Here is a 57671-nt window from a genome sequence, read left to right on the forward strand (position 1 = left end):
TATTTGTTGTTATTCTTTTTCAAAAGAATTAAAAAGCGAATTGACTTCGCAAATGTTTAATTTTAAGTTCTACAACTTAAAATTACCTTACACTTGTAATCAAAATCTTGTTCAGTTTTCAAAGATCTACTCTTGATTGTTGCCGTTTGATTCTTCCTTAACGCAACATATATAACTATACTACGTTGTGTTTTCAATGTCAACAGATAAACTCAATTATTTTAAATTTATTTGTTCAAGCATCGTATCCGGAGAACCCAGACAACAAAGACTATTATACAACGCTCATAATGAAGATGCAAGAGAAATGATTAAAATAATTAATTCAGTTCATAATCAGTGACTAATCGATTATTATCAAATCACTTTGTCTCCCTCACTGAGCATTTACTACTATACATGCGCTCAAATCATTTGTCAACACTTTTGGTCAAAAAAGGTCAAACTTTTTTGATTTTCATTTTTTATCAAGAAAATTGGCCTACTTTTTCTTTGAATATAAGTCAATTCCATCTTGCGGGTGTTGTCTTAGATAACGCGTCGTAAAAGCATCCACTGCACTCTTATCCTCTAAATCAACGTCAGCATCTCCCATCGCACTAACCAATTTCTTATAAAAGGCATCAAAATTAGAATCGTACATTGAACGTAATGCTTTACTATTATTTTCTACCCATTTATTCAAACTAGGACCATTACTAATAATTCCCTGATCGTTTAAATAAGAAAATAAATGGATTAAGGCAAAGGGAATTAGTTGAAACAGCGAGTCCGTTTTTTCATCACTATCTAGCATCAAGGTAAAACGATTAAACATTACGTTAGTAACCAAATCGACGTTCCAGTTCTTAGGCTGAACTCCCAACCCAACAATCGCAATTTCAGCAAAACTATCAATGATGGTATCAATCTCGTCAATCTCATCCTGCGTCTTCTCTAAGACATCAGGTTCATCATCAATAGCGTCTAACCAACGATCGATCATTTCCCCTACTTGTTGTACTTCTTCATCCTTATCCATGACTTCATCTCCTAAAGTATTTTTATTATTCACTTTATTATAGTAGAAACTCGAAATTAACATTAACTTTTGCACTTTAAAAAAAGTTAAGTAAAAACATGTATAATTATCAACGAATCATGTCAAAGGAGCATCGAATCTATGAATGACAATATCGTAATTGTAAGCGCAAAGAGGACTCCGATTGGTAAAATCAACGGCACCCTCGATAGCCTAACTTCGGTTGATCTTGGAACCATTGCCGCCAAGGCAACCATCAAAGACGCGGGCATTGATCCAAAACAAATCGACCAAGTCATCTTTGGAAACGTAATTCAAGCGGGCGGTGGACAAAACGTCGCCAGACAAATCGAGTTAAACGCTGGCATTTCTGACACAGCCACCGCCTCCACCATTAACCAAGTTTGTGGTTCCGGTATGAAAGCGGTCCGACTGGGGCAATCCGCCATCCAAATGGACGATGCTGACATCGTCCTTGTCGGGGGAACCGAAAGCATGTCGAACGCTCCATACCTAAATGTGAACGAAAGAAGGGGCCACAAATTTGGCCCAATCACTTTAGAGGACAGCATTCAAAAAGACGGACTAAACGACGCCTGGAGTGGAAAACCGATGGGAATGACCGCCGAAAACGTTGCCGACCAGTTCAACATTTCAAGAAGGGATCAGGATGCTTTTGCCCTTCAGTCCCATCGAAAAGCCAGCAAAGCTCAACAAAATGGTTACTTTAATGAAGAAATGATCCCAATTGAAGTTCAGAATCGCCACGGAAGCACCGTGGTTGATAAGGATGAGGGCGTTCGTTTTGACACCTCAATGGAACAATTAAAAAAGTTAAAGCCATCCTTTAAAGAAAACGGAACGGTGACGGCCGGAAACGCCGCTAGCTTAAATGACGGAGCCTCTGCAATCCTATTAATGAAGCAAAGTAAGGCCAACGAGCTTGGTCTAACCCCGCTGGCGGTTCTAGATGACTACGCCGAATCCGGATGTGACCCTAAAATCATGGGGTATGCCCCCTACTACGCCGTTAATAAACTACTGGATAAGACTGGTCAACAAATCAGTGACTTTGATTTGTTTGAACTAAACGAAGCCTTTGCCTCTCAAAGTTTAGCGGTAGCGCGTGACCTCAATCTTCCCGATAACAAGCTTAACATTACCGGTGGTGCCGTCTCAATGGGTCACCCCCTTGGCGATTCCGGTTCTAGAATCCTCATCACCTTAATCAACAACCTCAAACGGACTGGTCAGACTAAGGGACTGGCCACCCTCTGTATCGGTGGTGGAATGGGAATGGCGATGACAGTTCATACATTATAATGAAGAAACAAAAAAAGATCTCGGTAGTTAGATTCATTTCTAACTACCGAGATCTTTATTTATCCTTGCTTCAATTGTTTTCTGGTCTTTTTCACCGAAAGAATCAATCCAATCGCAAATCCAATCAATGCGAACAAAACCCATCCCATTCCGTACTGCGCCAGCGGCAAAAGGTCATTAATTTTAAATAACCAAGCTAATTCTGGCACGTGCGTCAATTCGGGAATGGTGGTAATCCCGCTTAAAAAGGCTGGAATGGCGATGAACCAGATCGTCATTTGGTAAACAATCTTAGAGTTTTTAAGTAATGGTTTAATTAACGAAATCAAAATCAGACAGATGGAAAACGGATAAACAATCATCAAGACTGGCATGATAAACTTAATCATTTCAGTCAGACCAAGCGTTGCCAAAAACGCTGACATCACCACCGCAAAAACCAGAACGGGAAGGTACTTAAGCTTCGGGAAGACGTCAGACATTGTATCCGCAAAGGCACTACTCATCGCAATTGCCGTCTTAAGACAGGCAACAATCACAATCAGTGATAACAAAATGTTCCCATAACCACCAAAATAATGCGTGGCAATCTGAACTAAGGCAATGCCACCGTTCGCTGAAGGACGAAAATCTCCCAGACTACTAGCGCCCATGTAACTTAGTAGAACGTAGACAACTGCCATCATCAATCCGCCAATCAGACCAGCTTTTCCGATGCTAACGGCCAACTGCTTCGGACTCTTGACCCCTAATCCACGCACAGTCTCCACAATCACAATTCCAAATGCAATCGATCCGGCCCCGTCAAGCGTGTTGTATCCCTCAACGAATCCAGATAGGAGTGGGGAGTGCCCGTATTCACCCATTGGATGATAAAAGCGTGGTGAACCCATTGGTTTAACAATCGACATGACGATGATAACCGCTAATAAAATTAAAAACAATGGTGTCAAAAATTTCCCAATGTATTCTAATAAGCGACCTTGATTATATGAAAGTAAAAAGACGGCAATAAAGAAAATTAAAATAAAACCGATTAAACCTAATTGTTGACGACCAGAACTAAGAAAGGGTGCAATTCCAATCTGAAATGAAGTGGCTGCCAAACGGGGAATCGCTAACAACGGTCCCATTATAAAGGAAATTAAAATGGTAAAGACGTACGCAAACGACTTGCCAACGTTTGAAGAAATTTCAAATGCTCCCGAAATGTCAGTAACACCTAACGCAATGATTCCCAATATTGGGAGCCCCACTCCGGTTAAAACAAACCCAAGTGTTGCCCACCATACGTTGCCACCAGCCATCTGTCCCATGTTAACGGGAAAAATTAAATTACCAGCTCCAAAGAAGATCCCAAACAACATGATTCCAACGTAAATAATCTGTCTTACACTTAATTTCTTTTCCAAGTTTTCTCCAACTTTCCTAAATTACTGTTCAATGCATTTTACCAGAAAAAAAGGGAGCGCCATAATTAATTTGGTGGTTGAAAAACCACATGAGCTTCACTATAATTATTTATCGTCTGATAATAAAAGTAAGGAAGTGTTATTATGTCTACTATTTACGTAAGAAAAGCTACTGAAGCTGACTTAAACGATATCTACACTATCATCAAAAACGCCAAGAAGTTTTTGGGCGAACAAGGCATCGACCAATGGCAAAGTGATTACCCGAGTGAAGAGGATTTAGCCAGAGACGTTAAATTTGGCATCTCATACGTCCTAGATGTTGACGGAAAAGTTGCTGGAACCGCAACATTGCATTTAGGAATCGACCCCGATTACTTACACCTTGAAGGTGGCGAGTGGGAAAACGGTGACCAAGGTCACTACTCCGCCATTCACCGTATCGCCGTCTCAAACGACTATCGTGGTCAGGGACTAGCATCCAAATTCATCAGTGGCCTATTCACCATCTCAGCCTTTCGTGGTTTTAAAGACGTCAGAATCGACACTCATCCCGACAACAAGGGGATGCAACACGTCATTCTCTCAAATGGTTTCACCAAACGTGGTATCATTTACGCAAACGGTAAAAAGAGTCATGGAACAAAACGTTTCGCTTACCAAATCGAATTAAAATAATAACTAGGAAGTGGCCAAATTGGGCGACACAGCGGTATTAATCAAATTAATCATAATGGCAACGTTCGGATTGATCGTAATTTTGGGTTGCATGGGATGGACCTATCATAAGACCCATAAATTGACGTCAAAACGTTTTTTGGCATTATCAGTGTTGGCAATTTGTTTCATTATCATCCTAATTATTCTGGCATAAAAAGAGGCTCAACCTATGATATTCATGGGTTGGGCCTTTTGTTTTGGAATTTTGTTTATTTTTTCTACTATAACTAATAACTAAGCATTTCTAATATGTACCAGATTTCACATTCGCCCTATTAATTCTGTTATCTAAAGAATATAATTATTTATGTGTCAAAATTTAATAAAAAGTTAAGGGATGTAAACTGGTTTGAAAAACAAGAAAAATATAATTATAGTCGTTCTAGTAGTCCTCCTAGCATTTGCCTTAGGAATAATATTTGCATTTAAAATAAATGGAAATAATAACAATAGTAATAATAAGAAAAATACTACAAGTATATCTAAGAAACGTAAGCCAACTAAGCACAAAAAAGAAACTGACAACAAAAATAAGCAAGCAACTGATCAAGCTTCAACTAAAAATAACAGTTCAGATGCTGAGGAAACCGGAACAACTTTGCCTCAATCATTACAGGGAGATTATAAGGAATCAGACGATTATACACTAATAATATCTAGTAACACCGTGGGCTTAGGAACTGCCGATAGTAGTATCTTAGTTAAATCTTATAAAAAGACTGGGAATACTTACATTATTAAAGGTGATAGCAATTCTGGAGATGGAGAATCAACGGCAACCTCAACTATTAGTAAACCAGAAAACATACAGATTACCAAAAATCAAAATGGAAGTGTAAGTGTATCAGGATGTTCGAATAATTTTTTAAATGGTACATATAGTGCCTCTAATACTAACGATAATAGCTCTAACAATAACTCCTCAGATGCTGACACAAATTCAAACGACGATAATTCAGATTCAAATACTGATTCTAATGATAATAATTCAGATTCTGATAATGACAATAACTCAGATACTGATACCAACTCTGACGATGACACAACTACGGAACCAAATACCAATAATGATCAAGATAACGATTAATCAATAAGAATATTCGGTTTTCATTATCATCCTAGTTATTCTGGTATAAAAAGAGGCTCAACCTATGATATTCACGGATTGGGCCTTTTGTTTTGGGATTCTTTAACCATCAATTTGTGTAAACATTGAGACTTTACTATACTTAAAACCGTTAATTTAGTTAAGAAGAGTTTTAATGAAATACAATAAGATAATCAAATTTATACACATAAATATTGCTTTGGAATAATTTATCATTTTATATTTTATTAATTAGGTAACCATAGTTATAAGGAGAAAAATAAAATGCCAGAAAAAGCCAATTACATTAAAGATCGAAAAGAATTTTTACATAAGTATCATACCGCTTCTCGCTTATTGATCCCTTCTATCATAATATCAGTAATTTTTTTAGCCATAGGATTTACTCTTATCAAGCTAGATGTAAATAGGGTTATTATTTTAATAATGGGATTACTGACTGGAATTGTACTAGCATTATTTATAGCCTCATTAGGAGCATGGTTAAATTTAAAAATAAAAAAACCTAAGAGTGTAAATTTAATGAGAAAGAAATACTACCTTAATTTATGGATCTTAATAATTTTATTTGTCTTTGGTATATTACTTTTTATTATTTTTAATTGTACTGATGCCAATTTTACATAATTTAAGTTATATATATCTTGTTTCTAACATGACCACATTTTCAGTTTTTGGAAGTATATTTATTTATTCGATGGAAAAAGACATCTTAAAGTATCGAAAAAAGAAGTATTTAAAAGAATTTACTGAGGGGATTAAAAAAGATGGAACATAAGGGCATTGATAACGTACTTTTACTGGAGGGATTCTCTTGCAATCATATTTTCAATTAGGTTATTATCTGCTGGCTAAATTATTCTTTTTTTGTATGCTTATAGTAATTATCTATGAAATTGTTGCCTATGAGCGTTCCAGACATTATTTAAGAAAAAAGGGAGAAATATTTAACAATATCTCTTCCCTAATATACATTTTGATTCTTTTTCTATATTTTGTCTCTAACAATGTGATTGGACATACTTTAACTGATAATTACATGTGGAACAAAACATTAACAGATCGCTGGAATTATTTAATCGGGAACCCTAGTGGACTAATTATGCTAATGTCATACGTAATTATTCTTACCTGTATTATTTTGTGCATGACAATCAAACGCTGGAACATTTACAATAATGGGAACCAACAACCAAAATTAATTAAGCAACTGAAACAATCATTTTTTAAACATATTAACTATATCTATATATTAATTATATTTACTTGCATAATTTCATTTATTAATGTTGCATTAGGAATAATCTATCATTTTGTATTTTACTAATAAGGTAATATCCTAATTGTGAGGAGGAAGATAAATGTCAGAAAAACCGGACTACATCAAAGACTACCAAGAATACTTACATAAATACCACATTATGTCACGCTTATTGCTACCATCCATTATATTGGTAATCATTACCTTCACTTTGGGATCCATTCTCCTTAATATGCATGCAAACAAATTCATCCTTTGGATCATGGGGACAATCGATGGAATTACATTCTCGCTATTTATTACCGCACTAGGAACTACAATAAGATTAATGATAGAAAAATATAAGATTAAGCATATGCGACCTTCAAGGTTAAAACATTATTATTGTTTATGGGTCATTATTTTATTTCTGTGTTTTGGAATTTTTGTTTTCATTGGATCAATTGAAATACTATTACTTTCAAACAATTTATGGGAGGCATATGAATCTCCAATGCTGCCAACGTTTTTAATTTGCTCTGGATTTTTATTATATTATCTTTCTAAAAGCACCTTAAAATATCGGAAAAAGAAATATTCAAAAGAACTTACTGAGGGAATTAAAAAGATGAAATAAGTAATTGAGATATAAATCAATAAATGGACCTGTAATTACAAATTACAGGTCCATTTATTTAATCATTTTAATACAACATAAATTACGCAAATAATGACATATATCATCCTACTAGTGCCGCTAAAAATGCAATTATTACAGCAATACCAACACTTTCACCCTCAATTGCATATCTTACATATGCCGGTGTCAACGCAAGCGTATCAGTCTTTTCTCCTAATTTATCGGTAACCTCATCATAAGCTTTTTCATAACTCTTAAAGTCAGGATAATCATGTGGATGAGAATCAATATCTATTGAAATAGAAAGCTCTGTATCAAAACTTTTATTATTAATTTTTAACTTAAAAATATTAAATTCTACTGATATACTCCAACCGTCTTTAGTTTCTACAATCTCAATTGAAACTTGACCATCTTCAATTTTTTGAACAAATTCCCACTTATTAAATAAACTAACGATGTATACGCCAGCATTAACATTGTTATTACAACTTTGCATGACCCAATCAAACATAAATTTTAGTGGTAATTTCCCATTACTAATGGTAAACATCCCAGATCCATGGACTGGCTTAATATCAGCTTCACCTACTAAAGTAATTTTTAATGATTTATTATCATTGTATAGCACATAAGGAACATCAATTTCTACCTGTGTATTATCAACAATATTCTTTAAAGCTTCTTTAGCAGACATTTCTCCAATTCCCGTTGGCTTAATCTTATTAGTACCATCATCTCTACCAGACGACGCATCTTGGTCAATCGCAATGTCACCTAAACTGTATTCAACAAATTGGTCAATTGCCCAATTTTTAGGCATCTGATAACCCAAATTTCCACTATATCCAGTTGACATATCAGATACAAACGCCGTTTTTGCAAGTCCTTTACCAAGGGCTTGAGCACAAACATTTCTGGTTCCGTAAATTCCTGCTTGATAACTTGAGCCGCCTAATGCTTTTTTGACTCCCTCCATATATGGAATAACCGTACTATCAATGTCACCAGCTTGAATATCAGTATCAACAGCAAAGTAAATAATAGTATCCTTTGGGAATCCAAGCCGTTGTGCTGTTGCATTTGCAATTCCTGCATCAGCACAACCCTGGCCGTATTTAAAGTATTCCTGACTGCCATCATTATCTTGATAGATTGGAAACACCTTTAGGCCACCATCAGTAATTCTTTTCAGTTCATCATCAGTCAGATTTTTGTTACGACGTTTTGAGCCAGTGCCAACTGATCCAGTTAAATAGCGACCAACAATTTCAAAGCCATAATTTTTGATGTTTTTAACGTCTTTATCACTTAATTGAAATGAAGTATCACAAGCATTTGAATCTCGATTAGTATTCCCATTACTGGTAAGCAACCCCTTGATAACGGTTAAATCAGCTTTCCCTGTAAATGGTGGTAAATTCATAAACTTCCTAAAATTAACCACATCTTCAGCAACCGAATTATTAAATACTCCATCAACAGATCCACTCAGAAAATCATTAACCATTAATCCATATTGAAGTAGCTTAACGCCTGCACCTTTGTCCCCTTCAGTTAAAGTTGGCGTTTTATTAATGGTTCCAGGTCCATAAACTCCGTTTGCTTGTCCAGGTGTCATTCCTTCAACAGCTTGCAGGGCATAAATCAAAGCTGTGTTTGTATTTCGTTGATACAAACCATCAGTTGGAACCAAGCCAAGATCATCACCAAAATAATCTAAATAGTTATGGTTTAAATATTGTTGCATTTGACGATATTTCTTTTTACCACCATCAAGTAATTCAAAGGCAGCCATATCAAATAGACCAGCCATTAATGGAACAGTAACCCCACCTTTATCTAATCCAGCATCATTACGTAATTTATTTACTGCATTCTGTGTATCTTTGGTATATTTCTCATCAAACGCATTCGGGCTAATTCCCTTACACCAAAAAGCACCCTGAATTAACTTCGCAATCTTGCCCTTGTAACCGACCTTCAACTGATCGACCATTCCACTTAGTGCTTTCTTGGTTTTATCACCAAAACCACTACCAAGTGGACTAATCCCTAGTTCATGCTGAAGTCCCATTCTTAAAGCATAAATAGTTGGCCAACCCGTCTTTCCATTTTCCTTGACCTTATCAAATCCTGAAACATTACCGTATTCTTGGTTCAACCACTTTTGAACGCTTAAAACTTGTTCATCCATAATTATTTCCTCCTAAAATTTTCTTTATAAAATTTAAGAGCTAGCGCTAACTCGCACGTAAACACATCAAAATCAATTTGCAATCATGTAGAATAATCATTGAATCTTATAGACAAAAGTTCTACAATGATGATAAAGAAAATCAGCTGAAATAATCTAAACCAACCTCACTTCGAGGTTGTTGCTTGATTTCTTATCTGTTTACAGGAACAATCATATATCCATAATTTCTACATGTCAATAATTTCATAGATTAATTTTCTATGTAAGTAATTAAAAGGAGTCAAAAATGTCGATCTATCAACGTGTTAAAGAGCTTGCTAAGAATAAAAATATTTCCATTCGCGAACTAGAACATCAACTTGGGTTCTCCAACGGAACCATGCAAAAGTGGGACCAAACCGCTAATTCGCAAAAACTAAAAAGGGTTGCCAACTACTTCAACGTCTCCGTTGACTATCTCTTAGGAAACTCAACCGGCAATTCGGCTGACTTAGATGACCTCTCAACGATCATGATGTTTGGGGGCAAACCCATCCCAGAAGAAGACCGTGAAACAGTCGTGGAAATCTTAAGGAAACTTCGAAATGCACGAAATCATCAATAGTCTTTTTAACTATGCGTTAGATAATGACATTGCCGTTGTATACACGGACAAACTCCATCAAAATACCCAATCCTTTGCGGACGTTCGTTCCCATTCAATTGTGATTAATGCCAACTGGCAACCACGAAAACAACTTCCGTTTATCATTGCGCACGAGATTAGTCACGTTCTGCAGTGCGATCAGGATGACGCCATTCTTAGCTTTACCACTCTAATGAATCCCAAGTACGAACAGAAGGCCAACGTGAACGCCGTTAGGCTCCTAATTCCCTTCTACGCTGACAACAAGGAAATTGACCAGCTTAACCTAGAGGAATTCATGGATTTATTTGCCATCCCAAATTCATTACGTGACGTGTGTTTTACTGAAATTAAAGACTATGTTGATTGAAACATCAAAAAAGCTCAACTTCATTTCGAAGTTGAGCTTTTCATTTACGATCATCTATTCAAATAATTTTTTAGCGGCCTTGGCCAGAATCTTCGGATTCTTATCAAATCGTGGGTTGTCCACGAGTTTTGACATTGGAACACCAGCAAAGTGGTAAGCGGCCATTTCACCAGAACGAACGGCACTTTGTTCGGTGAAGACCATTTGGTAAGGTTGTTCAACAAACTCACCGGTGAATGCTAGATTCGTTGAATGGTCAGGGATGACCTTGGGACGGTCAATTTTAGCACGGTTGTTAAACAATGCCGAAGCGTATGGCATGTATACCGGAACGGAGTTGACAATTGAGTCCATGATTTCCTTTTCTTTATCACGGATGTTTACGGGACCTGGATCGACCTTTGAAAGCTGTCCGATCAACTCTTGAACCATTTCTTTTCCAGTCATCTTGATGTACTGCTTGTCGACGAATTCACCGCGACGATATGGATACAAGAAGTAACCCCAAAGAACGGTTTCGTTTGGCTTCTGGTCGGTGAAATGAGGTTGATGATGAACCACAATCGACATTCTCACGTCTTTTTGACCTAACGGAGTAATTGGACTCGTTGATAGGAAGGAGTTCAAAGCATTCCCAGGTAATTGCGTAGTAATACGGGTGATTTCGTTTAAGAAAGTATGATCCTTAGTGGTTACGGTAAAACTACTCCAGCCACTGGCGTTCCGATCGGCGAAGAATTTGTCTGGATTCCCCAAGTTGTAGAAGTGATTGGTGGCTTTCTTCCACAAACTTGAAGCAGCTCCATAATCGGTGTTTTCACCGGACGGGGTGTTGAAGTCTCCAAGCGTAGCCGAATCGGTAATGGAACCATTGGTGAAGAAGACCGCAGTATCATCATCGACATCAATGTGTTCATCTTTACCAGTGTCAACGTTCTCCATTTCTAGGCCCTTAACGGTAATTTCTTCGTTCATTGGGGTTTCTTTGAAGTCCCAATCATTAACCCGACGATTCAAGACGAACGTTACGCCTTGCTTCTTCAAGTAATTAATTAATGGTAGCATCAAACTTTCGTACTGATTGTATCGAGTTCGGTTAACCCCCACGAGCGTGTTAATTTGGGTAAATTCGTAAATCATTTGGTGCATGTAACGCCTGAGTTCTTGAGCTGAACTTTGGGTACGAAAGGCAAAGGTCGTCTCCCACATGTACCAGAAGTTGGTTTGAAACATGTGGGGATCGTCCTTGAAGTAGTCAGCGATGGAGACGTTATCAAGTTCAGTCTCCTTGTCGTCTGGCATCATGATTAACTTCGTCAATAAGAACCGATCCTTGTTGTTAAAGCCCATTTTAGCGGAATTAATAATGCCCTTTTCGCCTTCCATCAAACGCGCTTTATCGTAGGTCCGGTGTTTAGAATCAAAGTCGCGCGTGTCCTCTGCGGCAGTCATCCCTTCTTCAGTGACTGACGGAACCCGACTTAAGAGATCCATCAAATCAACGTAGGTTCGGTAATTCAACATTCTTCCCCCACGAGCGACAAAGCCAGTCTGGTCAGACGTTTCGTGATTACGATTCCAGTATTCATTACCGGTCACGTCAGTTTTGGCACCATCATTTGCGCCATGGTCGTCCAAGGAATAGAAAGTGATGTTCTTTCCATCCCAGTGACCTTCTTGAATCAAGTAAACGGCGGCGGCCATGTTGGAAATGCCGGCGCCAATCATAATTGCTTTTTTCTTAGTCATATTAAACCTCCTAGATTTAAATACGTAGTAAGCACTGGTCTCTATGTTAGCAGTTTCACATATGCTTATATTTATATTATAACGTACCCAAAAGTTGGAGTGTAACTTATCAATTTGATTTAATAATTTATTTAATTAATGTTCTAATGTCAACCATTAAGCAACTCACATATCAGCCTGCGAATAGATAATTAAGGTCGTAATCTGGTACAATATAGTAGAAGAAAGGTGGTAATTACTATGCCAGAAACAGTATTTTTCAATCCCGGCGACTCACTTGGAAACTTTCACGATTACAATGATGCGGTTCGTTCCGCTCAGCTCTACCGTGATAAGCAAGTGGAGGCCAAAAACGTCGTAGTAGTTCATGGAAAAGACAAAAAATCATTCGATATTTTCCTTTCGGATAACGCACAATCAGACAATCCAGATAACGATCAAACTTCACCATATTACGTCAATAAACGAATCTAATTAATTGATTTGATTTAATTGGAAATTACGTAATTATTAGTGTACAATTGATTATATTAAATAACCAAACGTATGTTCGCAATTATGTAAAAGGAAAGGAATTTTATGGCAAATTCTAAAAACAGTGTCGACGGGCGTCAAATCGAGCTCGATAAGGCACTCAGCAAAATCAAAAAAGAATTTGGAACTGGCGCTATCATGCGGATGGGCGAATCCCCTAACCAAAACGTTGATTCCATTTCAACCGGCATTTTATCCTTAGATATCGCCCTTGGCATTGGGGGTTTCCCTCGTGGCCGAGTCGTTGAGATCTTCGGTGCCGAATCATCTGGTAAAACCACGATTGCCCTTCAGACCGTTGCTGCCCTCCAACAAGCTGGCGGAACGGCCGCATACATCGATGCCGAAAACGCGATGGATCCGGAATACGCTCACAGCCTGGGAGTTAACATTGACAACCTTTTGTTATCGCAACCAGGAACCGGTGAAGAAGGACTGCAAATTGCCGATGCACTGGTACAATCTGGTGCTATCGACTTAATCGTTGTCGACTCAGTAGCTGCCCTAGTTCCGAAGTCTGAAATTGAGGGTGACATTGGTGATTCTCACGTTGGTTTACAAGCTCGTCTAATGTCACAAGCACTTAGAAAACTAGCTTCCAGTATCAACAAGACCAATACCGTCGTTATCTTCATTAACCAACTAAGAGAAAAAGTTGGTGTGATGTTCGGTAACCCAGAAACAACTCCTGGTGGTCGGGCCCTTAAGTTCTACTCAAGTGTGCGACTCCGTGTTAGTTCTGGTAAGCAATCAAAGGAAGGTCAAGACGTCGTTGGTCGAGAAACCAAGATTAAAGTCGTAAAGAACAAGGTGGCTCCCCCATTCAAGACCGTTGACACTTTGATGAGTTTTGGAAAGGGTATCGAACCGATTGCTGACATGGTCAACCTAGCCGTTGACAAAGACATCGTCGACAAATCTGGATCATGGTACTCATACGGTGAGGAACGACTGGGACAAGGCCTAAATAAGACCGTGGCCAATCTGCGTGACAAACCTGAGATGGTCGAAGAAATCAAGAACAAGGTCAGAGAAGCCTATGGCATTGCCAATGATGAAGAATCAAAGGACGATGACAGTGACAAGGATGCAAAATCCAAGTCAACTGACAATAAGGCCACTACTAAGAAAACAACCAAAGCAAGTACCAAAAAAGATAGCGAAACTAAGTTAGACGTTTAATTAAATGGAAAAGCATCAAATCATTATGTAATGATTTGATGCTTTTTTAATACAAATAATAATCTTGATAAAGCTTTAAACAATATTTTAATTAAATCTACATAAGTCAAATATCGAATACTCAAATGAATTTTCAGTGTAATTACACAACTATAAAAAACAATTTTTATAACTTTTAAAAAATTGTTGACTTTCTATATCGTTTAATTTATATTAATTATGGTAATTAAGCCTCTCACAAGAAAGGAAGATTTAATATGAAGTACTTGCTTAATTTACAAGCACAACCAAACGTGGAGTTAAAGAAGAAGCGTCGTCATCACCATCACGGAGTACGAAGTAATATCAGTGTTCAATGTGATGTTCGAAGCAATGTAAGTGTCTTCTGTCAGTAATTTAACAATAGGTGTATTTATTATGAAAACTTTGCTAGACCTCCAAAAGACTGTGGGTAAAAATGCCAAGAAGCTTGTTGGCGGGAAAAAAGATTCTCATATTAGTGTTATGGGATGTGGCAACAACAGCAATATTAGTATTATGTGCAAATAATACTATAGGAGCATTTCATGAAACCTATTCTGCAATTACAACAACTTGATAATGTAGCATTAAGAAAAAAGCGCCGAAAAGGACGTAAGGGTTCTCATCTGAGCGTTGGATGCACAATTAACAGTGACGTTAGTATTCTTATATGCAAGAGATAAGAGAGCCCTAATAGGACTCTCTTTTTATTTTAAACTTAAAGGATGTAGTTATGGATTTAAGATATTTAGATTATTTAAAAAAAGGATCATTATTTTATCAACCCACCACAGCCGAAACAAACAGTTTAATTTATAAAGTTACTATTCACGACAAGGATAAATGGAATCATCATATCGATAAAAATTGGAATTATTTTATCAATAAAAATAGACAACTGCCAAACCAAGGGTGGAAAATTCATGTAACATCTCCCATTGATTACGCGCAAAAAACATTGGACCAAATCACACCGTATTTGATAGAAAATAACATTTCTTTTAAATTTGTTCCTACCAAAAAAGAATTAATTATGAAAAATTCAAAATATGGTGATCGATCTGCATGTGGAAAATTTATAACAATTTACCCCAAAGATGAAGATCAATTTATTCAACTATTAAGTCCCCTAACTGACCTAACCAATGACATCCCCAAGGGTGCATATATTTTAAACGATAAACAGTGGTACAATTCCAACATCTTCTTTAGGTATGGGGGATTTATTGGAATGCCAATGGTACATGATGGAAAAACGATCATGGGAATCAAAAATCCAAATGGAGAGTTAGTGCCAGACTTAAGGGTTCCATACTATAACGTTCCCTCATTTATTTCTGAACCAAAAGAAATTAAAAAAATGGATAAAATACAAACGATTGAATATTCCAAAATTGATTTAACTAAATTCAAACGCTATGAGGTTATTTCCGCAATTCACTTTAGCAATGGTGGCGGCGTCTATCAAGTCACAAAAGATGGTAAAAATTATGTAATGAAGGAGGGACGAAAACAGTCTGGAATTGATGCACAAGAAAATGATGGTTTTTTCCGTGTAAAGAATGAATACAATACCCTAAAAAAATTAAATGGGATTAACAGAACAGTTAAGGTCTATGATTATTTTGAGATATGGGAAAATAATTACTTGATTGAAGAATTTGTTCCTGGAAATTCATTATCCGATTTCATTCCAGAAAACTTTCCTTTCTCATACGAAAAGAATCGAAATGAATATTTAAATCTTATAGATCAATTAATCAAACAATTAAAAGTGGCAATCACAGAAGTTCATCAGGCTGGTTTTGCTATTGGTGACTTAAATCCAAATAATATTATGGTTACTCCTGACAATAACATTAAACTAATCGATTTTGAGACTGCTACCCTCCTCTCAAATGAATATCATCCAGAACTACAAACTATGGGATACGTTAATTCTAAAATTAGTGACTTTAAAAGTGCTGATTGGTTTGCTTACATGAGGATCTCAAGATTTTTGTTACTACCGATTGAGTTCGTTTCTGATTTGTCTTTAAAAATTGAAGAAAATCAAAATAAATGGATAACAGATTATTTTGGAGAAAAAGCACTTGATATATTACAAAATACAGAAAAGGATTGTAAAAATTTCATTCCAAAATTAAAGAACATTTTCGACGTCCCAAAATTTGAAATCAATATAAAAGCAGTAGACAAACTCATCAATGGGTTAAAAACCGGAATAATTGAATATTCATCAAATCAAAATGATAGTTTTTCAGGTGGTGACATTAGACAATTTATTGACAAGCTTGGAAAAGTTAACATCGCTAATGGTGGTTTTGGAATACTAATGGCATTAAATCGGAGTAATACAAAGTTAACAAAAGAAATCAATTGGGCTAATAATAGCAGCAAAAATCTTATTAGCCACTTCAATGAAGACACCAGTCTTGGACTATTTAATGGTATTTCAGGAATCGCGTCTATTTTAGATGATTTAAACTTACAGGAACATTCAAACCAATTTCTTGAATTTATACTTGATCAAAAAAATAGAATTTTAAAAGAAACAGATTACACTCTTTACTCTGGATTAAGCGGAATTGGTTTAAGTTTACTAGCCTTCTTTAAAAAAAATAATAATAATAAATTTTTAGAAATGAGTAAATTAATCGCGATCCGCTTAAATACATTATTTATAAATGGTTCGGGAACTCAACCAGATGATGAAGATACCATTCCTTATGGATTAATGAATGGATGGTCAGGCGCGAGTTTATTTTTATTACTACTATTTGATGTAACAAAAAACAAAGAAACTCTGAAAAATGCCAAAGATATGTTGAATTTTGAACTAGATAAAAACATTGAAATTTCCGACTCACAATCTGCAGAGATTTTGGATAATTCAATTGGTTTTCCCAGAATACTTCCATATCTAGGAGAAGGAGGAGTTGGTGTCGGATTAGTATTGAGCCAATTTATTAGGCGCTTACATGAATTTCAAAACGAAAAATATTTAAACCTTCAAGAACAATTCACTAAAAATCTCCAAACTTACTGCACATACTCATCTGGACTAACCAGAGGGATCAGTGGAATTATCCTTATAGGAATTGATAATAAAAACAAATTATCCGACATCGATAAATTAGTCCAGTCATTAGAAAACTATCTGCTTGTAGATTCTAATAATAATATTATGTCACCCGGAACATATGGATATCGTTTTTCAAATGATTTGTTTACTGGAAATGCTGGTCTAATGACTGTCTTACAAGGCATTAAAGATAATAACGCTTGGAAATGGATGCCAGTGCCTAAATCTGTCTTAAATCAACTGTTTCTTTCCTAATCAAAATTAAATTAATGTCATCGTATAAAATCATTTATTATGATTAATTCTTAAATAAATTAAAAGTAGGAAAATAATGAAAAAGACAAAAATTAATTTCATTAAACTAGATGCCGGCTTCTTCGTTGGACTCGGTTTAAGTCTGATTGGAACAATAGTTTCTTTATTTATTCCCCTATTAATTGGTAAGGCTATCAACATTAAATCGTTACTCAGTCAAAAAAATAATACGTGGACAATTATTGGAATTTTGGCCTTGCTAATTTTTAGTGCCATTTTTACAGCAATTAGTGGATATTTGCTTAGTCGTTCAGGAGCCAAACAAATTGCAAATATTCGCACTCGTATTCAAGATCATCTTCTTTATTTACCAACTACCTATTTTGATAACCAATTAAGTGGAAAACTTTCTAGTAGAGTTATTAATGATGCCTCAATAATTCAAAACTTTACTACTGAAATAATCCCCTCTTCAATTAGTGGAATAATTACTGTGGTGGGAACATTTGCAATTTTATTTTCACTTGATTGGAAACTATCTTTACTTATCTTAATTGCATTTCCACTAGACGCGATGGTTACCATCCCAATTGGAATAATTGATGAGAAGGTTTCAATTAAATCTCAAGAGAAACTAGCTCAAATGAATGAAACCAGTTCTGAAAGTCTTAGAAACATTCGAGCGGTTAAATTAAATAACGCAGAACATAGTATCCAAAATAAATTCAAAAAAGACGTAAATGCTCTTTATCATTTATCACTAAAAATGAATGCAATTTTTGCTATAACAGGTCCAATTCAAACCATGTTTGGACTTTTATTGATTATTATAATCATTTGGTACGGTGGTGTTCGGGTATCAGCTGGAACTCTTTCCATTGGAACCCTAGTCGCTTTTCTAATGTATCTATTCCAAGTAATTGGACCAATTAATGTCATAGCTGATTTCTATGCAAGCTACAAGCAAGCAAAGGGAGCAACAAAACAAATTACTAGAATCTTACAGTTAAGTCCAGAAAATAACTATAAAAATCCTGTTATTAAAAACACTTCAAAAAATTCAGTTATTAAATTAAAAAATGTATCTTTTTCTTATGAAAATCACCTAGTACTAAGTAATGTTTCAATGGATTTTACTCCTGGTGATAAAATTGCAATCGTTGGTCCCTCAGGCGCTGGGAAAACCACTATTATCAATTTATTAACAAGACTTTATCCAATCCAATATGGAAAACTCTTGTTTGATGACAATGACGCTTCTAATTTTTCTATTTCGCAATGGCGTTCGCTTTTTGGAGTAGTAACTCAAGATAACACTATTTTTTCTGGAACATTTTATGATAACTTAGTTCTTGGTTTAGTAAATATCCCAAGCAAATCAGAAATATCAACAGCAATTAAAATTGCTGATTTAGAAAATTGTGTATCATCATTACCAGATGGAATAAAAACAATCATTGGTGAACAAGGACTTAAATTATCTGGAGGACAAAGACAACGATTACAAATTGCTAGAGCATATTTAAAACATCCTAAATTCCTAATTCTTGATGAAGCAACTTCTAGTCTGGACTCTGATTCTGAACAATTAGTAACACATGAAATTGATAAGATGATGACCGGCAAAACAATTATTGCCATTGCACACAGACTTTCAACCATTATAAATGCCGATAAAATATACTTTCTAGACCGTCACAAAATATTAGGCTTTGGAAACCACGAAGAATTAATGAATCGAGTTCCAGAATATCATCGCTTCGTAAATGAACAATTCATTGATAAAAACTAAAAAAGCATCAAATAATTATGTAATGATTTGATGCTTTTTTGTTTGTTATTAAATTAGGCTTTTCGCATTAACTTACTACCAACGTAGTAGATAATAGCAACCACGATCATAGAAATGAAAGTGGCTCCAACCGTTGCCTTAATAATTGGCAACATGTTTAACGCAATGTACAATACCACCCCGATTGCGATACATAACATCGCGAACCAGTTAATTCCATTTTTGTACCAATACTTTCCGGCGGGAGTTTCTAAGGCTTTTAAATCGTATTTCCCATCTGACAAGCCAAAGTAATCAACCACCAAGATGGCAATGATTGGACCAAGAAACATCCCAGTATAGTTCAGAAATGCGGTAAAGGCATCAAGGAAACTACCGTTAATCAAAGGAACCAGTGTCAAAATCATGGACAAGATGGTAACGATGAACAGTGATTTATTCAAACTAATCTTAGGAATCAAGTTATTTAGGGCGGAGCCACCAGACTGAATGTTGACGGCGTTGGCAGTCATACTGGTCAAAACAATGACAACCATCGCAATAACTCCTAGTCCCAATTTATTAGCAACCGTACTAGGATCGGAGTTATTAGGATTGAAGACCCCGGACGTCAAGGCAACACTTAGCGTCGTGCACAGACCGATGATGACAAAACTGACCATCCCAAGAATGGCACCGACATATGGAGCCTGGGTGGCAATGCGTTTACTGGAAGTGAACCGAGTAAAGTCAGCTCCACCAACTACCCAACCAAGGGCAGCTGCGGCAATCGTATCGAGGGCGACCCCAAACGGCATCCGGGCTTTCATTGGAACTTGATACTTGGCAATCTGTGAAAACGAAACGTCACGAAAAACCACGATGACTTCGATAATCACAAAAATAATTACCAAAATCACTCCAATTCGTTCGATAATTTGAACGGATTTGGGACCAGCGATGATACTAAGTAAGTGCAGAATGCTCATGATGATAATTCCAACAATAATCCCAAAGTAGCCGCCGGGTTGACCAAACAACGCCCAGCCAAACATACTGTGGAACAGATACGCAAGGGAAGTAGCGGCGATAAACGTGTTAACGGCCGTCCACCCCATAAAAAGCGTCAGATTAATGACTGATGGCACGACACTTCCCCGAATTCCAAAGGGAGCTCTGGACAAGATCGTGGTCGATGCCCCCGTTTGATATCCCATGTAGCCCACCATGCTCAAAAACGCGAAGGCAATTGCCGAAGCAATGACGGCGGAACTAATTCCGCCAAAGAAACCAGCGGCGGCAATCACGCCACCAATGAACCAGGTTCCGTTGTTAGCGTTCGCTCCGAACCACGTGGCAAACATATCCCAATAATTCATGTCTCGTTCGGAAATTGGGATTGACTCAAATGCATATTTCTTATTTCGCTCCATTTTATCCTCCAATTATTAACGACTGGTTTGGTTTACTGTCTGATGGTCGTATTTGCAACTTATTTCAAGTATACCACTGAAAGAATCCTTCACAACGAATAATTCGAACGCCTCCTCAATTACTAAAATTCTGAATTACATTAGGCAAATCATTAAGTTACCACAAATTTTATCATTCGTTTTTCTTTGAATCAATTAAGTTGGCTAGCTAATATTGTTCGTTTTTTGTGAAAATAAAAACGTCAATCATTTTTGACTGACGTTATTATTATTTATTTTTTAGCCCTAACCCGCTGCAAAGTATTATTTGATAGCAGGTATAAATATTCGTCTTTAACTGGTTTACCCAAGATATCTGATAAAGCAATCCCATAGATATTTACCTGACCACGATACTGGTAAATGATATTATCGACACTCGCATCCGGCTTCTTCGGATTAACGAAATCGGTCTTGTAATCAAACAGAACGGGTCCCTCGTCTAAATCAAGATAACCATCAATAATTCCGTGGACCAACAACTTTTGTTCCGAATCATTTTCAAACTCTGAGAAGATTTGGTCGGCCGAAACCAGCAGTGAAAACGGAACTTCCCGATGAAGTTGATCGGGATGAGCCTTAATTAGTTTGCCTAGGTCACTTTGATAAAACTCGACAACCGAATCAACGTTGACCTTTTTGGCAACCTCCGGCGTAATTAACTTATCATTAATCAGCTGCGCCAAGAGTTCTGAAACCGTCTCGTGATTAACTGGTTCTTTGACGTTAATCTTCTGCAAAATCAAATGCGTTGCCGTTCCAATCTCCATCGAGTTGGGTTGTCCGACTGATTGCATGAACTGCGGCTGCATAAACGTTGAGTTATTGTATCGCGTTCGCCTTAAAATCATGTTACGACTTTCGGCGACACTTCCCAGCTGAATGTTGTCCGGATCATCAAACAATCGTTTGATTTCCGAAACGGACTGATAGGCCGTGGTGGTAGTGGCTGCTTTGTATGGATATTTGAACCCCATAATCTGCTTAATTTGTGATTGATCAATTTGATCAGCTGGAAGTTCCTGTTCCTCTGTGGCCGACTTTGTTTCGATCGTCCCAGGTTGCTTCAAATCCTTCGCCGTCACAAATTCGACCTTAAAGTTCGTCGGATCCTTCGCCAAAACGTGGGTGGCGTCAACTTTTCCCCGGTCCTGATAGTAGTTTGGGTGACGAGCAAGGGCCGCCCCAATCCAGTCCATAAAGTTATTCGCACTACTTCTCGTGGACTGATTTAAGACCAAGTCTGAACTCTGATAGGCACGCTCCCACTTCTTGGTCTCGTCTTCGACCGACTTTTTGTTCTTAACAATCCCAGTAATGTAGAGTTGCTGCTCAGCCCGCGTCAGCGCAACGTACAACTGCCGCATCTCTTCGGCTAGCATACTGTTGTACTCTAAATCATTAATGGCCACGTACTGCAAACTGGGCAACAGTTCATGCTTTTTTTGATCTAAGTATTTAACCCCAATTCCCAATTTATTATTGAAAATGTAGTTTCCCCGGCTGTCAGAATTATTGAACTGTTTGGTAGCGTCCATCAAAAAGACCACCGGAAATTCCAGCCCTTTGCTACCGTGAATCGTCATGACGTGAACCGAGTCGGTTTCAACTTCTGCAGGTGCCTCCGCTAAATCGTCGTCTTTGTCCTGCAGTCGTTTCACAAACTGCACGAAGGCAAATAAGCCCTTAAAACTACTCTTTTCGTATTCAGCGGCTCGTTCGTATAAAGCGTGCAGGTTAGCCTGACGTTTCTTCCCGGCTGGCATCCCACCAACGTAGTCCAAGAAACCAGTCACACTGTAAATGTGCCAGATCAAGTCCGAAAGTTCATGCTTTGTCGCAAAGTCCTTAAAATCATTCAGTTGGTCCAAGAACAACTGCACTTTTTTGGAAACCAAATTACCAAATTCGGTTGGTTCCTGTGTCGGATAGTTGTGGTAGAAATCAAGAAGCGACGTGAAATAGTCACCAGTCTTATGGTTAATTCGCAGATAAGCCATCTCATTTTCATCCATTCCCACGATTGGCGAACGCAGGACCGCCGCGAGCGGAATATCTTGATAGGGATTATCAATAATCTGTAAGAGTGACATCATAATCTGAACTTCAGTGGTTTTAAAGTAGCTCTCGCCACCATCAATTGAAAGTGGGATCTGTTTTTGGGCAAATTCCTTGGAAATATCTAAATTGTTCTTCCGGGTTGGTTCCAAGATGGCAATATCACCGTAACGAATGTCACGCATCTCGTGCGTGGCCTTGTCGTAGATTTGCATCTTCTTTTTCATTAAGTCCTGGATTTGATCGGCCACCATTTTAACCTGACCTTCAGAACTACTGTCTGGTTCAAGGGTCAGATCGTCGTCATCATGGTCTGAATCATCAACGTACATCATGATATTGGCGTTTGATTGAACGTCATCACCGTAGTAAGTGGCCCCGTACTTCAACTTGGCGTTGCCGGTATAGTTCATTTCACCAAGACCCCGATCCATGATTTGAGAAAAGACTAAGTTGGTAAAGTCATCGACGTTTTTGGCCGAACGGAAATTATCAGCCAAAACAACCGCCGTATCCGGATTATCGGATTCTTGATAATCGTCTAGTTTTTCCAGAAACATCCCAGGATCCGCCAACCGGAAACGATAAATCGACTGCTTGACGTCTCCTACCATAAACATGTTCTCATGTTTCGGATTCTTCATGGCGTTTAAAATGGCGTCTTGAAGACGATTATTATCCTGATACTCATCAACCATGATTTCATTAAAGTAGTTCTGAAACTGATGTTGAATTTCAGGACTGTCCTTGCTGTTCCCAGTTAAAATGTTTAACGCAAAGTGTTCAATATCAATAAATTCGTAGGCGTGCTTTTGTTTTTTGACTTCAGCATAGCGCGTCGAAAACGTCTTAACGACGTCCACTAACTTGTTAACGATGGTTTCAGAATGATGAATCACATCCAGATTGTCAGCTTGTTTGGCAAAAAAGTACCGATTGGTAAGGTTCTTTTTGATCGTATCATCAGCATTTTTACGCAGTTCCATGGCTCGTTTCTTGAATTCTTTTTGGGAATCATCCACCTTTTTCCGAGACATGGTTCCCAGTTTAAAATCATGAAATACATCATAGAGGGCATCCCAGTCCGCCGTTTTCAACCGATCGTAAATCTGATTCAACTTTTTAATGTCGGATTCAACCAAATCGGCCCGATCAGACATGGCACCGTTTAAAAATTCCTGACGGGACTGTTCAAGTAAACTAAGAGCCTGCTTCATTTTGTTTTGAAGTTCTGGGAGGAGGTACTTCTGGTAAAACGCACTCCGAGTTATACTACCGTCCATCTGGTACAAACCTGAAAGCTTATCTAACCACGCCACTGGATCTCGATCAACGTTTGCGAAATCATAAAGTCCCAGAACCACGTCGGTTAAACCGTCGTCACCCCGATCACTTGAAAAATTGCGGGTTAATCTGGCAAATGACCCATCCTCATCGTCTCCGTACAGGTCTTCGCGCACGTCTTCCCAAACGGTATCCCGGAGCATCTCCAGCTCCGTTCGGTCGGCCAAAATCCGAAAGTTGGGATCTAGGTCAATGGCGTAGTAGTACTTCTGGACCAACCACTGACAAAAAGCATCCATCGTTGAAATGTGGGCCACTGACAACTTCCGAATTTGTTTGACCAAGTTTCGTTTTTGTGCATTGTCACTGATCTGATTAATTTGATCCTGGAGACCTTTTTTAATGCGGTCCTGCATCTCCTTAGCAGCGGCCTTCGTGAACGTCACAATCAATAGATGATCGACGTCAACGCCGTGTTCGACCTTATTTAGGACTCGTTGAACCAGCACTCGGGTTTTTCCCGAGCCAGCCGAGGCCGACACTAGCGCATTCCCCGGGAACTTTTCCGTAATAGCTTTTTCTTGTTCGGGGGTAAAATTCATACTATTGTTCGCCATTATCACGTGCCTCCTTTCTTAAGAAGTCAATCACGTCCTTGTTGTTCCCCATGTCCTTAACAATGCGATAATTATTTTCAGTTAATAATGGGTCAAACTGCATCACCGGTTTATAGGGAGAATAAATAATCTTGGATTGGTCTTTATACTGAGACGGTTCCAATTTAATGTTTCCGGCAAAAATCTGCTTACCGGCATTCTTAATCCGATCCTCAGTCCGTTTCAGTAGAAGGTCCAAGTCACGTGGTTCAACAATGCTGGTCTTGACCGCATTACTGTATAAATCACCCTTACTGGTAAACTGATATGGATAAATATTACCGGCATCGTCAACGTTATTGACCATGTCTTTTAACATACCGTCGTTATTAACCAAGAGGCCCGTGTACTTATGAGCCTTCATCAATGCAGCTTCCAGCTGCTTCGGATCATCAAAATTCTTGACGTCCTGCGGCTTCAAAATCGGGTCAAAGATGTGCATGTAAAGCGCTCCCGCTAACTTCACCTTGTCAGTAGTAGACAGCTTGTCCTGATTTTGTAGCACCGCATCAAGGTAAGTCATCATCTGCATCCGCGTTCCGTCATAGGCTTCCGATAAATCAATCTTCTTTTCACCGGATTTATAGTCGACCACCCCGAGATACTCAGTCCCATCAATGAACATCTGGTCAATCCGGTCAATTCGGCCCCGCACGTTCACCGAGTGTTGACTGCCTAAATCAAAGTTCAGACCGTCAATGCCATTCGGTTTTCCGGGTTCACCAAAGATGACCTCGGTGTTTTTCGGTCGCATTCTGGTGTAATGGGACTGGTCTCTAAGTGCCGTCGCCATCTGGATCACCGTCTGGATTAACTGCTTAGCAATGTACTCCATCCGGTTGGAACTCTTCAGGATTTCGTACTGCAGGTTCGGGTCGTTTTCAATAATGGTATCAGTGATTTCAGTTACCATGTTTTTAATCTGTTCGTTGGTTAACTTAGTAATGTCAATGTGTTTGGCATTAATCTTCTTGACCAACTCATCAAGGGACTCGTGGTAGAACGTTCCCGTACTGCTGGGGTCAAGATTAAACTCGTCTCGTTCTCTTAGTCGTAAGCCATACTTCAAAAAGTATTCGTACGGATCATAGTAGAATTCTTCTAGCTTAGAAATGGAGGTATTAATCGTGTTCCCGTACAGCCCCGTCACAATTTGTGGCTTCAAAGAAGCTGGCACGTTCTCATACTTCAGACTACCAAGTAACTTCTGCGTGATGGTCCGCATCGTTGGGTCATTTTCAAGGTTCGCTTTAATCTGATTCCAAGCTGGACTCAATTTTTTACCACTAACCTTAGCATCGAGTGCGGCCTTGACCAAGAACTTTAAGGTGGCACGCTTGGAACCAATGAACTGCCGAACATCGTTAGAATCAGATGCTGGCGTCCCACTTACATGTTGCTCTTTTAGGTTAAAGTGATCCCTAATTCTGGCGACGTACGGTGAGATGGACTGAGTCACGTCTTCCTTTCCGCCACCCAAGTTGTACGAAAAGACCAATTTATCAGATGGGGTCATGAAGGCTAAATAATTTAAGTAGGGTTCGTTGACCATCTGGGTCTCACTGTTGTCATTTAAATACTGGTCATCAGTAAAGTGATCGTTCATCTGGTCACGATCAGCGTCGTTAAAAAGACTATTGTTTTCAATCGTGGCTGGCATGCTATTGTCGTCAGCTCCCATTACAAAGGTCACTTTTTTATCGTTCAATTGGACTAGTCCGGTTTCAGAGATTGTGACCTGATCCAAGGTTGATGGAATCTGGGAGTACGAAGCCCCTTCAAAACCAGCCTTTAAGAGGTCCAGGAAGGTGTCCATTTCAAAGGGATGATCACCCAAAAAAGTAACAAAGTCGTCCAGTAAACCGCACAGTGTGTTCCAAACTTGTTCCGACTGACCAGCTTCCTGTAGGTCACCACGTTCAGTGGCATGATCCTGCCAGTGTTTTAGTTCATTAATTACACCATTTTTATCCAAAAATTGGTACAGCAGGTTGGCAGCATCTTTCCCCGTCTTGGCCTTCGCCATTTTCTTATAAAATGGTGGTAACGTTTCTTTTACAAAGTGGCGAATGACGTTGATGTCAGTGGAGATTTCCTTATTTCGATTTGACACAATCCCCGTATCGTTGTCAGAAACAGTGGCGTACTCCCAGTCTTCGTCCTGAGTCCAACATTTCCCCTCGTAGCCATTTTTTAGGACTAAATTTTCACACAACGAAAGACAGCGACGGTAACGATCAATGTTCATCGGCTTTCCGTCTTTATCTTTTGGTAGTAGTAATTCTGACTTTAGTAATCGCATCACATCGTCGTAGCGGTAATTCCGTTTCCGATCGGTACGATAGATGGAAAACAACGCGTCAATTAGTTCCACTAGGGGATGATTATCCATGTGTTTCTGAATGTCCACGAAATACGGAATTTGTTGCATCTGAAAAATGGGATCAATGACGTTTTGATACTTGTCCAAATGTCTGGTAACCACCATGAAATCGGAGTAACGAAAGCGTCCCGTGGCAACCATCTGACGAATCATGGTCGCAATGTTCATCAACTCGTCATAATTGGAATCAGCCCGAAAAAGTTCGAGGTCCGAGTTGCCATTCGTGTTCGGCGAAATTGGGGAGCCCACTTGACTACTTGAAATCCAGTAGTCTTCCAGTTCTTTAATTCCGTCACTACAACGGTAGTCGCCCGCGTACTGATCGGTCATGATTTTGACCCCACTTGCCTTAGCGTACTGGTACAACTGATTGTATAGTCTTCCCGAACGCAAAAAGAAGGCCGAGTTATCGGGCATTTCATTTGGATACGAACGGTCCAAGTTGAGGTCAATCGTAATGTCTTTGGCCTTATCAATCAACGTTTTAACGATATCTAGTTCCGAAGCGGAAAACTGCGAGAAACCACTGATGTAAAAATGCATCTGGGACAAGTCGGTGTTCAGTAGGTACTGGTTTAACATTGTCAAAGTCTGTGAGCTGTAGACATATTTTCCGTCCGTTTTTTTCAAGAATTCGCGATAAATCACACTAATGTCTTTCAGTTTCCCCTGTAACTCGGGATTAATCGTTCCAGGATCAAGATCAGCAATCTTATCCAACGTATCGGGGTCAATCTTGCCCTGCTGCAGTTCGTTAATCTGATCAGCCACCTGCGAAATAAATCCTGGTTGAGCTCCCTCGCCCTTAAATACGGATAATTGTTCCTGTTGATTTTCAATAATCTGGAAAATGATCATGTTGATGGCATCTTTTGAAAGCCGAGGTAGTTGGTACTCCTTACTGTTGCCGAGAAAATACCACATCAATCGTGAAAAGGAAAAGACCTGGACCCGTATCTCAGCAAACGTGCTCTGCTGCTTATGATTCAATTGTTTCAGCGTCCCTAGTTCGGACTCAAACTTGATGTGATTCGGTACCAAATAAAAATAAGCATCATTTGGATGCTGGTGCATGGACTGATCAAGATCGCCGACCACTTTTTTAAAATGATCGTTACTGGCTTTGCCTAAAACAAATTGTAGTGCCATTATGCTTTCCTTTCTGAACGCTCCTCAATGAGTGCTTGTGACTGATTGATAAATTTCTCGTTCACGATTGCGTCAATTACAAAATGTGCAACCGTTTCATGGGAAACGTCTCCAACCGGAACGGACTTTCCCTCATCAATCGTATGACCATCGTTGTGTTTGGTATTAACTACGTTAACCAGGCGAAAAACGGTGTATGGAATTTCTGATTCATCAATTACTTTTATGGCGTACTGCTGCTGCTTTAAAAATTCGGAAACATCTTCAACCCCGGGATAATCCAGTTCCCCGTCAACTTCTTTGTCAATGCCTGCTACCGAAAGAAAAATAACTCGTTCTAGTTGAAGGCGGTGCGAATAAATCACGGAAAACAACGCTTCCATGTCCAAATCGACGTCCATCGGTCCCAGAAAAGAAACCACGATATCAACATCCTTTAAGTGTCCCTGATACGTCCGTTCCTTAGTAAAATCGCCCGCGGTAATCTCAAAAACCTGAAATTTATTACTTCTATTAAAATAGTTAAAGACCATTTGTTCGGCCGGAGTATTTCCTAATAATAAAATCTTCTTCATCTCTAAAACTCCATTCATACTCTAATTCTAACAAACATGTCAACGGACGTTAATGCACGATTTTTGCCTTGTAATTAGTATCGTTCGTGATTTGACACATTTTAACTTTGTGTTATCCTATTATCGTAATTCGTTTTTGAAAAACCGAATATTAATTTGATAGGAGTTGTGGAAATGGCTAATCGAATTGCCTCGTTTTTTCACTTTCAGGAATTAGGAACTAACTTCACCCGTGAAACGGTTGCGGGAGTTACGACCTTTGTTTCCATGGTGTACATTTTATTCGTAAACCCGAACGTTTTGGGTGCTGCAGGAATGGATAAAGGTGCCGTTTTTACGGCAACGGCCCTCGCCTCTGCCTTTGGCTGTTTCCTAATGGGAATCATCGCAAACTATCCGTTTGCATTATCCGCCAGTCTGGGGCTCAACGCCTTCTTTGCGTACTCCGTATGTATTGGGATGAAGATTCCATGGCAGACCGCACTAGCCGGCGTGTTTGTTGCCTCCATTCTTTTCGTCATCTTGACCTTGCTCAAGTTGCGAGAAAAGATCATCGATTCGATTCCATCTGACTTAAAGTCAGCCATTGCTGGTGGGATTGGCCTGTTCATTGCCTTTTTAGGGTTAAACAATGGTGGACTAGTGGTTGCCAACAAGTCCACGCTGGTTGGCCTCGGTTCGTTCAGTAACCCACTCACTTTACTGACGGTAGCCGGTTTAGTCATCACTTTGTTCTTGATGGCCGCTAACGTCCCAGCCTCAATCTTCATTGGGATGGTTGCTTCAGCCATAATTGGAGTCCTTTTCGGATTAATCAAAATGCCCACTGGAATCGTCTCGGCAGTTCCAAGCATTAAATCCACTTTTCTAGTAGGATTATTCAACGTTGACAAAATCAACACGCCGCAGTTAATCGTTGTCGTGCTGACGTTCCTTTTGGTAACCTTCTTTGATACCGCCGGAACGTTAGTTGGATTAGCCGAACAGGCTGGTTACATGAAAAACAATAAAATTCCACGAATCGGCCGTGCTTTAGGTGCCGACTCCGTTACCATGCTGGTTGGTTCACTTCTTGGAACTTCGCCAATGGGTGCCTACGTCGAATCTTCAGCTGGCATCGCAGTTGGTGGTCGTTCTGGTTTTACCGTCATTGTGACCGGAATTCTGTTCTTGTTAGCAATGTTCTTCTCGCCACTATTGACCGTTATTACTAGTCAGGTGACCGCTCCCGCACTGATTATCGTTGGAATCTTGATGGCCAAGTCACTTGGAAACATTCACTGGAACAAGTTTGAAGTGGCAGCCCCAGCCTTTCTGATCGCAATTGGAATGCCACTAACGTACAGTATCTCTGACGGAATTGCACTTGGTTTCATCGCCTATCCGATTACCATGATTGCCGCTAAACGCGGCAAGGAAGTCGGTTGGATGATGTATTCGTTAGCAATTATCTTCCTAGTCTTCTTGTGGATACTAAACATTAAATAACAAAAAGTCCCAAAATGAATTTAAAAGTTCATTTTGGGACTTTTTTAAGAAATGGTAATACTAAGTTTTTTACCTAACGCCGTCGCAATTTTTGAAAGCGTCTTTACACTAACGTTATCACCCTTCTCAACGCGGTTAACAGTTGACTGAGGAATTCTAGCCTTTTTAGCAAGTTCTCTTTGAAAATATCCCGCATCTTTCCGTGCTTTCATAACTGAAACAGCACCTTCTAATTTGCCTTCTTCTTTTTGAACCCCACTCTTAAAGCCGGGTTCTTTTTTATCTCTATCTAAGACATACTTTCTAAGACATACTTTTCTAACTTATTCATTATATTCCCCCCTTATCAAGTATATATTTATTTTTTGTTCTTTTCCCACTTGCAAGATTTTTGTATCTTTTTCGTAAATATATAGGTAAATCATTTTTTCAAAACAATTAAGCCAATTTCATTGTAACCGCTTCCGAATGGATTATACTCAAGGTGAGATCCGAGTTAGCTAACTGATTCTCATAGTTATTTGGTCACTAAAGTTTAATTCAAGTTTATTTATAATAAGGGAGAGTTATTATGGCATACAAGACTGTAAATCCATTTAACAACGAAACAATTAAGACTTATCCAAACGCTACCGACGCAGAATTAGAGCAGGTGCTTAAAACTGACGAGGCTCTTTATCAAAGTACTAAAAAACAAGACATCAAAGAACGAGCTAAAATCCTTCACAACGTTGCTAAAGCTTTGCGTGACAACAAGGACGATCTAGCTAAAACCGCCACCATTGAAATGGGAAAGTTATTCCGCGAATCCCAAGGTGAAGTTGAGCTTTGCGCAATTATTGCGGATTGGTTCGCCGATCATAGTGAAGAATTACTTCAACCAAAGGCCATTTCATCAATTGTAACTGGTGAGGCCGAGGTTCACTACCATGCCCTTGGAACACTTGTAATGGTTGAACCTTGGAACTTCCCTTATTACCAAATTATGCGAGTCTTCGCTCCCAACTTTATGGTCGGAAACCCAATGATTTTAAAGGATGCTTCAAACATCCCAGACTCAGCTCAATCATTTGCGGACGTCATCAGAAAGGCTGGGGCACCAAAGGGCGCTTTAACCAATATGTTCCTATCATACGACCAAGTCACAAAAGCCATCGAAGACAAACGGGTTCAAGGAGTAGCACTAACTGGCTCCGAACGAGGTGGATCTTCAGTCGCTGAGGCTGCTGGTAAGAACCTCAAGAAAAACTCAATGGAACTGGGTGGAATGGATCCATTCCTGATTCTAGATGACGCTGATTTAGACAAAGCGGAAGACATTGCTTGGCGGGTTCGTCTCTATAACGACGGTCAGGTCTGCTGCTCTGACAAACGTTTCATCGTCATGGACAACGTCTACGACAAGTTTGTTGAGAAATTAAAGGAAGACTTCAGTAAGGTTAAAATGGGCGATCCAATGGACCCATCCACAACGCTTGCTCCAATGAATTCCAAGAAGGCTAAGGACAAACTTCAATCCCAAGTTGATGCCACCATTAAAGCCGGCGCTAAGGTAGTCTATGGCAATGAACCAGTTGATCTCCCAGGTCAATTCTTCATGCCAACCATTCTTACCGACATCGACAAGTCTAACCCTGGTTACACCACTGAATTCTTTGGTCCAGTTGCTTCGGTCTACAAGGCCCACAGTGAACAAGAAGCCATTGATCTTGCAAACGACAACCCTTATGGACTAGGTGGAATCGTCTTCTCTGGCGATCCCCAACACGGCGCCAAGGTTGCCGACCAGATTGAAACCGGGATGGTCTTTGTTAACAACTTCCTCGCTTCCCTTCCAGCATTACCATTCGGTGGTGTGAAGGGCTCTGGCTACGGAAGAGAAATGAGTGACATTGGTCAAATGGCCTTCGTCAATCAGCAATTGATCGTTACCGCTCAAGAACCAGATATGCATAACCTGGCAGGTGCACTGGTTGCCACTGACCCAGAAAAATAACCCAAAACAAAAATGAACATCATTGATGTCCATTTCCCCGATACAAAAGACACTAGACGAAATCGTCTAGTGTCTTTTGTTATTTTTATAGAATTGGTGACAACAAACGGCTAAAGTGCTGCTTGAAGTTTAACCACCATGACTCTGATTCAAACATCTTTGTTGTTTGAAGGGTACTATTCTTCAAGTCCTCTTCAAAAATTGCTCCCATTTGTTTTCCAAATGCTTCATCATAGGTAAACGAATTAATCTCGAAGTTTAGTTTAAAACTACGATAATCCATGTTAGCGGACCCAACTGAGACAATTTTATCATCAACTACCACCGTTTTAGCGTGCATAAAGCCGTTATTGTAGTAGTAGACTTTGACCCCCAGTTTGGTTAACTGCCGTGCATAGTACTGGGTGGCACGGTATACGAACGGATGATCTGGCATGTCTGGCACGATGATTTGGACGTCAACGCCCGACATGGACGCAATCTTCAGGGCGTCTAAGACCGATGGGTCAGGGATTAAATATGGCGTAGTAATCTGGACCTTGTGTTTGGCCATTTCAATCATCTTAATGTAGCCAATCTTAATCTGTTCCATACTGGTATCAGGACCGCTGGAAACAATCTGCATCACCGCTTCGCCGTCGGTATGAATGATTGGATAGTACTTCTTGATCATTTCTGGGTTGTTGGGATTAATTTGGAGTTTCCCATCAGTGGCGTTCCAATCCAAAATAAACTGGGACTGGAGTCCATAAATGGCGTTTCCGTGAATTCGAATTGAACAGTCCTGCCAATTCCCAAACTTCTTACTCCAACCCATGTACTGGTCGCCGATGTTAAAGCCACCGACGTAAGCATGCTCACCATCAATCACTAAAATCTTGTGGTGATCTCGAAAGTTAACCCGAAAATCAAAGAAATTAGAATGGGTGTGTAGAAAGGGGTAAGCATGGCCACCCGCTTCAAACAGCGGTTTAAAGAATTTCTGCGTGGTCCCCATCGAACCCCATGAGTCATAGATGACCCGGACGTCAACGCCCTCTTTGGCCTTCTCAACCAATGCCGCTAAGACCTTTTTACCAATTTTATCAGCATAAAAAGTATAGAATTCAAGGTTAATGGAACTTTTCGCGTTCTTAATGTCAGAAAACATCTGATCCATCAACTTATCACCATTAGTGAAAACATCAATCTTGTTGTTGTCATAGAGTGGGGACGTATCAGAATTCATAAACATGCGAACCATGTTAGCCGACTCCCACGCAATCTGTTTCGATGGTGTGTCAGCATCTTTCGGCTTTTTAAGCATTGCTTTTTCTTCACTAAGTTCATGTCTCACGTGTTTTTTCACGCTACCCTTTAACCGGAAGAACTTACTCTTAGGTAGTTTTCTCCCAAAGAAAGCGTAAATAATGAAACCTAGTAATGGTAGAAATACCAGTACTAAAAGCCATGCCCACGTTGCGGCGATGTCTCGGGGTTGCCTGAACACGGTAATAATCGCAAAAATCGCATTACCGATGACGATAATGTGCCAAATTAACATCCAATCAATTGCCATTGTAGATCCTCCTAGGTTTTATACGTCTATAATACATAATTTTAAAAGACTTTGCTTACTTTTTTGCTAACGATGGATTAAAATGATATGTACTTCGCATGAAATAGCAGGTGATGAAAATGAATTCTTACTTTGTCCTTGGACTACATGGTGTACACAGTTTTTCGATTCTTCATCGATTAGTCAACGCCCTGATTGCCAATCCGCAGGTCGCAACCGTGGTCTTTGCCGCCATAGTAATCGCGATCTTAGTTTATCAATTGTTTTTGAAAAAATAAAAGTGTTTCATAGTTGGCGATTAGTAAACATCGTTCACAACTACGGAACACTTTTTATTATTTGTTCATTTATATCGATAATGATGATTAATTGTACTCTGAACACGTTGATTAATGATTAACAAGAATGCCAAACTGGAGAAAAGCAGTATTAGCATCGGAAAGTAATCGATGGGGAGACTAATTAGTACCAAAGATAACGATCCAAATATCATAAATTCAACGACGTACAATCCAATTTTTAAAAACCACTTCATCTTACTCTCCCACCTATTCTACTGCTTGTTTAATAATTATTGATGCAAATTATACAAGCAATATAAATCGGTGTCTACCGCTTAGTAGCGGTGTTTTGGAATTTTAACCCGCTGTTAAATGGATTGTAATAGTGTATAATGTCACAAACACTTTTTTCATGTCAAAACAACGAATGTAAATCTAAAAAAGAGGTAACCTACTGTGAAACGAACTTACGTTAAAACCAAAAATGGAATATTTACGTGTTTTTACCAATAACATTTTGTGATCAATAACTGTCCTAGCTATGCATCCCAATAACGATTCATTAAAGTATGAAGCCATTGTACGGGCAGCTGTATATCAATGCGACTGCCTTTTTTTATAATTATATATTATCATACGGAATAAAATAAGCCATAAAAAAACACCCTTCCCATCGGAAGAGTGTTAAATTAATTTTTATTGTAATGAATCCCATGGATCCAACTTGATTGGAGTCTTCTTCAAGACCTCTTTTTGAGTGTGTTTTAGATAACTCTTCTTAACAACCACTTCGTAAACGAAGTCCTGCATCCATTCGTCGGTCATTGCGAAGTAACCATCGTCTCCAACCTTCTTGCCCCAACTGTTTTCAACTTTCCACTTCGTTGGAACGTCGTTGATTAAATCAACACCAGCCAACGTCATGGCGTGAGAAACTTCAGCTTCGTGATACTTGAGACGTTCAGCCTTGGTCATGGTTATATCAACCCCGAATAAGGCGGATTGATGATAAAGTTTACTGTCTAAGTAACCCTTTTGTCGGTTCATTTGATGCAAGACGTCATTTCCAAACCAAACGGTCTCGCCATCTTTAAGTTGCTTAATGGCGGCTTCCTTCAGTTCGTCCATTGGAGCGTTCAAGAACTCAATTGGCATGCCACCCTCAACGTTGTTTTGACTTGGAAGAGAATACATCTCATCCATCTTCTTATCAGGTGAGTTGGTTAAAACGACGTAATCGTTTAAGTCAACGCCAATGTACTTGTCGTAAAACTGTTTGGGAGTCAAACCTTGATCCAAATGATATTTCTTATCGTCATCACGATATTCAAGGTCAAAGGTCTTTGGTGGAACACCAAATGAATAAGCGGTCATGCGGTAGACCTCTGTCATCATCTTCTGTTTCATTTGGTTGATATCATCGTCTGAGGCATCAGAATTAACCAAGTCTCTGAGGACCATCCCGTCGTGACGTAACTTTCGATCCATCACTTCATCATAATCAGTGGTGTCATCAGTCACAGCGGTTTCTGGAAAGGCCTCTTTTGGCATCACGCCGTACTTTTGAACCAGTGCCGCGGCCATGGCCCATTGACCACCGTCTTCACCTGGCATACTCAAATAAAAATCAACATCCCGGTCACTCGTTTTACGATCGGCCAGTGCAATCATCCGGTCGTAAAACATGTTAGCCCGTTCAATCTTGTCCCAGAAGAACAGGTAGTTTTGGGATAACTCAAAGTCTTTCTTGTTATACTTAACCGCAAATTTGTGTCTCAAAGTATTTAACAATGAAAATAGCCAACAGCGGCCACTGTGTTTCTGATTAGAAACCGTTCCCGTATCAATGTCAATTGAAAAGGTGCGGTTTAAGCGGACTGCGGTCTTAGGATCTTCAGAAGCTTTATCAATCCCGTTGGTCATGATGGCCCGTGAGATCACTTCATTTTTTGGTTGCACTTCCAGATCGGCCTGCATTTGATCAACGTCATCTGGTGTAATTGGGTGGTTAAATTCTGTCATTATTTTTGTCCTTTCTTTCGATTAATTAGTTAATTGTAATTCTAAGTCTCAACTAATCGTTTTACAAGCGAAGGGACTAAAAATTAGGATTCGTCATCCGCATCAGCTCGGGACCACGGTTGACCAGTAGCATGCCCTTCCCGTTTTCAAACGACAGTCCCTCAAACTCGCGGTGACCGTCAGTAATAATCGTCCGGATGTCGCTGGTCTTGAGGTGGCCTAACTTATTGACCGGAATTCGCATGACCCCACCATTAGAAACGAGGTAAAGGTTATTATTCTGACCGTTATACGCCAGTGACTGAGGCACAATGCCGGGAGCGTGTCGGATTAACTGCGGAATTAGTTTGAACTTAGCTCCCCGTTCGTTAATCTGGCCGCGATAAATCTTGACGGCTCCCCTTGGAGCGATTCCATGATGAGTAATGCTGTAAAAATACGCCCGACCAGTTTTATCAAAGGCGAGGACCATGCCCATTGGAACCTTACCAGGAATGGTCGACTGAGCCCGTGCTCTGACTTTTTGTTCTGGCTTTAAGGTGTCCATGTTCAGACGTTGGACAACCGGCTTAAACCCATTCTGTTTGATAAACCACATCTGTTTATTCTTAGGGTTATAGGCCATCGACTGCCCGTGCCCCGTGTGAAAGACGGGCCCAACCTTGATGGCGGCCAATTCGGTCTTACTATGACGAAACTTTCCCATATAGCCTGGCAGGTCAAATCCCAATTCGTTTAGTTTTTTCAAATCATAACGCACCACGAACCCGGTGTTGGAGCCACCGTAGAAGGTGTACATAACGTACGCATACTGTCCGTGTAGCACCACACTCTGTGGATTACGCATCAACCGGTGATTGCGGTCGTTCAAACGCGCGTATCTACTGGTATAAGTAGGTAAAAAGTACTGGGTAACAAAGTCAGAATGACCGTCACCCCGAATCGTATGTAAAGTGTTCGGATAGTTCTCATTTGGTTTATAGGCCGATTCGTATGGATAATAGCCCCGTGAGTAATCCTTGTTGTCAACTACCTGATAGGCGTGTGCTTGTTTTGATGATTGGGTCTCATTTTGATTTGATTTCATAAATTCTAAAAGGTAAAAAATGACGACTACTCCAACAAAAAGCAGACACATCACAAATAAAAGCTTCTTCATCAATCCCTTCATATAATCCCCCAAAAATTAATTTAAATAAAAAGCTCATCATATTTATGATGAGCTTTTTATTGATTTAATATCCTAATTCATTAATATTATACCGCTTTTGCTTGGTGGTACTCCATGGGAAGGTCTTGACAACCCCAACGACCTTCTTCTTTGGAACAAAGCCCCAGTAACGACTGTCATTTGAGACACTGCGGTGGTCACCTAAAACGAAGTACTCTCCCTTTGGCACTTTGACAGCCCCCTTATTCTTAGGCCAGTTCTTGGATAAACTAGTTAGATCCCAGTCACCAGGCATCCGGTTGTAGTAAGTTCCCTGTTGCTGCTGACTCTTACTGATGTAATCCTGGTTAACCTTCTTGTTGTTAACGTAGATACTGCCACCCTTAAAGGCAACAGTATCACCAGGAAGTCCAATCACCCGCTTAACGTAGTCGGTGTTCGGGGCAGCAGTGGGATCCTCCCCTGCCGCATTAAATACAACGACACTTCGATGCTTAATCTTAGCCTGTCTGAAGACCATGATCCGTTCCCCATTTTCAAGGTTCGGCTGCATCGACGGTCCATCAACCTTGGCCAGCGTAAATAGGTATTGTCTGATTATTAAGGCTAGGATCAGTCCAATCACAATCGGAATCACCCAACTCATGACGCTCTTAAAAAATTTCATTTCAGATTCTCCTCAATCATTATGTATAATTTTATTCTATCACTAATGATTTGTCAGGGATGAAATCCATCCCGAAAATTTCCTTTATATATTTAGTAAGTATACCTTATAATAGCAATTAGTGCGTCATTGATCGCAAATTTTTTACTAGGGATGAAAAAATGGAAACAAAGAAAAGTTATGTCATTTGGTTAGCGGTCTTACTTGGGATCGTGAGCGCAACTGGTCCACTCTCAATGGACCTATACATGCCAGCGCTCCCACAGATGATGGCAACGTTTCACACCAACGCCTCCATGATGCAACTAAGCATCACTGCTTGTCTGATTGGCCTGGCGGTTGGACAAGTCATCATCGGCCCCTTAAGTGACCATTATGGTAGAAAACCACTACTAATCATCGGTTTTGTCCTATTTAGTGTCTCATCTGCAATGATCGCGTTCATTCCCAACGTTTACGCGCTCATTAGTTTACGACTAGTTCAGGGAATTGCCGGGGCAACTGGTCAGGTCATTTCTAGAGCCGTCGCTCGTGACATGTTTTCAGGAAAAATCCTGACCCGTTTCTATTCGTTATTAACCGCTGTTAACGGCATCTTCCCAATCATTGCTCCCATCTTTGGTGGTTTAATCATCAAAATTACCAACTGGCAGGGAATCTTTCTCATCTTAGGGGTGATCGGAATCGTCATCGTTTTCATGTGCCTCTTTGGCATCCCTGAAACTTTGACGCCCGAAAACCGCAGCACCGGTTCCCTTTTTCAATCAGAAGTGCAGATGTTTTACCTACTAAAGGATCCCAAGTTTCTCCGCCTGGTGCTCGCAACCGGACTGGTTTACGGGTCGCTATTTAGCTATATTTCTTCCTCTTCCTTTGTCTTTCAGAGTCAGTTCCATATGTCAGTCACCGAATTTAGCTTCTTATACGCCATAAACGGAATTGCCATTGGGATTGGTAGTGCGTTGCCGGGTCGTTTGGTAATGAAAACCGACTCCATCACCCTATTAAAATGGTTCATTAAGGCCACCATCATCACTAGTTTTATCCTAATTCTCAGTGCCATCTGGTTTAAAAACCTGTTAGTGGTTATTATCCTAGTCTTCATCATTCTCATCTTTATCGGTGCCATGCTGACGTTATCCACGACCGTCGCCATGAACGCTGCCAGTAAGAACGCCGGTAGTGCCTCTGCTCTCGTGGGTCTAACGCAAAACGCCATGGGTGGAATTGTTTCGCCACTCGTTGGTATCATGGGTGAAAATACGTATTTACCAATGGGACTCATCATTTTAATTGCCATGATTCTGATTAACTTATTGTTGGTCAGACCAAAAACTGTGAGAAAATAAAGCTAATAATTAATTTTTTCTGCAGGTTTTCAGCACCCTTAAGTACACAAAGACTATCAAATCAACATTTTTGCCATATCTTTTCTGCAGGTTTTCTGCAGATTTATTCTATCAGTAAGGAGAACACCCCATGCTCACCACCAAAAACAAACGCTTCGACTCCTTCTCACTTGTAGTCGGACTCTACTTTTTATTTGTTGCGTTCCTCCTATTTATCCGACCAATTGGCTCTTTAATCACCATTATGGCACTTGGAACCCTACTAGCCGGAATCTATCGCTACGTTCTGTACTACGAGTTGTCCAACTATTTCAATGTGATTAATAAGACCCTGATAGTAACGGGAACGATTGAACTCGTAATCAGTATCATCTTGTTTTTTCATCAATTCTTGAACTTTCACGTGGTCCTGATCTTAATATTTGCCTGGATAATCGTGGACTCCCTCACCGAACTTTTAACGGTCAGATTCATTCCTAAAGTTCGGAAGTGGTACCACGCAGTCGTGATTGGCCTCGGGATGTTGGGCATCATCGTTTCAGTGGCCCTCACCATTCTGTCATTTGTCTCCACCTCAGAAATGGTCATCTTATTGGCCTTGTTCTTCGTCGCCGATGGCATCGTCATTGCCGTTCGAGCATTTTAGGGAGTGAATTAATGATCGAAATTATTTTCAGCTCAATCGTGGCTTATTTTTCAACCAATCTGGATTACTTACTCGTCTTGGTCCTTTTGTTAGGAGCATACAGGAATCCCAAGTTAGTCCTAACCGGTGACTTAATTGGAACGGTAGGATTAACTACCCTACCGATGGCGATTGCACGGATTCTCGGGGCTGTTCCCCAGATGTGGATTCTCGGCCTTCTTGGGATCTTCCCTATTTTATTTGGAATTAAGGAACTGTTTCCACCAAAGCCGCACTCAAGTAGTGACATCAGTACCAGTAATGGATCGAAATTCAAAATTGTGATGAAAGTCGTGGCGATTACCATTACCGCGTGTGGTGCTGATAACGTCGCCGTCTTCATCCCTATCTTCATTCGCAAAACTAACTTAGAACTACTCCTAGCACTCATCACCATGCTCATCATGGCGGTCATCTTTTTCTTCTGTGCCATCCTCATTGAGGACAATAAACCGATTAAAAATCTGTTAGGAAAATACGGTCGTTACCTGTCATCAATCGTGTACATTCTTCTAGGAATCTCCGTTTTAATTCAAAACGGCACGATTGCCCATTTCTTTCATTAATTAACAAAAAGGCATCCTAGTGGGATGCATTTTTCTTTTGTTTTATAACTCGTCTCATGAATTGATCCTTCTGGTCAAACACGGTCTCATTCATAAAACCACTCGGACCGTGGGGAACACCGTCAACAATGTGAACCTCAACGTTCGGTTTGCCAATGAACTTGATGAGTTCGGCCGCCATGTTAATCGTTTGAACGTAAGGAACAACGCGGTCACCGGTTCCCGCGTACAGAAGTGCCGGAACCATTGCTTCATTTAGGTACGTCACCGGATTGGCCTCGGCAACTAAATCAGGAACGTCAATCGGTCGGTGAAATCCCATCATGGCACCCTCAAAAGAGTCGGCGTCACCGGTTTCATAAAAATTGGGCTTTTGACCGAGCGCCTCAAACTCCGGCTTTAAAAGGTCCATTTCGTACAATCCGTACGAAGAAATCACGCCATCAACCTGACTCGAGTAGTCAAAGTTACTACCAAAATCACTTTCAAGGTGGCCACTGGCTTCAGAAGCTGCCAGTAACATCGCTAATTGAGCCCCTGATGATTCACCCATCATGAAAACTGCGTTACTATCAAAGTGATAACTATCAGCGTGAGCTTTCACGAAGCGCACCACGGCTTTTAATTCGTAGATTGCGGTGGGAAATGGTTTCATGTAACTAAGCGAATAATTGGGGCTGACAACCGCGTAACCGCGCTTTAACAGTTCCAAAGCACCGTTTAATTTAAAAGAACTCTTCTGTCCGAAGTACATCCCACCGCCATGTACATCAATGATGACCGGGTAACGGTCACGCTTTTCGTTTGGGAGGTAAACGTCAAGTTTGTGTCGTTTGCCTTCCGCATAGGCCACATCGATGAACTTGCGGTCCACGAAGTCAGAATCGGCAGCCGAAAATTTATGTTCACGTTCAATGAATTTAACCATTTTAAGACTCCTTTGAAGTAGTTAATTTTATGATAATTCAAAAGCAGAAGGGCGGCAATTATTCCTACTTAATCGTGATGGTTTCGCCCTGACTCAGGTTAAATTAATTTATTTTACAAAAGTCAGTTTTTTCTATTGCTTTTTTAAAAAAAGAGGCTAAAATCAGTCCACGGTTGTTTAGAAGCACATTCTAAACGATATTTGGAAAAAGGGGTGAGAAACATTGGATAACAAAATTCTAACTGACGATGATTACGCCAAAATGTCATTGTCAGATCTCACTAGCACGCTAGACACATCGAGCACCAAAGGTCTAACTACCAGCGAGGCCAAACAAAAGTTACAAAAAAACGGAGCCAACGTCATCAAGAAAGGTAAGCAGGAATCGGTTTTAATCGCCTTCCTTAAAAACTTCACTTCACTAATGGCCATGCTGCTGTGGGTCAGTGGTGTGATTGCCATTCTGGCGGGAACCGTCGACCTTGGAATCGCAATTTGGACGGTCAACATTATTAATGGCCTCTTCTCATTTTGGGAGGAACATGCGGCCAAAAAGGCCACTGACGCCCTAAGTAATCTACTACCAACCTACGTCAACGTCATTAGAAACGGGAAATCAATTCAAATCAACGCTGACGGGATTGTCCCCGGCGACTTACTGCAACTGCAAGCCGGTAACGCCATCCCAGTTGATGGAGTCGTGGTCCACTCTTCATCACTACAGGTGGACGAATCCGCTCTAACCGGTGAATCACTTCCGGTTGATAAGAACAATAAGTACCAACATGGTGACGGAAAGTTTGCCATCAGTAACGTGGTCTACGCTGGGACCGTTGTCACTAACGGAACGGCGACCGTCTTAGCCGTTAAGACCGGGATGAACACCGAATTTGGTAAGATTGCCAGCCTGACGCAAAACCAGAAGAAGACGGACTCACCACTTACTAAGGAATTGAACCGTTTGACCCGTCAAATTTCCATTATTGCTTTTGCGATTGGAATTACGTTCTTTATCCTGGCAATTTACTTTGTTCATTACCCGCTTGCCAAGTCGTTTATCTTCGCACTGGGAATGATCGTGGCCTTCATCCCGGAGGGACTCCTTCCGACCGTCACGTTGTCTCTAGCCCATGGCACCCAGGTCATGGCCAAACGCCACGCCCTTTTAAAAGACTTAGACAGCGTTGAGACCCTGGGTGAAACCAACGTAATCTGTTCTGATAAGACCGGAACGCTGACCCAAAATCAGATGACGGTCAACCACGTTTGGCTTCCAGACAAGGAGTACACCGTTACCGGAACGGGGTATTTCAACAACGGCAAAATCCAGTTCAACGGCAAAGATGTCAATCTCGCTGACGAACCGGATTTGGACCTTTTGTTAAAGATTGCCCTATTAAATAATGACACGGCCATTAAGTACGATCAGGACAACAAGAAAGCTCCGTCAATTTTAGGAACTCCAACCGAAGCGGGATTGAACATCTTGACCGACAAAGCTGGTTTAAACCGCGATGACGCGGCCAAACAAACTCCGAGGCTGAAAGAACTCCCATTTGATGCTAATCGGCGGCGCATGACCACGATTCAAAAAGCGTCGTCAGATGGAGATAACGTCATTTACACCAAGGGTGCCCTTGATAACATCCTTTCAATTTGTGACAAAATCCTCGTAAACGGTCAGGTGCGCCCCATCACCGCAACTGATAAGGAAAAGATTAACCAGGCCAATGCCGATTACGCTAGACAAGGCCTGCGTTCACTCGCTTTTGCCTACCGCGATGACGACACCGATGATCCGAAACAAGCCACGATTGACAACACTGAAAAGAGCCTTGTGTTTGTTGGTCTAGCCGTCATGTCCGATCCCCCACGAGAGGAAATCTTCGACGCGGTTAAGAAGTGTAATAGTGCCGACATTCGAATCATCATGGTCACCGGAGACAGTTCTTTAACTGCCAAGAGCGTTGCTGTCCAAATCGGCATTACCTCTAACAGGGCAAGGGTCATCACCGGGGAAGAATTGACTAAGATGTCAGACGATCAACTTCAAGAAGCCGTCAAGGGTGAAGTCATCTTTGCCAGGGTGGCTCCGGAAGACAAGTATCGCATCGTCTCTATGTGTCAAAAAAACGGTGACGTGGTTGCCGCTACTGGTGACGGTGTCAACGATGCCCCAGCATTAAAGAAGGCCAACATCGGGATCGCCATGGGGGTTAACGGAACCGACGTTGCCAAGGATGCCGCCGACATGATTTTAACCGACGACAACTTTGCCTCCATCGTTTCTGCCATTGAAGAAGGTCGAACCGTCTACAGCAATATCCAGAAGTTCCTCCTCTACATTTTGAACAGTAATATGGCCGAAGCCTTTCCATCAATTCTGTTCCTAATCTCTAACGGTGCCATTCCACTCCCACTGACGGTTATGGAAATTTTAACCGTTGACCTGGGGACTGATCTCCTGCCAGCTCTGGGACTTGGAACCGAAAAGAGTGAACCGGGAATCATGAAACGGCCACCACGTTCAAGAAGCTCGCACCTGTTAAACAAAGGACTTATTATCAAAGCGTTTGGTTGGTACGGACTATTTGCGTCTATCTTGTCAACTGGCGGTTACTTCTTTGCCAACTACCAACACGGTTGGCCCAAGATTCCGCTAGCTGGCAGTGGCACATTTTACGCCGAAGCCACTACCATGACGCTAGCTACCATCGGCTTCTGTCAAATCGCTGCCGTCCTTAACTGTCGAACCGATTCGACTTCCCTATTTAAAATTGGGATCTTTAGTAACCACCGCATCATGTGGGGCATCGCCTTTCAGATTGTCTTAATCACCCTCCTAATCTACGTTCCGTTCCTTCAAAGTGTCTTTGGAACCGCCGCAATTGGTGTCAGTGACTGGATCTATCTGATTGCCATCCCAATTCCACTGGTTCTAATTGATGAGGTCAGAAAGTACTTCGTAAGACGACACATTCACAACAAGTTCAACCAACACATGTCTCACCTACAAAAACTAGAAAAAGCCCTATAAAATTAAAAGAGGATGCTGAACGAATTGTTCAACATCCCTTTTTGGTATGGGTTTTAAAAATTGAGGTTTTAATAATTTAATGGCAATCAATCGTTACTTCAGAATCTGACAAAATTCAATACGTTCATGGTTAGGACCATAGACGTTAAAGAATTTAATTCCCTTCGTCCAGTACGCCCCAATGTATTGAATCTGATCATCATCGACGTTCAGTCCCATTTCTTTAGCGGCCTTAAAGGCACTTTCAATGTCAGTGGTATTTAAGGCAAAGTGGTTAATCGCGCCATCAACTGGGTTGGTTGGCTCGCCTTCCCAAATTTCAAGGGTAAGGTTGTCGTACTTCATAAAGGCACAGTGAATGTTACCATTTGGGAAATCGCCAATCTTTTTAAATCCAAGTTTTTCATAATACTGAATGGTTTTGTTAAGGTCTTTGGTAGGAATTCCTACGTGTTGAAGACCAGTAAAGTAATCACTAATATTCATTTTCTTACTCCCCTTTTTATTATGCGATAATTGGTGTTCATCATTATCAACGTCGGTTGCCACCGTTGAATCTTCTATGCCATTAGACGTATCTAACGCTTGGTGCTTGAGGCTTGGAAAGACGACCTTATCGGCAATTCCGGTAATGCCACCCTGGAAAAGAAAGGCAAAAACCGTTCCAATCCCATAGTATTCAATTCGATGTGTGATCAAAATCGCAATTATTCCAATAACAGTCGGTGGGATGTATGAAGCCCACATTGCTTCAGCGGCGTTCCCCTTAAAATACTTGAAACGTAGGATCTGCATTAGATCGTCATTTGGGTGTAAGACCAGGTTGACCCGTTGATAAATCGAAATTCCAATCGCAATAAACGCAACTCCGATAAAGTTGACCAGCACGTAAACGGTGATTAAGCCCAACGAACGGGCCTCTGGTAACTTGATAATCTCGGTCAGGAGGTCATAGAACACCTGAACTAACCAGGAAAACGGAATCATGAAAATCATGTTTCCAATGGCTCTGCCCCAGTCCCATTTTCCAAGCAAGAGCGCATTCAAGATGATGATGGCGACTCCGATCAGGACGAAAGTCCAAAAAAGATTCCAATGAATCGCAATACTAAAGTTGGTTTCGGCCGCCGTCCAGTAAGCGGATCCCAAAAACTGCGGAACCACCTTGGCACTGGTGACCAACGTCAGAACGTTTCCAAGCGAATTGATGATGATTGAAATAATAAAATAAATAATCGAAGCACTCATCGAAATCGTTCGTGGTGTTTTCTTTGCAGTCATAACAATCACCACATTTTTCTATTTAAGTTCTGGGTTAACTGCGACAATCGATTTCCCCATCTTAGGGGTCGTGTGATTTAGAACTCCTTCAACTTCGTCAAGCTTTAAAATATTATCCTGGAACGGAGTGGTCTTAACGGCACCGGATGCCAGTAAAGCAATCGCATCTTCAAAGGCATGGGGATTAATAATCGATCCTTTAATCGTTAACTGTTTCTTAAAAACATTGTAAGTATTCATTGAGAAGGTCTGATCAGGTTTACCGACTCCAAACATCAGCACTTGAGCACCCTTGTTGGTGTGCTCAGCAGCTTCTTCTTGAGTCTCAGGACGACCAACGGCTTCAACCACAAAGTCATAATTTTCTTTAATCGGGGTCTTCGTCGTGTTAATCACGTTGTCTAACTTTAATTCAGACTTCAAACGGTCAAGCACCGAGTCGTCTAGAATCCCAGCTAAATCAATTCGTTGAATCCCGTAGTCACGCAGGATTTGAGCGAACAGACGAGCCATGAAACCATCACCAATGATTAAAGCGTGTTGGTAAGGGGTAATGTTCTCGGTAATCTTCATTGCGTGAACCACACAAGAGATTGGTTCAAGTGAACATGCAGCTTGAAGTGAGACTGAATCTGGTAACTTGTAAACCACTTTTTCAGGTGCTGTAAAGTATTGAGCAAGTCCACCATTACGAGTTACTCCAATAGCTGACAAGTTGTCACAGAGTTCATAACGACCAGTTCGACAATAGAAACACTTGTCACAATAAATATTGGGGTCAACGGCCACCCGATCACCCTTTTTAAATTCTTGGACGTTTTTACCAACGGCGGCAACAATCCCAGAATTTTCGTGACCCAACACGATTGGTGGAGTGGCGTCAGTGGAGCCAGGTAACCCGTTAAATAGCCCATTATCAGTCCCACAGATTCCGGCATAGGCCGTTTCAACTAAAACTTCATCGTCTTTAGGAGTTGGAGTGTCAATCTGCTCCATCTTCATCTTTTGTTTGGCAGTCATTACTAAAGCATTCATTTTATCGTTCATAATAAATAGCCTCTTTTTATCATGTTAAATTTAGTATTAATTAATAGTAAGTAAAATAAGCGCTTGTTTTTATTTACACATTCAATATATACTCGGAATTTTAATAATGCAACCGCTTACACTATTGGCATGGCAATAAATAACAACTTCACAAGCACTTCTGAATCAGCAAATATACTAAGATCAATATTTCAAATCATTTTGATTATCATTTTATTCTGAAATAAATTAATATAAATAATAATTTCACAATAATTGTTTTGGTAAAACGAAATAAAAATGAAAATCACATGAATTGTTCGGAAATAAAATCATCCCCAAACCGCTAGTGGCCTGAGGATGACTATCAAATTAAGCTATTTAGATTAATTGCATGATCAAAGTACTGTAGTTCAGACTTATTATGAACGACAGAAATAATGGTACTGCTTGCTATATAATTTCAAATTTCACACTTAAATAAAATATAAATCATAAAAAATACAACTAATTTATGATTAGTTGTATTTTACTGATATTCAGTTCTTATTAAAATTAATGTTTAAAGTGTTCTGATTTGTGGAAACGATGCCAGATGAATCCACCAACTGCACCAACTAAATTAACACAATAATTGCAATAATCCATGGCGTTTTACTACTTTTATTTCTTTTATCATGCTTAGTTGATTTTTTATTTGTATCTTTCTTTTCATGACCAGAATTTTTGACTTTGTTTTTGCTACCAGCATTTTTACCATTATCATCCGTTTTACTAGTAACCGGAGATGAACTAGCATTCTTTTTATCGACTTTCGATTTTCTTGAATCATTTGTGTTACTAGACTTATTTGGATTATTTGAATTATTAATTGCTGCTTTCGATCCATTTTTCATAGGACTGTTATTGCTGGATGAATTCTTAGAACTAGTGGCACTTTGAGCCTCTTTACTAGTTTTTGAACTACTGGAATTAGATGAGTTTGAGCTAGCTGCAGGAGTCTTACTATAATATAAATTAATTACATTATCACCAGAAGTAAAAGTACCATTAATCGGGTCACTACTACCAAAAAACTTATAATTACTAATTTGTGAAGGAGTAATGTGATAAGAAGATCCCGCATTTCCAGTTATAGAAGTAGACGACGAGATTGGTTGATAGCTTTCACTATCAAGATAATTAATTTGTAGCGTAACTGATTGATTATTCACATCATCGGCATGAACACTTTTATTAATTACTTGAGAACCACAAAAAAGATTCCGAGTGAGATAATAATTTTAAATATTTATGTAATAGCATTTCTTAATCTCCTATCTTTCTAATTATTCATCTTAATTATAAACTTATTTCTCTACAATTATCTATAATAATTTAAATTATGACCTTATTAGTAGTACGTAATTAAAATGATATTTTTAATATCCTAAAATCACGCTTTACATGGAGTTAACTCCATAAGATATTATCTAATTAACAAAAATAAAGGAGATAATATTTTATGGATAACAAAAGATTTGAAAATGGCAAAAAATTGTTAGATAAGATCGATGTGTCTTCAGCCGATCAAGTTATGGAGTCATTGAATGAAGTTGCTCCAGATGTTGGATCTTTGATTATCGAATTTGCTTTTAACGATATTTATGGAAGAGGAACCCTAAACTTAAAGCAACGAGAAATGATAACAATTACTTCCCTATTAACCCAAGGAGACACTAAAGAGCAATTAAAAGTTCATATTAATGGGAGTTTAAATGTTGGTCTTACAAAAGACGAAATAATAGAAACGTTTATCCAGTGCATACCATATGTTGGATTTCCTAAAGTGTTGAATGCAATTGAAGTAGCTAAAACTGTATTTAAATCACGTTAATTTATTTAGCCTTTTACTGTTAAAAACAAATTATTATATAGTATAATTCATGCTAATATAAATACAATTTTAGATCTATATCAACAGAATAGGATAATTAATTATGAATATTGGTGAATTTTCTAAAAAAGTAAACCTTTCAATGGATACAATACGGTACTATGAAAAATTGGGATTATTGAATCCGAAAAGATCTAAAAGCAATCGAAGAATGTACCAAGAAAAAGACATAAAATGGATTGAATTCATAAAAAGATTAAAACAAACTGGAATGCCATTAAAAACAATTGTTAAATATTCAATGTTACGAAAAAAGGGTAACAGTTCAATTGATGAAAGAATTTATTTACTAAATGAACATAAAAAACATCTTATTGAAAACAAAAATATCGTAAATAATTACATCAATTTTATAAACAAAAAATTAGAAATATATAAGCAAATGAAAAAAGAAAAGGAAAATTAATCATTTTTATTTAAAAGAGACTCACAATGGCAATCATTGTGAGCCTCCTTTTAGCTAAATTGATAATTAGTATTATATATCTTTTTATTTCTTGCTTATATTTATCGCCCTCACAAGCTCCTTTGCCACCGCTTTCGGTGATTGCGGATTTTGTCCCGTAATTAAGCGTCCGTCTTTTACGACATGGCTTTTAAATGGTCGTACTTTTTCAAAATGAGCGCCGTGTTTGTTGGCAACCTTCTCATTTAAGAACGGCACTCTTTTATAGTTGCCACTTAAAACTTCCTCAGCAGTCGTAAAACCAGTAATTTTTTTATTAGAAATGAGATATTTCCCATTCGGCAGCTTAATGTTAAGGATTCCAGCAATGCCATGACACACCGAACAGATGTATCCACCGTTATTGTAGATTTCCAAACTGATTTTCTGTAACTGCGGGTCATCGGGAAAATCCCACATTACTCCGTGACCACCGGTATAGTAAATCGCCAAATAGTCTTCTGGGTTAATGTCAGTTGGCTTCATAGTGTTAGACAATCCACGATTCTGATAGTCCCGATCTTGATACATTTTTAGAGTATCAGCATCAACATACGACGACTTCATACTTCTTGGATCAATCGGAATGTATGCCCCATTCGGACTAAGATAGTCCACTTCGTATCCAGCCCTTTGAACTTCCGCCACAAACTCAGCTGATTCACCCAACCACAGACCAATCAGTCGATTACTCTTGGGAAAATTAGTCGTGTTAGTCTCGACCACTAAAATTTTTTTCATCGCATCATCCTCCTATTTATCTTGACTCAGATATGGCACTAAAATTGCCTTCACTCTCTTGGCCAGCTTACCCTTATTAACCTGTTCGTCTGATAAAACCAGCTCTTCGATGATGCCATCAATTCCGTAGCAAATGAAGTCTAGTTCCGTTTGACTGATGTCTTTAGTGACAAACGCCAGTTGTTCCCTGGTGAAATCATTGAATTCCTTTCTGAACTGGTACGAATCCTGACTTTGTAATAGATTGCGAAAGAAATTACCATCCTGAGTGAAGAAATTAATCCAAAGTTCAATCTTTTCTTGGACTTTGGTGTCGTCAACATTCTGACAGGTCAACCTCAACTCTCTAAAATACGAATTCATAAAGTCCAGAACCAGCGCCGACTTGTCCGAATAGTGGTCGTAAAAGGCTTTTCTCGTAATGTCGGCTTGATCGCAAATCTTTTTGACCGAAATATGATCTAAACTAGGTTTCTCCTGCAATAGTTCACGAAAGCTATCTTGGATGGCTTTTTGAGTCTTTCGAACTCTTCTGTCAATCTTTTTTTCCATTAATAATCACCTTTTTTTAAGTTCATAGTTGCAAATGCAACAGTTGTATTATAATATACTCGTGTAACTTAATCAACGAAACTTATATCATTTAGGAGGTAACTAATGAAAACAATCTTAATCACAGGAGCTAGCTCCGGAATGGGATATCAAACCGCTAAACGACTGGCAAACTCCGGTTATCAAGTTTTTGGGGCTGCCAGAAACACGGACGCAATGGAACCATTAAAGGCTTTCGGGGTTACATCAATTAACATGGACGTTACCGACCAAGATTCGATGCAAAAAGGTGTTCATCAAGTTATTCAAACTGCCGGCAAGATTGACGTCTTGATCAACGGGGCTGGTTATGGTTCTTTTGGCTCCATCGAAAACGTCAGTACTGAGGAAGCCAAACGCCAATTTGACGTCAACGTCTTTGGATTAGTTGCCCTAACCAAACTGGTTCTACCTTACATGGAAAAACAACACGCGGGCAAAATCATCAATATTTCTTCAATGGCGGGCCGGTTCAGTAGTCCACTCGCCGGCTGGTACTTCGCATCCAAACATGCGCTTGAAACTTTAAGTGATTCACTTCGAATGGAAGTAAGAAGGTTTGGCATCCAGGTAGTTCTAATCGAACCGGGTGTCGTTAAAAGTAACTGGTCCAAAATCGCTATGAACAAGCTGGTTAATTCCTCCAAAGGAACCAAGTACGAAGCAGCCGCGAAAGAAATGACCGAGAAAACTAATAAAATTTATGCTTCAAAATTAGCGTCACAACCCACTTTGATTGCCAAAACAATTCAAAAAGTCGTTTTAGCCAGAAATCCCAGACCACGATATCTCATCGGGTTCGGTGCGAAACCAACCGCGTTCTTCAACGCCGTTTTACCAACGAGACTGATGGATCGCCTAATCCCCAAATTTATGTAGGAGGTGCCTAATATGACTAACATTCCCAAACAAATGACTGCGCTGCAACTGCTGAAATACCGAACGCCCTTTGTAAAAGACACCATTCCCGTTCCTCAAATCAATGACAACGAGGTCTTAGTGTCAATTGCGGCCTCGTCACTCAACCCAATCGACTATACGATTCAATCTGGTAAAGTAAAAATCATCATGCCTTACAAATTACCGATCACCGTTGGTAATGACTTTTCCGGAACGGTGGTCAAAGTCGGCAAAAAGGTAACTAAATTCCAACTGGGTGACCAGGTGTACGGGCGTCCTGATGATTATCAAAGTGGCACTCTAACCGAATTTATCGCGATTGACGAAAATGACATCGCTAAAACGCCTAGTAACCTAAGTATAGTAGATGCCAGTGCCGTTCCCTTAACCGGATTAACGAGCTATCAGGCTTTAATTGAAATTGGCAAACTGAAAAAGGGCCAAAAAGTCTTCATTCAAGCCGGATCTGGTGGCGTTGGTACCATGGCAATTCAGATTGCCAAAGCGCGGGGTGCCTTCGTTGCGACGACCACGAGTCAAAAGAACGTGGCGTTAATGCGCTCTTTAGGTGCCGATCAAGTGATTGATTATCATATGACGGATTTTTCCGAGGTGTTAAGCGATTACGACATTGCCTTTGACAGTCGTGGCGGCAGGACCCTCAAAGATACCTTTAAAATCTTAAAACCAGGTGGCAAGCTAATCACAATCAACGGAATTCCAACCTTTAAATTTGGAATGGAACACCATCTCGGCTGGTTTAAATCAATTTTGTTTGGGATTGCTAGTGGTCCACTGCGACTTTTAGCTAAAAAACATCACGTTGAATACACCTTCTTCATCATGCATCCCAGTGGACCTCAACTAGACATTTTAACCCAAATGATTGAAGACCAGCAGTTAAGGCCGATTATTGATAAGGTCTTCCCGTTTAGTGACGTGCTAGCGGGATATAAACTACTGGAATCACACCACGCTACTGGCAAGATAGTGATTGAGATGAGGTAAAACTATTTAACAAAAACCGTAAAAATAAAATGAAGTGCCAGATAAAGTTAAAATTCTATGTCTGGCACTTCATTTAATTTATTTAAATACATCAACAATTTCAGGAACAAACCATCCTATAAATCCTCCAAAAACGAACAACAGTCACCAATAATGAGAAATAAAATACCAAAAATTCAAAACCAATTAAGAGGTTCTAAATATATTAAAAAGTTTAATTAACAATAAAAAAAGAAAAACTATGTACTCTTATGTTCTTCAGTGTTACATGTGATACAATGTAATTAAGGAGATGATGTTGATGGAAAAAGTTAAAATCAGAAAACGCGGAAACTCAATTGGTATTAACTTCAATAGTGAGACTCAAAAAGAATATGGATTAGCTTTGGGACAAGAATACTTTCTAACTAAAGATCAACAGGGAGCACTTATGTTGGTCCCAAAAATAAAACAAATTTATGGCGACAAAAAATATGCCAACGGAAAACTTTACCAGTCTCCCATTAATAATAAAAGTCAACTAGAGGGACGTGAAATGATTTGAATAATCAATCGTATTGTCCAAATCAAGGAGACGTTGTTTGGATTGATTTTGATCCCAGTAGAGGAAACGAAATTAAAAAAAGACGTCCTGGCCTAGTAATCAGTACCAAAGCCTTTAATGACGCAACTCGTTTTGTTGTTGTTTGTCCAATTACGAGTACAATTCGGAACTATGCTGGTAATTTTAATTTAAATGGATACAAAACACATGGTCAGGTTATAACTAGTCAACTAGCAAGTTATGATTGGTCTAGTAACAGTGATAGAAATATTAAATTCATTGAAAAATTAACTCAATACGACTTACTAATCATAGAACAACTAGTAGGTCAGATCTTTAATTTCCCTAGCCAGGGATAAAACAAATAGTAATAAAAAACTGATACGCCACAAAAAGCCTCTAACTATCGCATTAGTTAGGGGCTTTGGCATTTATATTGTTAATACTCACAGTTTTATTATCTCAAATCATTCCACGTTTCAAAAACGCTAAAACCAATTTTACTCTTAGTCATGCCGCTTAATTGGTTTGGCCGGATCGCCTACGTAAGTTGAATTGGCAGGAACATTCTTATTGACAACCGAGCCAGCACCGATAATGGCATTCTCACCAATGGTAACACCTGGAAGAACAATGACACCAGTTCCAAGCCAAGCATTTTTGTGAATGTGAATGGCACCAGTAGTAATCAAATTCCGGTGGTCTGGTCGCGTATCGTGGTTAAGCGTAATCAGTGAAACTCGTGGTCCAATCAAAACGTTTTCGTCGAGATAAATTCCACCAGCATCGTCAAACAGACAATCAGTGTTGATTAAGACTCCTGATTTTAAGAAAATGTTGCGACCAAAATCAGTCTGAAGTGGTGGAAAGACAATCACGTTTTCCGGTACTTCTCTGCCAGTAATCTTAGCCAAGATTTCCTGTTGCTTAACTGGATCTGGTTCACTGTTAAACTGTTTCAATAATTCAGCATTTTTAAAATGAATATCAAAGATTGGTTTAAACGACGGGTCACGAAAGTCAAACGTTCCACCGTTTAAGGCGGCCTTTAAAAGATCATCTTCTTTTGACATAGATATCTACCTCGATTTTTGTTTTTTAGAGTTATAAAGGCTCCTGTGACAATTGTATCATCATTATAATGAGAAACAGAAAATCACATAAATGCCTACCTATAATATCTAATAGTACTTTTTCTAATTTCGATACCATGCAGTTTTAGGCCAATTGTGATGTCGTTTCTTTTGACTCTCCATGATGAGCAATCTTTGACCCCATATCCATGCTCATTAAGTCCTTGCTAAAAATATTAATTGGATTTGAATTAATATTACTAAAAGCAACCAAAAACACCGAGAAAATTGAAATTACAACAAATAAAATCAGCTTATACGTTTTCATAGGTGTTATGTTACATAAATAATATTTCGTGATAAAATATTATCACTAAAAATAATAAATTGAGGGGACTACAAAATGAAAGCTAAAACAATTCTTATATCAACATCACTCATTATCATTTTATCGATTGGTTTTCTTGCTTTTGACCTTTTATTTGCTGACCATGCAGCAGTAAGCATTCAAATGAGAGCAATAACTTTATCAAATACTAAAATTAAAAAGTTTAGCAAGAATTTAGCCACTTATAACTACATAAAACGCCATAAATATGAGACATTAAAAAATTTATCAGATGATCAAGGGTCAGGAAACTTAGATTATTACGTAGGATCGTTAGGGCAAAAAAACATTGGTGTTTACGGAAGACTCAATTATTCAGGTATTAGGATTTTATTCCCACAATTTCAAGTGAAATACATAGAGCTAGAATAATCAAACTGAATAGACAATATTAACAATGTTGGTTTTAAAATGAAAAAAATAAAATCAAAAACGTGGTAATTCAATTGGCATTAGCTTCGATAGTAAGACAAAAAAGAGCCCACCAGCTTTAGCTGATAAGCTCAATCATCAGTTCACCACAAACTGGTGACTTGTGTATCTCTTACTGTTTTAATTATATCTAATATTATTATTTAGTCAATGATACACTAATTAAGGCGAGTATTTACACCACAATACTAACTATACTCGTCGGTGATTTGATGTATCTCTTACTATCAGTCATTATTCCAGTAATAATTAATTTATTAACTCATTTGATTGAAAAATTAATTGACTTTTTACTTAACTATTTTTCTGGAACTAAAGACTAGAGAAAAGCTCCTTTCACTTTAGGAAGGAGCTTTTTTACTTAATAGGCAAGCTACATAAAATTATTTTCTTTCATGTTATCCTAGCGATTAATCGCATCACAATCAATTCGTTCCTTATGCTCGCTCAGGTCTAGTCCCTTAGCCTCTTCTTCTGGAGTAACTCGCATCTTCGTAACGTGCTTTAGCACTAACACAATCAAGAAAACCATGACGGTCACAAACACGATACTGAAACCAGTTGCCAGCAGCTGAATCCAAAACTGATGAAGTGAACCACCAGCAAAGATGCCACTAAACTTCACCTGCGGATTAATTGCCTTACTAGCGAACAGTCCGGTCAAAAGACTACCCACGATTCCAGACACTCCATGACAACCAAATGCATCTAACGTATCGTCGACGTGCAAGCAGGGCTTTAGATATTTGATGAACGTGTAACTACATAAGGTGGCAATGACGCCAATCGCAATCGCACTGCCAATCCCAACGAACCCACAGGCCGGAGTGATAGCAACTAGGCCACACAAAGTTCCGGTACATGCGCCCATCAGGGATGGTGCGCCTAGGATGAAGACGTCCAAAATAATCCACGTTAACATCGAGGTTGCCGTAGCAATCGTGGTCGTTAGCATTGCCTGAAAAGCGATGTGATTAATGGCGAGTGCTGATCCACAGTTAAAACCGTACCAACCAAGCCACAAGATGACCGTTCCCAAAAAGACCCAGGTCAGGTTATAAGCCTTGTCGTTTTTGCCGCGCTTGTGTCGTCCAAGCATGATGGCCAGAACCAGGGCGGTAATCCCAGCGTTAATGTGAATGACCGTTCCACCAGCAAAGTCCAAGACTCCCATCTGTTGTAAAAATCCCCCACCCCATACGATGTGAACGAGTGGATAGTAAATCAAGATACACCAGGCAATCGTGAACAGGATTAGGAACTTAAACTTCATCCGGCCAACGATTCCACCAATCCAAAGGGCTGGCGTAATGATGGCAAACATCATCTGAAACAGCATGTATGAACCGTTGGAGATGGGACCGGCAGTTGCTGGAGCGGTAAAGTTGAAATTATGTAACATGAAATCATGCAGCCCGCCAATGACGTTGAAGTAGTTCCCCGAAAAAGAGAGCGAGTAGCCAATAATAACCCACAAAAGAACGGGAATACTACACATGATGAAGACCGACATCAGGGTATTCACCACGTTTTTTCTTGAAACCATCCCTGCGTAGAAAAACGCCAGCCCCGGTGTCATGAAGAACACCAAAATCGTACAGATAAATACAAAAACCTCGTTTGCTGCCATGTAAGTCACGCCCGTTCATCAATTTAGTATACTAATAGTCTAGGCTTTAATTTTCATTTGAACAGGTTTAATGTCTCAAAACGTTACATGGAAGACGGAAAAGTTTCATCAAGTCGCCTTTCTTGACGTTTACGCCATATGTGGGTTTACCCTTTAACTGTATTAAGAAGGGAGTTGTTATGATGTCTGTTAAAGATAAAGTTGTTGTCATCACTGGTGGCTCTTCTGGAATGGGAGAAGCTACCGCTAAGTTAGCCCTCAAAAGAGGTGCCAAAGTGGTCGTTGGATCACGAAATGAAGAAAAATTAGAACGAATGGCCGACGAAGTTGACCATCCCGAAAACTTTGCCTACCAACAAACTGACGTTACGAAAAAAGATGAGGTGCAGTCTTTAGTCGATTTAGCCATCAAAAAGTTTGGCAAGCTCGACGTCATTTATAACAACGCTGGGATTATGCCACAAGGAATGGTTGACAATCCAGCTAAATTAAGCGAATGGCAGGATATTTTAAACACCAATATCATGGGGGTATTAAACGGGATTGTGGCCGCCGTTCCTCAAATGAAGAAACAGGGTCACGGCCTAATCATGGCTACCGACTCGGTCGCAGGTCACGTAGTTTACCCTGGTTCAGCCGTCTACAACGGTTCGAAGTACGCCGTTAAGGCCATCATGGAAGGTCTGCGTCAGGAACAACATCAAAACGGTATCAAAACTGGGATTGTCTCACCCGGAGCCGTTGATACCAACCTGATGTCAACCGTTCACGACGATCAAATCCAAAAGAGTATTGAACAAAATAACAACACCAAGTATGGCTGGTTAGAACCTGACGACATCGCAGAAATTGCCGTCTTCATGATGAGTCAACCAGAAAATGTTGACATTAACGAAGTTTTGGTTCGCCCAACCGACCAAGACGTTTAATTAAAATGTGATTTTACTCCTGCTCAATGAGTGGGAGTTTTTTGTCACAGAATCTTAATCAATTTTGGAACCCATTTACTTGAATCAGGACTAAATTTAGCGTTAAATGATCTCGTATCGGAAGTCATAAGTTGGAAGAGGGGTTTTATTATGACAATCGAAAATA

52 protein-coding genes and 1 pseudogene (1 of these 53 running past the window's edge) are annotated in these 57671 nt (G+C 39.6%); 30 read left to right on the forward strand and 23 right to left on the reverse strand.

Translation table 11 applies throughout. The annotated features are described in order from the left end of the window. Window positions 1-481 precede the first annotated feature (481 nt). Window positions 482-1021, reverse strand: coding sequence for a hypothetical protein (locus tag AC6UDG_RS00005; protein WP_500706021.1), 540 nt, complete (start codon window positions 1019-1021; stop codon window positions 482-484). Between the two features lie 141 nt (window positions 1022-1162). On the opposite strand from AC6UDG_RS00005, the gene AC6UDG_RS00010 reads away from it, so the two are divergent. Next, a complete protein-coding gene (locus tag AC6UDG_RS00010; protein WP_500695880.1) occupies window positions 1163-2344 on the forward strand; it encodes a thiolase family protein in 1182 nt (393 codons plus the stop codon). Between the two features lie 59 nt (window positions 2345-2403). On the opposite strand, the gene brnQ is transcribed toward AC6UDG_RS00010, so the two are convergent. Further along, window positions 2404-3756, reverse strand: a complete 1353-nt coding sequence (gene brnQ, locus AC6UDG_RS00015; protein WP_500706022.1) for a branched-chain amino acid transport system II carrier protein — start codon at window positions 3754-3756, stop codon at window positions 2404-2406. A gap of 144 nt (window positions 3757-3900) precedes the next feature. Between brnQ and AC6UDG_RS00020 the strand changes: the two genes are divergently transcribed. From AC6UDG_RS00020 to AC6UDG_RS00035, 4 genes are all read left to right on the forward strand, one after another. Then, window positions 3901-4434 (forward strand): GNAT family N-acetyltransferase, encoded by a 534-nt coding sequence (locus tag AC6UDG_RS00020; RefSeq protein WP_500694276.1) that lies wholly within the window; start codon window positions 3901-3903, stop codon window positions 4432-4434. A 391-nt stretch (window positions 4435-4825) separates the two neighbouring features. After that, complete coding sequence (locus AC6UDG_RS00025) at window positions 4826-5563, forward strand: hypothetical protein (protein WP_500706023.1); 738 nt, start codon at window positions 4826-4828, stop codon at window positions 5561-5563. Window positions 5564-5848: 285 nt separating this feature from the next. After that, the gene (locus AC6UDG_RS00030; RefSeq protein WP_500706024.1) at window positions 5849-6211 is read left to right on the forward strand and encodes a hypothetical protein; all 363 of its coding nucleotides are present in this window, start codon (window positions 5849-5851) and stop codon (window positions 6209-6211) included. A gap of 734 nt (window positions 6212-6945) precedes the next feature. Next, window positions 6946-7461 (forward strand): hypothetical protein, encoded by a 516-nt coding sequence (locus tag AC6UDG_RS00035; protein ID WP_500694274.1) that lies wholly within the window; start codon window positions 6946-6948, stop codon window positions 7459-7461. Window positions 7462-7564: 103 nt separating this feature from the next. Here AC6UDG_RS00035 and AC6UDG_RS00040 read toward each other — a convergent pair whose 3' ends face one another. After that, entirely contained in the window at window positions 7565-9661 is a 2097-nt protein-coding gene (locus AC6UDG_RS00040) for a glycoside hydrolase domain-containing protein (RefSeq protein ID WP_500694273.1), read from the reverse strand. Window positions 9662-9950: 289 nt separating this feature from the next. On the opposite strand from AC6UDG_RS00040, the gene AC6UDG_RS00045 reads away from it, so the two are divergent. Together AC6UDG_RS00045 and AC6UDG_RS00050 are read left to right on the forward strand one after the other, a co-directional pair. Next, entirely contained in the window at window positions 9951-10268 is a 318-nt protein-coding gene (locus tag AC6UDG_RS00045; RefSeq protein ID WP_500706025.1) for a helix-turn-helix domain-containing protein, read from the forward strand. Then, entirely contained in the window at window positions 10249-10659 is a 411-nt protein-coding gene (locus AC6UDG_RS00050; protein ID WP_500706026.1) for an ImmA/IrrE family metallo-endopeptidase, read from the forward strand. The genes AC6UDG_RS00045 and AC6UDG_RS00050 overlap by 20 nt, the downstream gene beginning before the upstream one ends. 54 nt (window positions 10660-10713) lie before the next feature. Here the strand turns inward: AC6UDG_RS00050 and AC6UDG_RS00055 are convergent, their stop codons facing one another. Beyond that, window positions 10714-12408: an oleate hydratase gene (locus tag AC6UDG_RS00055; protein WP_500706027.1), complete on the reverse strand. Its 1695-nt coding sequence runs from the start codon at window positions 12406-12408 to the stop codon at window positions 10714-10716. 240 nt (window positions 12409-12648) lie between these two features. Between AC6UDG_RS00055 and AC6UDG_RS00060 the strand changes: the two genes are divergently transcribed. The 7 genes from AC6UDG_RS00060 (at window position 12649) to AC6UDG_RS00090 (ending at window position 19277) form a co-directional block, all read left to right on the forward strand. Further along, a complete protein-coding gene (locus AC6UDG_RS00060; protein ID WP_500706029.1) occupies window positions 12649-12882 on the forward strand; it encodes a hypothetical protein in 234 nt (77 codons plus the stop codon). 105 nt (window positions 12883-12987) lie between these two features. Then, window positions 12988-14124: a recombinase RecA gene (recA, locus tag AC6UDG_RS00065; protein WP_500694269.1), complete on the forward strand. Its 1137-nt coding sequence runs from the start codon at window positions 12988-12990 to the stop codon at window positions 14122-14124. A 257-nt stretch (window positions 14125-14381) separates the two neighbouring features. Next, entirely contained in the window at window positions 14382-14519 is a 138-nt protein-coding gene (locus tag AC6UDG_RS00070) for a hypothetical protein (RefSeq protein WP_500694268.1), read from the forward strand. Between the two features lie 22 nt (window positions 14520-14541). Beyond that, on the forward strand, window positions 14542-14673 hold the full coding sequence (locus AC6UDG_RS00075) for a class III lanthipeptide (protein WP_500694267.1): 132 nt from the start codon (window positions 14542-14544) through the stop codon (window positions 14671-14673). A gap of 17 nt (window positions 14674-14690) precedes the next feature. Then, the gene (locus AC6UDG_RS00080) at window positions 14691-14828 is read left to right on the forward strand and encodes a class III lanthipeptide (RefSeq protein WP_500694266.1); all 138 of its coding nucleotides are present in this window, start codon (window positions 14691-14693) and stop codon (window positions 14826-14828) included. A 50-nt stretch (window positions 14829-14878) separates the two neighbouring features. Continuing rightward, the gene (lanKC, locus tag AC6UDG_RS00085) at window positions 14879-17485 is read left to right on the forward strand and encodes a class III lanthionine synthetase LanKC (protein WP_500706030.1); all 2607 of its coding nucleotides are present in this window, start codon (window positions 14879-14881) and stop codon (window positions 17483-17485) included. Window positions 17486-17561: 76 nt separating this feature from the next. Continuing rightward, window positions 17562-19277 carry an ABC transporter ATP-binding protein gene (locus AC6UDG_RS00090; protein WP_500694264.1) on the forward strand — a complete coding sequence of 572 codons (1716 nt, stop codon included), beginning with the start codon at window positions 17562-17564 and terminating at the stop codon, window positions 19275-19277. 53 nt (window positions 19278-19330) lie between these two features. Here AC6UDG_RS00090 and AC6UDG_RS00095 read toward each other — a convergent pair whose 3' ends face one another. The 4 genes from AC6UDG_RS00095 to AC6UDG_RS00110 form a co-directional block, all read right to left on the reverse strand. Next, a complete protein-coding gene (locus tag AC6UDG_RS00095; protein WP_500706031.1) occupies window positions 19331-20689 on the reverse strand; it encodes a cytosine permease in 1359 nt (452 codons plus the stop codon). Between the two features lie 272 nt (window positions 20690-20961). Continuing rightward, on the reverse strand, window positions 20962-24687 hold the full coding sequence (gene addA, locus AC6UDG_RS00100) for a helicase-exonuclease AddAB subunit AddA (RefSeq protein WP_500706032.1): 3726 nt from the start codon (window positions 24685-24687) through the stop codon (window positions 20962-20964). Beyond that, complete coding sequence (locus AC6UDG_RS00105; RefSeq protein ID WP_500706033.1) at window positions 24674-28258, reverse strand: PD-(D/E)XK nuclease family protein; 3585 nt, start codon at window positions 28256-28258, stop codon at window positions 24674-24676. Before AC6UDG_RS00105 ends, addA begins: the two co-directional genes overlap by 14 nt. Beyond that, window positions 28258-28833, reverse strand: a complete 576-nt coding sequence (locus AC6UDG_RS00110; RefSeq protein WP_500706034.1) for an NAD(P)H-binding protein — start codon at window positions 28831-28833, stop codon at window positions 28258-28260. Before AC6UDG_RS00110 ends, AC6UDG_RS00105 begins: the two co-directional genes overlap by 1 nt. 174 nt (window positions 28834-29007) lie before the next feature. On the opposite strand from AC6UDG_RS00110, the gene AC6UDG_RS00115 reads away from it, so the two are divergent. Then, complete coding sequence (locus AC6UDG_RS00115; protein ID WP_500699749.1) at window positions 29008-30321, forward strand: NCS2 family permease; 1314 nt, start codon at window positions 29008-29010, stop codon at window positions 30319-30321. 44 nt (window positions 30322-30365) lie between these two features. On the opposite strand, the gene AC6UDG_RS00120 is transcribed toward AC6UDG_RS00115, so the two are convergent. Then, window positions 30366-30533: a helix-turn-helix domain-containing protein gene (locus AC6UDG_RS00120; RefSeq protein ID WP_500696201.1), complete on the reverse strand. Its 168-nt coding sequence runs from the start codon at window positions 30531-30533 to the stop codon at window positions 30366-30368. Window positions 30534-30892: 359 nt separating this feature from the next. Between AC6UDG_RS00120 and AC6UDG_RS00125 the strand changes: the two genes are divergently transcribed. Continuing rightward, window positions 30893-32317, forward strand: a complete 1425-nt coding sequence (locus tag AC6UDG_RS00125) for an NAD-dependent succinate-semialdehyde dehydrogenase (protein ID WP_500699747.1) — start codon at window positions 30893-30895, stop codon at window positions 32315-32317. 85 nt (window positions 32318-32402) lie between these two features. Here the strand turns inward: AC6UDG_RS00125 and cls are convergent, their stop codons facing one another. Continuing rightward, on the reverse strand, window positions 32403-33875 hold the full coding sequence (cls, locus tag AC6UDG_RS00130; RefSeq protein WP_500706035.1) for a cardiolipin synthase: 1473 nt from the start codon (window positions 33873-33875) through the stop codon (window positions 32403-32405). A gap of 119 nt (window positions 33876-33994) precedes the next feature. On the opposite strand from cls, the gene AC6UDG_RS00135 reads away from it, so the two are divergent. Continuing rightward, on the forward strand, window positions 33995-34153 hold the full coding sequence (locus AC6UDG_RS00135; RefSeq protein WP_500694255.1) for a hypothetical protein: 159 nt from the start codon (window positions 33995-33997) through the stop codon (window positions 34151-34153). A gap of 65 nt (window positions 34154-34218) precedes the next feature. Here the strand turns inward: AC6UDG_RS00135 and AC6UDG_RS00140 are convergent, their stop codons facing one another. The 4 genes from AC6UDG_RS00140 to lepB all read right to left on the reverse strand — a co-directional run bounded on the left by AC6UDG_RS00140 (window position 34219) and on the right by lepB (window position 38016). Further along, window positions 34219-34410: a hypothetical protein gene (locus tag AC6UDG_RS00140; RefSeq protein WP_500694254.1), complete on the reverse strand. Its 192-nt coding sequence runs from the start codon at window positions 34408-34410 to the stop codon at window positions 34219-34221. A gap of 442 nt (window positions 34411-34852) precedes the next feature. After that, window positions 34853-36178, reverse strand: a complete 1326-nt coding sequence (locus AC6UDG_RS00145) for a C1 family peptidase (RefSeq protein WP_500706036.1) — start codon at window positions 36176-36178, stop codon at window positions 34853-34855. Between the two features lie 76 nt (window positions 36179-36254). Further along, window positions 36255-37349 (reverse strand): hypothetical protein, encoded by a 1095-nt coding sequence (locus tag AC6UDG_RS00150; protein WP_500706037.1) that lies wholly within the window; start codon window positions 37347-37349, stop codon window positions 36255-36257. A 64-nt stretch (window positions 37350-37413) separates the two neighbouring features. Next, complete coding sequence (lepB, locus tag AC6UDG_RS00155) at window positions 37414-38016, reverse strand: signal peptidase I (protein ID WP_500699744.1); 603 nt, start codon at window positions 38014-38016, stop codon at window positions 37414-37416. Window positions 38017-38177: 161 nt separating this feature from the next. On the opposite strand from lepB, the gene AC6UDG_RS00160 reads away from it, so the two are divergent. The 3 genes from AC6UDG_RS00160 to AC6UDG_RS00170 all read left to right on the forward strand — a co-directional run bounded on the left by AC6UDG_RS00160 (window position 38178) and on the right by AC6UDG_RS00170 (window position 40616). Continuing rightward, window positions 38178-39365, forward strand: coding sequence for a multidrug effflux MFS transporter (locus AC6UDG_RS00160; RefSeq protein ID WP_500706038.1), 1188 nt, complete (start codon window positions 38178-38180; stop codon window positions 39363-39365). A gap of 130 nt (window positions 39366-39495) precedes the next feature. Then, complete coding sequence (locus AC6UDG_RS00165; protein WP_500695900.1) at window positions 39496-40011, forward strand: hypothetical protein; 516 nt, start codon at window positions 39496-39498, stop codon at window positions 40009-40011. 11 nt (window positions 40012-40022) lie between these two features. After that, entirely contained in the window at window positions 40023-40616 is a 594-nt protein-coding gene (locus AC6UDG_RS00170) for a cadmium resistance transporter (protein ID WP_500706039.1), read from the forward strand. Window positions 40617-40632: 16 nt separating this feature from the next. Here AC6UDG_RS00170 and AC6UDG_RS00175 read toward each other — a convergent pair whose 3' ends face one another. Then, a complete protein-coding gene (locus AC6UDG_RS00175) occupies window positions 40633-41544 on the reverse strand; it encodes an alpha/beta hydrolase fold domain-containing protein (protein WP_500706040.1) in 912 nt (303 codons plus the stop codon). A 262-nt stretch (window positions 41545-41806) separates the two neighbouring features. Here AC6UDG_RS00175 and AC6UDG_RS00180 point away from each other — a divergent pair, with 262 nt between their 5' ends. After that, window positions 41807-44581, forward strand: a complete 2775-nt coding sequence (locus AC6UDG_RS00180) for a cation-translocating P-type ATPase (protein WP_500706338.1) — start codon at window positions 41807-41809, stop codon at window positions 44579-44581. A gap of 93 nt (window positions 44582-44674) precedes the next feature. On the opposite strand, the gene AC6UDG_RS00185 is transcribed toward AC6UDG_RS00180, so the two are convergent. The 4 genes and pseudogenes from AC6UDG_RS00185 to AC6UDG_RS00200 form a co-directional block, all read right to left on the reverse strand. Then, complete coding sequence (locus tag AC6UDG_RS00185; protein WP_500696009.1) at window positions 44675-45067, reverse strand: VOC family protein; 393 nt, start codon at window positions 45065-45067, stop codon at window positions 44675-44677. A 72-nt stretch (window positions 45068-45139) separates the two neighbouring features. After that, window positions 45140-45862, reverse strand: a pseudogene (locus AC6UDG_RS00190) (DUF6198 family protein); the annotation flags it as partial. Window positions 45863-45880: 18 nt separating this feature from the next. Continuing rightward, window positions 45881-46897: a zinc-dependent alcohol dehydrogenase family protein gene (locus AC6UDG_RS00195; protein ID WP_500696010.1), complete on the reverse strand. Its 1017-nt coding sequence runs from the start codon at window positions 46895-46897 to the stop codon at window positions 45881-45883. A gap of 608 nt (window positions 46898-47505) precedes the next feature. Then, window positions 47506-48102 (reverse strand): MucBP domain-containing protein, encoded by a 597-nt coding sequence (locus AC6UDG_RS00200; RefSeq protein ID WP_500706041.1) that lies wholly within the window; start codon window positions 48100-48102, stop codon window positions 47506-47508. A 290-nt stretch (window positions 48103-48392) separates the two neighbouring features. Between AC6UDG_RS00200 and AC6UDG_RS00205 the strand changes: the two genes are divergently transcribed. Together AC6UDG_RS00205 and AC6UDG_RS00210 are read left to right on the forward strand one after the other, a co-directional pair. Continuing rightward, window positions 48393-48764: a carboxymuconolactone decarboxylase family protein gene (locus AC6UDG_RS00205; protein WP_500699738.1), complete on the forward strand. Its 372-nt coding sequence runs from the start codon at window positions 48393-48395 to the stop codon at window positions 48762-48764. Window positions 48765-48867: 103 nt separating this feature from the next. Beyond that, on the forward strand, window positions 48868-49230 hold the full coding sequence (locus AC6UDG_RS00210) for a MerR family transcriptional regulator (protein ID WP_500699737.1): 363 nt from the start codon (window positions 48868-48870) through the stop codon (window positions 49228-49230). 84 nt (window positions 49231-49314) lie between these two features. Here the strand turns inward: AC6UDG_RS00210 and AC6UDG_RS00215 are convergent, their stop codons facing one another. Together AC6UDG_RS00215 and AC6UDG_RS00220 are read right to left on the reverse strand one after the other, a co-directional pair. Continuing rightward, window positions 49315-50010 (reverse strand): type 1 glutamine amidotransferase domain-containing protein, encoded by a 696-nt coding sequence (locus tag AC6UDG_RS00215; RefSeq protein WP_500706042.1) that lies wholly within the window; start codon window positions 50008-50010, stop codon window positions 49315-49317. A gap of 12 nt (window positions 50011-50022) precedes the next feature. After that, window positions 50023-50562, reverse strand: a complete 540-nt coding sequence (locus AC6UDG_RS00220; protein ID WP_500699736.1) for a TetR/AcrR family transcriptional regulator — start codon at window positions 50560-50562, stop codon at window positions 50023-50025. 105 nt (window positions 50563-50667) lie between these two features. Between AC6UDG_RS00220 and AC6UDG_RS00225 the strand changes: the two genes are divergently transcribed. The 4 genes from AC6UDG_RS00225 to AC6UDG_RS00240 all read left to right on the forward strand — a co-directional run bounded on the left by AC6UDG_RS00225 (window position 50668) and on the right by AC6UDG_RS00240 (window position 53412). Further along, entirely contained in the window at window positions 50668-51480 is an 813-nt protein-coding gene (locus AC6UDG_RS00225) for an oxidoreductase (protein ID WP_500699735.1), read from the forward strand. 12 nt (window positions 51481-51492) lie between these two features. Then, complete coding sequence (locus tag AC6UDG_RS00230; protein WP_500706043.1) at window positions 51493-52509, forward strand: NADP-dependent oxidoreductase; 1017 nt, start codon at window positions 51493-51495, stop codon at window positions 52507-52509. A 301-nt stretch (window positions 52510-52810) separates the two neighbouring features. Further along, window positions 52811-53053 (forward strand): hypothetical protein, encoded by a 243-nt coding sequence (locus AC6UDG_RS00235; protein ID WP_500694239.1) that lies wholly within the window; start codon window positions 52811-52813, stop codon window positions 53051-53053. Continuing rightward, window positions 53050-53412, forward strand: a complete 363-nt coding sequence (locus tag AC6UDG_RS00240; protein ID WP_500699733.1) for a type II toxin-antitoxin system PemK/MazF family toxin — start codon at window positions 53050-53052, stop codon at window positions 53410-53412. Before AC6UDG_RS00235 ends, AC6UDG_RS00240 begins: the two co-directional genes overlap by 4 nt. Before the next feature lie 147 nt (window positions 53413-53559). Here the strand turns inward: AC6UDG_RS00240 and AC6UDG_RS00245 are convergent, their stop codons facing one another. Further along, window positions 53560-54126 (reverse strand): LbetaH domain-containing protein, encoded by a 567-nt coding sequence (locus AC6UDG_RS00245; RefSeq protein WP_500699732.1) that lies wholly within the window; start codon window positions 54124-54126, stop codon window positions 53560-53562. A 403-nt stretch (window positions 54127-54529) separates the two neighbouring features. On the opposite strand from AC6UDG_RS00245, the gene AC6UDG_RS00250 reads away from it, so the two are divergent. After that, on the forward strand, window positions 54530-54886 hold the full coding sequence (locus tag AC6UDG_RS00250; protein ID WP_500699731.1) for a hypothetical protein: 357 nt from the start codon (window positions 54530-54532) through the stop codon (window positions 54884-54886). A gap of 463 nt (window positions 54887-55349) precedes the next feature. Here the strand turns inward: AC6UDG_RS00250 and AC6UDG_RS00255 are convergent, their stop codons facing one another. Further along, window positions 55350-56576, reverse strand: a complete 1227-nt coding sequence (locus AC6UDG_RS00255; protein ID WP_500706044.1) for an ammonium transporter — start codon at window positions 56574-56576, stop codon at window positions 55350-55352. 182 nt (window positions 56577-56758) lie between these two features. Here AC6UDG_RS00255 and AC6UDG_RS00260 point away from each other — a divergent pair, with 182 nt between their 5' ends. Both AC6UDG_RS00260 and AC6UDG_RS00265 read left to right on the forward strand, forming a co-directional pair. Then, on the forward strand, window positions 56759-57505 hold the full coding sequence (locus AC6UDG_RS00260; protein ID WP_500706045.1) for an SDR family oxidoreductase: 747 nt from the start codon (window positions 56759-56761) through the stop codon (window positions 57503-57505). Window positions 57506-57655: 150 nt separating this feature from the next. Continuing rightward, window positions 57656-57671, forward strand: partial view of an SDR family oxidoreductase gene (locus AC6UDG_RS00265; protein WP_500706047.1) — the 5' portion only. 722 nt of this gene lie beyond the right edge of the window; 16 of the gene's 738 nt are visible here — the first part of the coding sequence; the start codon lies at window positions 57656-57658; the stop codon falls past the right edge of the window.

The organism is Fructilactobacillus sp. X2R1C1 (assembly GCF_059901435.1).

Bases quoted from the DNA above. Each gene is read 5' to 3' on its own strand.
- AC6UDG_RS00215 (WP_500706042.1), bottom strand. From the start codon at position 50,010: ATGAAAAAAATTTTAGTGGTCGAGACTAACACGACTAATTTTCCCAAG.
- AC6UDG_RS00125 (WP_500699747.1), top strand. From the start codon at position 30,893: ATGGCATACAAGACTGTAAATCCATTTAACAACGAAACAATTAAGACT.
- AC6UDG_RS00095 (WP_500706031.1), bottom strand. From the start codon at position 20,689: ATGGAGCGAAATAAGAAATATGCATTTGAGTCAATCCCAATTTCCGAA.
- AC6UDG_RS00160 (WP_500706038.1), top strand. From the start codon at position 38,178: ATGGAAACAAAGAAAAGTTATGTCATTTGGTTAGCGGTCTTACTTGGG.
- AC6UDG_RS00150 (WP_500706037.1), bottom strand. From the start codon at position 37,349: ATGAAGGGATTGATGAAGAAGCTTTTATTTGTGATGTGTCTGCTTTTT.
- AC6UDG_RS00005 (WP_500706021.1), bottom strand. From the start codon at position 1,021: ATGGATAAGGATGAAGAAGTACAACAAGTAGGGGAAATGATCGATCGT.
- AC6UDG_RS00045 (WP_500706025.1), top strand. From the start codon at position 9,951: ATGTCGATCTATCAACGTGTTAAAGAGCTTGCTAAGAATAAAAATATT.
- AC6UDG_RS00235 (WP_500694239.1), top strand. From the start codon at position 52,811: ATGGAAAAAGTTAAAATCAGAAAACGCGGAAACTCAATTGGTATTAAC.
- AC6UDG_RS00115 (WP_500699749.1), top strand. From the start codon at position 29,008: ATGGCTAATCGAATTGCCTCGTTTTTTCACTTTCAGGAATTAGGAACT.
- AC6UDG_RS00060 (WP_500706029.1), top strand. From the start codon at position 12,649: ATGCCAGAAACAGTATTTTTCAATCCCGGCGACTCACTTGGAAACTTT.
- AC6UDG_RS00030 (WP_500706024.1), top strand. From the start codon at position 5,849: ATGCCAGAAAAAGCCAATTACATTAAAGATCGAAAAGAATTTTTACAT.
- AC6UDG_RS00120 (WP_500696201.1), bottom strand. From the start codon at position 30,533: ATGAAAGCACGGAAAGATGCGGGATATTTTCAAAGAGAACTTGCTAAA.
- AC6UDG_RS00145 (WP_500706036.1), bottom strand. From the start codon at position 36,178: ATGACAGAATTTAACCACCCAATTACACCAGATGACGTTGATCAAATG.
- AC6UDG_RS00020 (WP_500694276.1), top strand. From the start codon at position 3,901: ATGTCTACTATTTACGTAAGAAAAGCTACTGAAGCTGACTTAAACGAT.
- AC6UDG_RS00110 (WP_500706034.1), bottom strand. From the start codon at position 28,833: ATGAAGAAGATTTTATTATTAGGAAATACTCCGGCCGAACAAATGGTC.
- AC6UDG_RS00245 (WP_500699732.1), bottom strand. From the start codon at position 54,126: ATGTCAAAAGAAGATGATCTTTTAAAGGCCGCCTTAAACGGTGGAACG.
- lanKC (WP_500706030.1), top strand. From the start codon at position 14,879: ATGGATTTAAGATATTTAGATTATTTAAAAAAAGGATCATTATTTTAT.
- addA (WP_500706032.1), bottom strand. From the start codon at position 24,687: ATGGCGAACAATAGTATGAATTTTACCCCCGAACAAGAAAAAGCTATT.
- AC6UDG_RS00040 (WP_500694273.1), bottom strand. From the start codon at position 9,661: ATGGATGAACAAGTTTTAAGCGTTCAAAAGTGGTTGAACCAAGAATAC.
- AC6UDG_RS00105 (WP_500706033.1), bottom strand. From the start codon at position 28,258: ATGGCACTACAATTTGTTTTAGGCAAAGCCAGTAACGATCATTTTAAA.
- lepB (WP_500699744.1), bottom strand. From the start codon at position 38,016: ATGAAATTTTTTAAGAGCGTCATGAGTTGGGTGATTCCGATTGTGATT.
- AC6UDG_RS00180 (WP_500706338.1), top strand. From the start codon at position 41,807: ATGTCATTGTCAGATCTCACTAGCACGCTAGACACATCGAGCACCAAA.
- cls (WP_500706035.1), bottom strand. From the start codon at position 33,875: ATGGCAATTGATTGGATGTTAATTTGGCACATTATCGTCATCGGTAAT.
- AC6UDG_RS00055 (WP_500706027.1), bottom strand. From the start codon at position 12,408: ATGACTAAGAAAAAAGCAATTATGATTGGCGCCGGCATTTCCAACATG.
- AC6UDG_RS00255 (WP_500706044.1), bottom strand. From the start codon at position 56,576: ATGGCAGCAAACGAGGTTTTTGTATTTATCTGTACGATTTTGGTGTTC.
- AC6UDG_RS00195 (WP_500696010.1), bottom strand. From the start codon at position 46,897: ATGAATGCTTTAGTAATGACTGCCAAACAAAAGATGAAGATGGAGCAG.
- AC6UDG_RS00080 (WP_500694266.1), top strand. From the start codon at position 14,691: ATGAAACCTATTCTGCAATTACAACAACTTGATAATGTAGCATTAAGA.
- AC6UDG_RS00185 (WP_500696009.1), bottom strand. From the start codon at position 45,067: ATGAATATTAGTGATTACTTTACTGGTCTTCAACACGTAGGAATTCCT.
- AC6UDG_RS00230 (WP_500706043.1), top strand. From the start codon at position 51,493: ATGACTAACATTCCCAAACAAATGACTGCGCTGCAACTGCTGAAATAC.
- AC6UDG_RS00175 (WP_500706040.1), bottom strand. From the start codon at position 41,544: ATGGTTAAATTCATTGAACGTGAACATAAATTTTCGGCTGCCGATTCT.
- AC6UDG_RS00205 (WP_500699738.1), top strand. From the start codon at position 48,393: ATGGATAACAAAAGATTTGAAAATGGCAAAAAATTGTTAGATAAGATC.
- AC6UDG_RS00220 (WP_500699736.1), bottom strand. From the start codon at position 50,562: ATGGAAAAAAAGATTGACAGAAGAGTTCGAAAGACTCAAAAAGCCATC.
- AC6UDG_RS00010 (WP_500695880.1), top strand. From the start codon at position 1,163: ATGAATGACAATATCGTAATTGTAAGCGCAAAGAGGACTCCGATTGGT.
- AC6UDG_RS00135 (WP_500694255.1), top strand. From the start codon at position 33,995: ATGAATTCTTACTTTGTCCTTGGACTACATGGTGTACACAGTTTTTCG.
- AC6UDG_RS00210 (WP_500699737.1), top strand. From the start codon at position 48,868: ATGAATATTGGTGAATTTTCTAAAAAAGTAAACCTTTCAATGGATACA.
- AC6UDG_RS00075 (WP_500694267.1), top strand. From the start codon at position 14,542: ATGAAAACTTTGCTAGACCTCCAAAAGACTGTGGGTAAAAATGCCAAG.
- AC6UDG_RS00165 (WP_500695900.1), top strand. From the start codon at position 39,496: ATGCTCACCACCAAAAACAAACGCTTCGACTCCTTCTCACTTGTAGTC.
- AC6UDG_RS00140 (WP_500694254.1), bottom strand. From the start codon at position 34,410: ATGAAGTGGTTTTTAAAAATTGGATTGTACGTCGTTGAATTTATGATA.
- AC6UDG_RS00250 (WP_500699731.1), top strand. From the start codon at position 54,530: ATGAAAGCTAAAACAATTCTTATATCAACATCACTCATTATCATTTTA.
- AC6UDG_RS00170 (WP_500706039.1), top strand. From the start codon at position 40,023: ATGATCGAAATTATTTTCAGCTCAATCGTGGCTTATTTTTCAACCAAT.
- AC6UDG_RS00260 (WP_500706045.1), top strand. From the start codon at position 56,759: ATGTCTGTTAAAGATAAAGTTGTTGTCATCACTGGTGGCTCTTCTGGA.
- AC6UDG_RS00070 (WP_500694268.1), top strand. From the start codon at position 14,382: ATGAAGTACTTGCTTAATTTACAAGCACAACCAAACGTGGAGTTAAAG.
- recA (WP_500694269.1), top strand. From the start codon at position 12,988: ATGGCAAATTCTAAAAACAGTGTCGACGGGCGTCAAATCGAGCTCGAT.
- AC6UDG_RS00225 (WP_500699735.1), top strand. From the start codon at position 50,668: ATGAAAACAATCTTAATCACAGGAGCTAGCTCCGGAATGGGATATCAA.
- AC6UDG_RS00050 (WP_500706026.1), top strand. From the start codon at position 10,249: ATGCACGAAATCATCAATAGTCTTTTTAACTATGCGTTAGATAATGAC.
- AC6UDG_RS00035 (WP_500694274.1), top strand. From the start codon at position 6,946: ATGTCAGAAAAACCGGACTACATCAAAGACTACCAAGAATACTTACAT.
- AC6UDG_RS00090 (WP_500694264.1), top strand. From the start codon at position 17,562: ATGAAAAAGACAAAAATTAATTTCATTAAACTAGATGCCGGCTTCTTC.